The sequence below is a fragment of the Bacillus cereus group sp. BfR-BA-01524 genome, from assembly GCF_022662595.1.
In the GTDB taxonomy this organism is placed as follows: Bacteria; Bacillota; Bacilli; order Bacillales; family Bacillaceae_G; genus Bacillus_A; species Bacillus_A thuringiensis_S.
In genome coordinates this window covers 1-44,865 of sequence record NZ_JAKUDW010000044.1, presented here as the reverse complement: position 1 = coordinate 44,865, position 44,865 = coordinate 1, and the positions used below count along the sequence as shown (strand labels likewise).

Here is a 44,865-nt window from a genome sequence, read left to right as displayed (position 1 = left end):
CTAAAATAAGTACCGTAATATTAGATAAAAATAAAGGGTGGCATTTTATGAAAACAAGAGGGAGTACTCGTAGAGCAGATAGCATGGGGCGTATTGTTATTCCAATGGAAATAAGACGGAGTTTAGGAATTGTAGAAAAAGATTCTCTTGAAATGTTTATAGAAGAGGACCAGATTATTTTACGAAAATATCAATCACCAAGAGCTTGTGCACTTACAGGGGATATTTCAGACAGCAATATTTCGTTAGCGAATGGGAAGATTATTGTAAGTCCAAACGGGATGGAACTGTTAATAAAGAAGTTACAGCAATATCTTTTAAAATAAAAGGTAAGTAAGAAATTTAAAATAGAATATACTTGGAAAAAGGTCCTCTATCACCATTTAGGGGACCTTTTTATTGTTATCAATAAAATTGAGAGGCCGTAGTTGGTTCAATGAAATACGAATTACCTTATAAATAGTCTGACTATTTTTTATAAAAAAACTATTGATTTACATTTTTTGGTTTCGTGTTATATTTTTAGTGTTAACATATTTATATTGAAAATTCTGATTTTAAACCCAGGAAAACTTTAGAAAATGAAATACTCTTACTTGAATTGAAAATCATATAAACATAGTTTGAAAGTAAAGTATGAAAATGAATCAGATTTTCAAATTAAATTTGCCAATTTAACGGAGATTCGTGGGGGAAATGTGACTAAGAAGAAATCTCTTATACTCCACGTTTTTTATCTGTAAATTGGTAGTTCTAATAGCTTTGAAGAAAAGCAAAGGAGCAAAAAAGAAGTAGGTAGTTCATTTAATAGAAGATATGGTGTGAAAAAATAAAACAACGGAGGTTTTATAATGAATAAAGGAACACTGCAGATTACAGAAATCGAAGAAATTAGCATTCCTAATGTATTGAAGGATAAAATGAAGAATCTAATAGACCATGAATTAAAAACTCATAATCCTTATACTTGTGAACAAGAAATAGCTGCAAGCTTTTCAAGAGAGTGGCTTAATTGTTTGATTGATTATTCAAAGAAAACTTCGAATTCAGACATGAAAAAACTACTACATATGATAAAAGTAGCGAATTGTGGTGGGAACGTACCACCTACTCTTATTAAAAATATTCCATGTGATCCTATGGAAACCCTATTACCTGGGGAAAATCGCAAAGGTTTTAATTATGGTGAAGACGAACACGATAGAATGAAAAAATATTTTTATGCAGAATGGGTCACATGGCTTTTTGCCACACTTTTTAATTATGATGCTTTAATTCACCCATCCGAACATGCAGGGAAAAATAGATTTCATCTTATTTCACCTTTAAACAACGATGAAGTTTTGCGAAATGTTGGTGCAAGCACCGGTGGCGGGAACTTTTATCAACATAACGATGCCACAGTGTATACAGATATGAAAGACCAATCAGATATTGAAGCAAGATTGAAAACATTCAATACGAATTTAGAAATTGTATCAAATAGACTTAATAAATCCGTGGAACGAATAGTGTCTGAAATTACTTGTGGAAAATTTACTAGAGTTGATGCTCTTTTATTAAAAGGAGTGTTAAATTTAAAAACTCAAACTCATATTGGAACGCCAAAATTACTTCAAAAGCATCTTGAAGAAAATCACTTCAGTAAAGATGATATATTTGCGATAAGTAAAATGCCTATTGCTCATATCGCAGGAATGGCGGATGGTGAAATATCTGGATTTGTAGGGGAAATAAACCAAATCATATTTTTGGATGATAATGGCGATATTGTTGCAACTTGTTTGAATGGAGCAGAAAATAGATTGATTTATGTGGGAGAAAGTGAAGAAGAAAAATTGAAATTTGACATGTTTTTAGAACTCTTACGAACAACGCCTACTTATAAGGTTCCACTTACATCTGAAGATTTATTAATTATCCCAAATTCATACTATGGTAAACAAACAAATGTAACTCATGGTAGGGAAAGGTTATCTGAGGAAGAATATAAAATCCCGATTGGAGATAATAAGTACGGAAGAAGAATTGTTTGCAGGCAGTACGTTTCCAGCCGATTACGTGATCAGAAAGAAAGTTACTTTACAGATATCATTAACTAGTTTAAAGAGAGGAGGGGCGATGGGGAGGTTTGAGTTATAATAGCTCAAGCCTGCCCCTATTCTTTGTATGGATTTTACTATTGAATTACTTATACTACTATTTTTAGTAGCTGTATTAGCAGGATGGATAGATACAATTGCTGGGGGCGGTGGTATGATAACTATCCCGATAATGTTATTAGTAGGTATGTCTCCTTCTGTAGCGATAGCAACTAATAAACTACAAGGGAGTAGCGGAACCCTCATGGCAACAATGATTTTTATTAAGAAGAAAGAAATTAATCTCAAAGATATGCGTTTGTCCATCTTAATGACCTTTTTGGGATCCGTTTTCGGTGGATGGCTTGTTTTACAGATACGGGCAGAATATCTAATCATGATATTACCTTTTTTACTTATTATTATTGGTCTTTATTTTCTATTATCTCCAAATATAGCAAATGAAGATCGACCGAGAAAAATAAGTATGTTGTTGTTTGCGTTAACAGTGGCTCCGTTACTTGGATTTTATGATGGTTTCTTCGGCCCTGGAACAGGTAGCTTGATTGCTTTAGCGTTCATTCTCTTATGTGGATATAGTGCTACACGGGCAACTGCAAATGCTAAGATTTTGAATTTTACAAGTAATTTCGCTGCTTTGTTGTATTTTATTATTTTTGGCCAAATCGATTGGACAATTGGATTGATTATGATGCTTGGTCAAATTATAGGATCATACATTGGGGCGAAGATGGTGCTTACAAAAGGGACGGCATTAATACGACCAATAGTGGTTATTGTTTGCTTTGTCATGGCAATTAAAATTTTTTTACAAAATATAAACTAAATGTAATCAATATATTATTTGGATCAAAGTTAGAGTGTTTTCATGTTCTTATTGCAGTATTAAGCTGTTTAAGATGTGTTCAAAATTACACAATTTGACTAGTGTAATGTATTGCGTTATGCTTTTTTTAGTATAAAAGAAAGGCTTGAAGATAATGATTCGTCGTTTGAGAAAGCTAAAAAATGTAGCTGTCGTAGTAAGCTTCTAAGTAAATAGCAAAATATATAATACTTAGAAGCGAGGAATAAAGTTATGAAGTATCCATTATTTAATCATTGGTCAGAAACAAAGTATATAAAAGATATAGTAACAAATCCACTCATTGAAGTGGGAGAGTACTCCTATTATTCAGGCTATTATAGTCATCAAAATTTTGAAGATGGCTGTGTAAGGTATTTGTGGGGGGATGCTAAGTCTCAAGCACTTTTCAATCCAATTGAACAGATGGGATGGCATCTTGATAAACTCATTATTGGGAATTATGTTTGCATTGCAAGTGGAGTAGTCATTTTAATGGGTGGTAACCATAATCATCACTCAGAATGGATTACAGTATATCCATTCGCTGAGCAAATTGAACAATCATATGAACCTAAGGGTGATACAGTCATAAAAAGTGATGCTTGGATTGGAATGAATGCTATAATAATGCCTGGCGTTACTATTGGTGAAGGGGCAATTGTTGCTGCAGGATCTGTCGTAAGTAAAGATGTTCCGCCGTATACAATAGTTGGTGGAAATCCTGCTAAGGAAATAAAGAAACGATTCACTGATACAGAAATAAACATGTTAATGGAAATGCGTTGGTTTGATTGGGATAGGAAATTGATTGAGAAGGCAATTCCGCTGTTATCTAGTCCATCCATCGAACCATTATTTGCTTTTTATAAAAATGAAGTGAAAAATAAATAAATCAGTTAGAAAAACTACATCCAGTATAGGGTGTAGTTTTTTTATTACAAAAAACTAATAGTTTAGACTAAAGAAAATTCATCTCTAATATAAGTCTAGCAAATAGCTGAATTGAGTAATTAAAATCCTTGATAGCTAATAAAGCATTAACGGGCAGTAAGACCCCAACTGATTAAAGTTTCACTTTATTTTTTGTAAATATGGAACAAATGTAGTATCTAGATTGTCTATTAATTGTAATCCTAAAAAATATGAAAGTGCGAATCATTTTGAAAAATATAAGGGGATTAAAAATAGGGATATGTGTGGGAATACAAAGTATCAGGGCATCTAAAAGTGTCGGATGAGATGGTCTATATGAAAGCGATTCTAATGTCTTATATGTATATACAATTTGAGAACACTGTCTGTTTTTTTGAGATTATGTTAGAATAACGCTTTTTTGAGTACAAAGATATTGGAGGTAACAGAAGTGAAAGGTATGCTTTGCAAGAGATTTATTGCAATAGTAACAGTGCTTACACTATTTTGTAGCATGTTCGTTACATTTGGAAGAGCAGCGGCGGAAACAGTTTCTGCTATAGAGGTTGAAGCAGGATCAGCAATTTTAATAGAAGCAAATTCCGGGAAAATTTTATATGAAAAAAATGCAGATGAATCATTGGCAATTGCTAGTATGACAAAAATGATGAGCGAATACTTAGTTCATGAAGCGGTGGATAAAGGAAAACTTAAATGGGATCAAAAAGTTAAAATCTCTGAATATGCACATAAGATTTCGCAAGATCGTTCATTATCAAACGTTCCATTAGAAAATGGTGGCTCTTATACAGTAAAAGAGTTATATGAGGCAATGGCAATTTACTCTGCAAACGGTGCAACAATTGCTTTAGTTGAAGAGATTGCTGGTAAAGAAGTCAACTTTGTAAAAATGATGAACGATAAGTCGAAAGAGTTTGGAATGAAAGATTATAAATTTGTAAACTCTACAGGCTTAACAAATCACGATTTAAAAGGATATCATCCAGAAGGGACAACTCTAGACGAGAAAAATAAAATGTCTGCAAGGGATTGTGCAATTTTAGCGCAACGTCTTATTCAAGATTTCCCCCAAATATTAAATACAGCAAAAATTCCTAAAAAAACATTCCAAGAGGGTGGTAAATATCCAATTGATATGGCGAACTTTAACTGGATGTTAAAAGGTTTAATTAAGCAATATGAAGGTGTAGATGGTTTGAAAACAGGAACGACTCCAGAAGCGGGAGATTGTTTCACTGGTACAGTAGAAAGAAATGGTATGCGCCTAATTTCTGTAGTGATAAAAGCAAAATCTCATACGGCACGTTTTGATGAAACAAAGAAATTATACGATTATGGATTTGCGAATTTTGAAGTGAAGAATGTCTACAGAAAAGATTCAGTAGTAAAAGAGCATGAAACAGTGCGAGTAGCAAATGCAAAAGACAAAGATGTAGTAGTTCAAACGAAGCAAGCTGTTTCACTTCCAATACCGAAGGGCAATAAAGACATTTATAAAAAAGAATTTAAAGTATTGAATAAAAAACAAGAAGCGCCTATGAAAAAAGGTGTAACAATTAGTGAAATGATTATCTCGCCTAAAGATAATACAGATCCTGGGTTCTTATCAGGTAAATCGTTACAAATAGATCTTGTAACAAAATCTGATGTGGAACAAGCAAATTGGTTTACACGTTTTATACGTAAAACAGGATCTTTTTTTAGTGGTATGTGGGATAGTGCGATTGATATAGTAAAAAGCTAATTTTATAGGATACAACTAAATATTAGTCTGAAACAAAAGGTTTCAAAGTCTTATAGGTTCTTATGTGCATAGTTTGGAATGAAAGAGTGTATTACTTTTGAAATTTGGTTCTTCGGAACATTTTGTATTTCTATCAAGCTAAAATAAATTTATATCCAAATATCCCTAAAACGCTATTCTTTTTGTAGAAATATACAGAAAGGATGGCGTTTATTATGAATTTTTCGATTTAAAGGGTTCGGGTGCAAGGTTAGTTTAATAAAGTTACATGATGAAAAAACACCCACTATTCCATCAATTGACAATAAAAAATTAATATCTGGTACGTATTTCTGTAATTAGATTGTATCCCGCTATTTGCCGGGCAGTAAGACCCCCATCTCAAAATTCAGCGGAAGCAAGGAAGTTAGGTGGGGGCCCTGCTGCCCGTAAACGCCCGATTGGCGAGGGCTGATTAAAGTTTCACTTTATAAAAATTTAATAAAATCTTTTCTTTGTATTAAATATTTTGTTTTAAATTATGTATATAAAGAAATGGAGGTCAAATTAACTTTGTACTGCTTATATTAGGAATTTAAAGAAACAATATGTACAATCCACCCACTACATTCTTATAGTGGCCTTTATGAACAGCAAAATTTACAATTTACAAGGAGAACATTTTATGAGTAAGAGAATAAAAGAATTAGATTCCATACGAGGGTTAGCGGCACTTACTGTGGTATTTGGACATTTTTGTTTAATTCTACCATCGTTGCCTAATTCTATTAAATTTTCCCCGCTTAGGTTTTTATGGGCGGGTGGGGAAGCTGTTATCGTTTTTTATGTACTAAGTGGTTTTGTGTTATCTATGGCACTTTATCATTCAAAAACAAATTATTGGGGATATTTAATTAAGAGATTTGTAAGAATCTATATTCCTTATTATTTTTGGATAATCGTTACCTTTGTTTTATTTATTTTATTTTCGTCGTATGAAGTGGTAGGATTACGGGATTGGTTCTATGATAGGTGGCAAGGGTCTATAACAAAATTAGATATTCTAAACCACTTTGTGCTTCTTAATAACTTTTTTACGGAAAATTATAATCCAGTTATTTGGTCATTGGCTCAAGAAATGCGTATATCTATTGTGTTTCCTTTGTTATTCCTTCTTTTTTATAAACTGAATTGGAAGAAAACGATACTATTTGCTTTGAGCTTTTCATTAATTAGTGTTGTTCTTAATCTGTTGCATATTGGGAAAGCTGAAGGATTTTATAATGGTTATGCTGATACACTGCATTTTACATCTATGTTTATGGTTGGAATGTTACTTTTTAAGTATCAGGAAAAACTTAGCTACTCATATAGGAATATGAAAAAATTTAAAAAAGGATTTCTTATTACATTAGGGGTTATTCTTTATTTATATTCCATTTTAATTTATGGTTTTTCCCGTAATGATACAACTTTCTTATTAAAAGATTGGGGTGTCGTAATGGGGGTTAGTATATTTATTATAATGGCTATGAGTAACCTAAAAGTAAAAGCATTTTTAAATAAGAGTGTATTTGTATATTTAGGAGAAATTTCATATAGTATCTATTTGTGTCATTTTCCAATCATGATGTTATTATTTAAACTTTTGTATACAAAGATACCTATCTTTGTCCTTCTTACTTTGTGCATTACAATGACACTACTTTTTTCTATAGTTTCATATCATTTAATCGAAAAGAAATGTATCAACTGGGCAAAACAAAGAACAACAAATTTTTTGAAAAAAGTATAATTACTAGATAGATTGTATTTCTATAGTAAATATATGAATATGACCGATTCCTAAGTATACTTAGGAATCGGTCAATTTTGGATTCTAAATGTAAATATAGTAAAGTGGAATATAATTGAAATCGAAAACCACTTAGAAATAACAATTACGGTGTGAGCTATTGTATAGTATAGATATGGTTAAAAATAAAGGGGGAATACATATGTGGAAGCGATTTGTAGCAATTGGCGATAGTTTTACAGAGGGGATAGGGGATGAAGTTGAGGGAATTGCATTAAAAAGCTGGGTAGATCATTTTGTTCAACTGTGTGAAAACGATATAGAATATGCCAATTTTGCAAAGCGTGGGTTAGTAACTAAAGAAATTCGCTCGCAGCAATTGGAAAAGGCGTTAACTTTTAATCCAGATTTGGTTAGTCTCATTGCAGGGGCAAACGATGTTTTAAAAGGACGTTGGAATCATGATGCATATAAGAACGATATGGAATTTATGATAAATACATTAAGTAAAGCAGGGGCTGATATTATTATAGCAAACCTTCCAGATTTTACAGTTAGGCTTCCTTTTGCTTCTGAAAAAAAACAAGTAATAAAAGAACAATTATTAGAGGCAAATGAAGTTATATATTCACTGAGCAGAGAGTATAAGCTTCATCATGTTGATTTTTGGAATCATCATTTAGTTAATGACAATACGCTTTGGTCTAAGGATTTAATTCATCCAAACTCAAAAGGATATGTAAAAGTTGCTGAATTAATTTTTAGTAGTTTGCCTGTACAGAAGATAAAATAATAGTTTGCAATTTAACGAATATGATATTAAGTGTATGAAGTTATGTTTTTTAGTAAATGGAAAGAATAATTCATGAATGATGGGTATGTGTATACACTTTTATTAGTTTGATATAGAAAAAGAGTCTTATATGAATAGGACTCTTTTTCTCATTTTTCCCTCTACAGCTAATGAGTTATTGAATATTTTTTGTCATTTGCTGGTTACTATAACAAACATGAAAAGGGCTTTAAATTTAATTCTTAGGATATCGCTCTTTTACAAATTCTTCGATGTTAATAGCTTTTTTAATTTCTTCTGATGATAACCAGGGTGTATATTTTGTTCCATTCTTAGTTTGTAAATATATCTGAAATTTTTTATTATATAGTTCTTCTTTAAGGATTGTGGTTACCTTGATTAAATCTTTAATTACAAGGGGATTATTTTCAAATTCATTACTACCGGTATTAATAATTAAATTCACCTTATATCCTCGAACATCCCCATCTTTCAAATTTGAATAAGTAATACCTTGTAATTCAAAACGATTGTTTTGAATTGCAATTAATCTCTCTTCTATTTTTGTATGATTTTTAATCCAATTTTCTAAATAAATGTCTATGGCATTGCCCATCGTTTTTTTCATTGTTAGTAACAGCTCTTCTTTTGTTATCATTTTTTGCACATTTTTAAAAGGTCCACCTAAAGATTTGCCATTATAATCCTTAATTTCAAGTTCTGTTATCTTTTTATTATTTTTCTGGATGAGTTGAAATAGAGTATATAAACGATCTAATTCTACTGATTCAAATTGGCTAAAGTCAATCTCGTTACTCATTTGCAAAGTTAATAATAATTCATTAGTTGGTTTCCCTTCATCTGATCTTCTATCCTCTGACAAATATTGAAGAGTGTTATCAGTTTTAGTTTCCACGTATCCTAACTTTTTCATTTCTTCTAGAGTTGGTTGGAATTTCTGATATGCCTCAAATGTTTTTTTTCCATATTTGTATTCATCACTTTTTATGGATGAATAGAAGAGACCATCTACCTCTACTCGAAATTGAATATTTTTATTATTCTTTGCTTGCACAGTATGGTATGCATGCCCCATATTATTTTCATTTAAAGGGCTCATATGTGTTACAACAACATCGATTCCGTGTTTTTCTTTTATATATTTTTTTACCTCATCTTCATTAACTTGATTACAACCACTCAAAAATAAGAAATATACTATTAGTAATATTACATTCTTTCTGTTTTTCATATAAATGCTCCTTGCGAAAAAATCATTCTTAATAGTGTAGCACTCTGCCAATACTTCTATTTCTTCTTCATATACTCTAATTTTCATATAGTATAAACCAGTAATTACTTGAGAAATTGTATACCTACTGAAAGATTATAAAGGGTACATCTAGTATTTTGGAAATCACCCACGTTATGCAAAAATAGTAATGAGCTGCTCAAATGAACGGCTCATTACTATAAAAATCGTTATTGGAAGTTATTTTGCATAGTAGTCTTCGCATTCGATGTTTTTAAGAGTTTTGGAAATAATTTACACATTCGGTTCCAGAATAAACATCCTACTAATGTTCCAATGGTGTTCAATATCACATCGTCTATATCTGATGAACGACCTGCTGGAAAGACATATTGGATAAATTCAATTAGCAGAGAAAATACAAATCCTATTATAGTCACTTGATAAATAGAAAGCTTTGCGTGATATTTCCAAAATAAGACGAAGCCAAATGGCATAAATAGGATAATATTAAACAATATATTTTTGATAGGAACCATAATATCGACATAATTGGTCATAAGCTTATACATACCAATAAACGGAATCAAGTTTACAACTCGTATTTGTTCCATCCCAGTAAATCTTGGTGTAACGGTAATGAGTAAAATTGCAATAATCGAAAGAGGAAACACTATGTTCATAAAGATTGTGTTTTTCTGTATAACTTTATCTTTCGCACTTTTTTTTGCCAATACAAATGCAATTATACATACAATAACGGTTGCGATTAAAAATAGTGGAACGACATGTCCAAAAGATCGCCATAACTGTGTCATATTTTTCCATCCTTTTTTAGGTTTATTTTAACATGCTCAAATCGATAAGAACATATTGAATTTCCCATCTATATAACGCGAATTTCATGAATTATTATTTGTAGTCGAACTGGTCTTTAGAGCAATTTAGAGTAGACTTGAAACAGCATAGATTCTCTTAAGCTGAATATCTTATTGTAGAGGCAATCTTTATTACATGGGGGAGTCTGCATGGGATACTTAATACCTGTTGAATCTGATGTAAGAATTTTTGTAGAAGATATAAATTCGAAAGGTAAGAAAACAATACTTTTTATACATGGGTGGCCATTAAACCATAAGCAATTCGAATATCAGTACAATGTACTTCCAGCAATGGGATATCGATGTATAGGCATTGATTGGAGGGGGTACGGCAATTCAGACAAACCATATAGTGGATACAATTTTGATAGATTGGCAGATGATATAGCAGTAGTAATTAAAGCGTTACAGCTTAAAGATGTCACACTAGCAGGACACTCCACAGGTGGTGCAATTTCAATTCGTTATATGGCTCGTTATCAAGGATTTGGAGTATCCAAATTAGTCCTAATTGGTGCTGCATCTCCAACTAGTGTGGAAAAAGAGATTGCGAATAAGTTCATTACAGACACACTGAATGATCGCCCTAATATGTTGCAGGGTGTAACAAATCAATTTTTCTTTCAGAAAATCACTGGACCATTTTCCGAATGGTTTCTACAGTTAGGATTGGAAGCGGCTAGTTGGTCGACAGCTGCGATTATGAGAACATTGAGAGATGAAAATGTGTATAGCGATCTTGGTAAAATAAATGTACAGACGCTAATTATTCACGGTATTCACGATAAAATTGTTCCATTTACTAAAGGAGAAGAGACGCAAAAATTATTGGGAAATGCACAACTTGTACCTTTTCAATTCAGTGGTCACGGTACATTCTGGGAAGAGCGGGAAAAGTTTAACCAGGTTTTAATCCAATTTATTGGATGATAAAATACACTATGTAATATGTACGTAGGCTAAATAGTAAGTAATAAAAGGTACGCACTTGATTAAAAACTCTATTCTGAGAGTTCCTTTTATTTTCAGCTATTCACTTCATCCAAAGTTGTATGAGAAGGAGATAAGCCTTACCGATACACAATTACTAAAGGTATAAAGGAACAATAAAGGATAAGTATGGTATAAGAAGGGGAAAGTTGTTCTGCTTTATCCGCGAATGGCTCTAGTTTTGAACCAAATAGTGAGGCGTTAAGATGATGGGATTGATTATAGTATCTCGATATATTGAAGAACAGACACGTAAAGAATTAGCAGGTACAATGGCGTACGATGAAATTGAGTATGAACTATCCAAACAGTATCAACGGTTTACTAAGGATTACGAACAGTATAGATTACAAAACCCCTGTATTAAGGGGATTTTGTTTTTTTACATGACGAAATGCTTAAAAACATAATATAAAGATTAAACATGTTTGATTTTCATCCATGTTTAATCTTTATAGACATCCATTACTTTAAACGTTTGACAAACGAGCATTAAGTTTGGAGTAAAAGTAAGTCCATACCGACTTAATTCCCAAGTGAAAAATTTAACGTGCTCACTATACCAATAATCATAGCTTAAATCTCCTTCACCCTCAGATCTTGCAAAATTACTTGTTACTTCATTCATTTTTAGTAAATCGATCTTTGTATATTTTATAATTGCTAATGGATTATTGTCTCCATCCAATACAATATCGTACTGACCAACTTTTTGAATTTCTTCCCCTTCAAGCTCATAAACACAATGTGCAGCGCATGTTCCTGTTTTGATTCCTTTAACTACTAAACTTCCTAATTCATCTCCCATTTCTTTGGAACCATCTCCAAACATCCATGCATCTGGAACGCTCATGTTTAACTCATTTTCTTTAGCGTACATATACCAATATTCTTCTATCTTATTAAATGACATCAGTCACTCATCTCCTTAATATTTAAATATTTCGAATTTAACACGTGGCATATTATCTGTCAATATTTTAGAAGAACTTGTAATACAATTACATCGATAAATTTTTTGTAAAATAAAACTCTTCATAATCATATTTCACATTATGTAAACTCATGCAAATAAAGAAAAATTGTACTGTTATTATGCTGAAATTGTAATCGGAAAGTAAAATGGTTGAAAAGTACACGTTATAAATGGATTTATTTACCAATAATATTTTCTTTGTTTCGTAGCATATTAAACGTACAGGAGGTGATATGTGATGGCAAACAATCGTAACAACTCTTTAGTGGTTGCAGGTGCAGAAAGCGCACTGGATCAAATGAAATATGAAATTGCACAAGAATTCGGCGTACAATTAGGCGCGGATTCAACTGCAAGAGCGAACGGCTCTGTAGGTGGAGAAATCACAAAACGTCTCGTTGCTATGGCAGAACAGCAACTTGGTGGATATAACAAATAATGTTAGGTATAAAGTAGAAAAAGGAGAGATTATATCTCTCCTTTTTTTGTATAATATTCGATTTTGAATATTTTATTTGTTATCTATCTTGTCTCTTATTACTTGTATCTTCCAGCCACTTAGCAACAGATTCTTGCATACGAGATTCTAATGATTGAATCGTTTCATTTGAGATAGTGAGTGCTTGATCCGCATACTTTTTCGGGAACATGTTGCGCAAAGTAGGTTCATTTTCAGCACCATCTCCTGGTTCACGGTAATCCTCCCCATTTTTTGTGACTGTCACACGGACTGGAAGTAAATGTCCTGCTTGAGAAACTGTCTGTGTTTCGCGGTTGTATCCTTGCATGAGGGAATGAAGGTAGACATACATTTTTTCATCCTTCATTTCAGTTCCATAGATTACATGTGTCTCAAATTGTTTTTCTGTATGATTTAATTTGTCTTGATTCCAGGCAATGATACTTTCTGAAATAAGGGAATCTAGTTTGCTGTTAAGCGGAATGTCCGTTACATCCTTTGCATCATTTTGGACAGAATCACACCCTGTTGCAATGAAAACGAGTATGACAATGCTTACGGTAATCATTATTCTTCTCAAAATCTTATTTTCATATGTTAATGCAAAACGTCTGCCCATCGATTCACTCCATTTCTCTTCGAGCCAATCATCCACTGACATCAATCTTTTATATGACAATAGTAAAATCGACTTCAAACTAGAAACTTATTCTATCCAAGGAAATATATTGCATTATATAATACATACTATACCATTCTTACACATAACGGGAGAAACTCTATGAGAAAAGTTATAATGTATTGCGGGATCTTTATTATGATTCTTTTAAGCGGTTGTATCCGATTTGGAAAAGACACTACAGATACCATTTATCTCATTCCAGAAGCATACGAAGGAGACCTATTGGTACTATATAATGTTCCAGGAGCTGAGTTGTTGCCAGAAGAAGATGGGTTTCGTGTTGTTATTTTTTCTGCAGACGGGACCGCAGTAACATCAACACCTAATATGAAATATGGGGAAGTCAACGATACCTATTACACGGTTAACAAGGAAGGAAAGCGCACCAAACTTGACGAAAGCTGCATACGCGTTGGTTCAAATGGAAGCACTACTGAAAACATTGATGAAGAAAATGAGCATACTTTCTCATACGCGAAATTGGAAGTCACATCTAGTGCATGCTCACAAAGCTTCTCATCATACGGGAGAGAAGTACCAGAAAATCAAGAACATCCTGTAGAGAAGAAACTGAGGGAATTATTGGTGCTCGTAAAAGAGCAGTATATGAAAGTGAAATACTAAATTTTCAAAAGGGTGAATGGATGATGTTAGGGATAGGGTTGATTGTATTAGGCATTTTACTTGTCAGCGTTGTATCTTACCGAGAAATAAAGAAAGCAGGGGGCGTTACCTGGATTGAAATTCTAGTCTACCCCTTTTTATTATTAATATGCGCGCTACTTGAGCATATTGATTTGCCAGGGTTTTTAATATTTTTAGGTTTGGTATGTATTGTTTTTGGTAGCTGTATGGTCATGGGCGTCAATATTCTATAACATTAAGAGCAAAGCATCTAGTTCAGATGCTTTTTTATTTTATTTTGTAATTTTTATTTTTAATGTCTATCACACTAGTTACCCAGACATACAGGGTTCCAAGTGCTGGTAAAAAACTTAGCAAGTTGAATGTATTCTCTATAATATAGAATGAAATAAAAATGGAGGAAAAATAAATAGACAATGGAAGAAAAATGTATACGTCACGTTTTAAAGATTTTAAACTTTGCACTTTATTCACCTCAGCTTTTCTGGCATTATGTTTTAAATAAGAACCCGTAAATTTGCAGATTCTCTTGGTGATGATTTTAAAATATGTAACTCAATTTTAATCATAGAATATATTGGGTCACTATAAAAATCAAATATTAATTTTCTAAAGAATCCTATACAAACCTTATTGCGTTAGAAATACAGACCTAATTATAACCGTTGTAAATGGATCCAATTCGATTTCGGCCATCCCAGTATCCGCATCATAACTAGTAACACATCCTGTCATCCCTTTTAAAATACCAACATGGATTGTTACATTCGCATTAACTGTTACAATTTTCTTCACATTCAGCTCCGTTTTGATAATATGCTTTGACTTCCTGCGTGATCATTTATTCGTTAGATAACAAAAACGCACCGTAACCCAGTGCGTTTCAGACAAATATACCTATATGTTTTACTTTGTAATTTGGAAGGAGCCACCATAATAATATGAAGTGTCTACCTTCAGTACTGCAACATATGTACCTGGTGTATAAACCGTTGTAATTGGTGTTGTGAACCTAGAATAGTAGTGATGCCCAGCCTCACCTGCAGAAATGGTTTTGTAGCGCTGCAATTCACCTTCTCCGTTCAATCGATAAATCTTTACAACACCCACATCTTTTCCGCCTATATACACCGTCATATCAAACGTACCACCTTGTTTTAACCTACCAGGGGCTAATTCTTTTAGATAGTCCGCATTGTGATGCAATAAGAAATACGTTTGCCATGGCCAATCATCCACAACAGCTGAAGCTTGCTTAATCGTATGTACTTCAGCGCGTGCTTTATCAGGTAGCGTACTGTCTAAAACGATAAAAACCGAAAAGGTTAAGGCACAGATTAAAGCAAATGAACATAATTTTTTCATATTAAATTCCTCCCGTTTATCTGACATTGTCATAGTCCAATTACAGGTATTAGGTTGTCATCCATTAATTGGATTATTATTATAAAATCAATATATCATTTTCTTTTAATTTAATCAAATTAGAATTTTCTAACAAGTTATGAGGATAGATAAAATTCCATCTTTCTCCGTTTTTTCTATCATACAAAAGAAAGAACAGAGGCGATAAAGAAATTTTATTCCGCTCTCTTTTCAAATTAACAACATTTCCCGTTTGTACGGTACGAGACTATATTAAACATAAAATAGACACGAAAGGGGATTGGAATTAGCGAATATTTACATGGAATCTAGGAGATGCAAGCTCAACATTTCATAACGGATTGATGGTTCCATTTCAACAGACTCCGAATCCGACAGTAATTTTGTTCTGTTTATTCATGAGGTAACGGAAGAGAATTTAGAAGAATTTGCTACAATTGCTCATCAGTATATAGAGGAGGCCATCCATTGTTACAATTACGGCATTGTAGAAGAAATAGGTTAAAAGAATAAAACATACTGTTCCAAATTAATATTCCGTGTGTTTTTTGAACATATATCCTTTGTTTTATGTATATATTGAATATATAAATATATTGTGTTATGATATGAATTAGAAACTCGCGTGTTTCAAATACAACATTTTTATCTTCTTGATGACCTCTTATCTTTCCGTAAGAGGTCTTTTTTTATCCTTTTGTATTGCATAGCCGTTAAAATACTATGAAAAGATACTAGAGACTACTACACTGTGATATTCTCTAGTATTTTTTCTTTATCAATATTATATATTGTTGGGTAACGATGAATTATTACTTTTTGTATAATTTTCATACATCCTGCAAATACGTTATTTTTTAGTAGGCAATTAAAATTTACATACATATGTAGCAAGTTTTTTCTTAACGTACGAAATTCTCGTTATGCATCACTATCAACTTAAGATCATGTATCTTATGATGAAAATAATTCTATCTTTCTATTCATTTATTCGAAGATTCTTAAAACTCTTGCGATAAAACGTGAATGTATTTATAATTATAGTTAGTTAAGCTAACTAATTATAATTAGTTTTTCAACACAGGAATAGTTCAATAAAAAACAAGAATCTGAAGCAAATTTGTCAATCTATAGAACGATTCCCCAAAGAATAGAGCTGTACGCAGAATGAATTTAAAAAAACGGCAGCAAAGGAAACTGATTCAATGGTAGCTAAGCTTGATTTACTTATGTTATGAGTATCTGATAATGCACGAGACAAAGAAATGGTATTTCGCTAATTACTTACTTTCTGTGCTTTTTGTGCATCATTAATTTAGGAGTAAAGTATTGGAAGGTTATTAAATAAAATACATGTAAGTATAAAAGCTAAAGTTGGAGAAGGTAGATAAATACGTTGGATTATTAAATTCAACGTATTTTTACAGAATAAAAGTTAGTTTAGCTTATTATAAGTTAAACTAATTTAATTGAAAGGAGGTGAAAATTGTTTACAACTTGTCTTAGTAATAATACAAATTACTTAAATATGCTGATTTCTATGGAACTTAAGAAATTTGGAACAAATAACAAGGAGGGTTTAAATAATGAATATTTTTAAAGAAAATAATCCTATTTTGGCGGTCGTTAGCTCCAGCGGTAATCAAATCCATTTCTTCAATGCGAAAAATTTTGAAAGAATAGGGGTTATAGATTCTCCAGTTACAGAACCTCATGAATTATGTTTCGATTCTAAGCGTCAATTGTTATATGTAAGTATTACTTATCGCTCAGGTTTTTATAGAAATAATCCGGAAAAAAGCCATGAAATTTTAGTTATCGATATTGATCAATTTAAAGTAATTGATATCATTGATATTTCGCCGGAATTTGCACCACATGGTTTAGTTTATAATGAAAAAAAAGACTTATTGTATGTAAGTGTTGAATCTGGTGAAGGAGGAATTTTAATTATTAATCCTAACACGAGAAAAGTGCTAGATAGAATCTCTACAGAAGCAGCAGGTCCACATTGGTTTGTTACGAATCCAGATGGTACAAAAGGATATTCCTCTAATAAAGAGGCGCCCTTTATATCGGTTTTAGATACACATGGTAAGGAATTAATTGGAAAAGTATCTATGCCCTATGGTAGTGAAGAACTAGCTATTTCTCCTAAAGGTAATCGAGTTTATATCCCTTCACCATGTTTACTTGGAGACTACAAAGAGGAGCAACCTACACTTAGCATCATTAATACAGAAACCGATAAAATTATAAAGACAAAATCATTTTCAGATTTAATTACTCCGGTTCATGTAACGAATGATGGGAAAGTATTGGTAGGACATACGCGTTTTCAGAATAAGAATGGAGAGAGAACAAGAAATATGTTTTCTCCAGCACCAGGGTATGTTTCTGTTCTTGATGGAGAATCGTTAAATGTGTTAGGTGCAATAGAAGTAGATTTACTCCCAATTACAATGCGTTCTTCTACGGACGGAACGGTTGGATATGTTTCTAACCTTAGATCAGGGACAATAAGTGTATTAGATTTAATTAATTACAAGAATGTTCATACCATTGAAGTTGATCCAGGAGATCGAAATGAAGATCCTTCTGTAAATCAAGGAGCTCACGGTATAGCATATATAGAAAGATAAAATAAGAAAACGCTATTCTTTTTGTAGAAATTTACAGAAAGTATGGCGTTTTTTTGTATCTATTAATTTCTGATGAATTCCAATTAGGTCTATTTTTTTAAAATATGGAACAATGTCATTACTTACACTGTCTATTAAGCGTTAAAACATTTTCTATTAAATAAATTAAGAAAGGAATCATCATTTTTAACTAAGGGAGAAGATTGAATTGAAAAAATTATGGATGCTGCTTTTCGTTTGTTTTGCAGTTATGTTGGTAGGATGTAATAAAAACGAACCGCCAAAACAAGCATTTGAAGAATATATCAATTTATGGAATGATAAAAAATTTGCAAATATGTATGATCATTTATCAGATCATGGCAAAAAATCGATTTCTAAAAAAGAATTCACAGAAAAATATCAAAAAATCTATGAGGGGATTGGAGCTAAGAATTTAAAAGTTAAAATGAAAGGAGAGAATACGAAAGATAAAGAGCTTTTTCTTTTTGAAGTTAAGATGGATACGGATGTAGGACCAGTTTCATTCATCCACGAAGCAAAACTTGTGAAAGATAAAGAATCTTGGAAAATAGATTGGACACCAGACTTCATTTTCCCAGGTATGAAAAAAGATTACAAAGTACGTATGCAAATAGAGCAAGGAAAACGCGGAGAAATATATGATCGCAATGGAAAAGGGCTTGCAACGAATGGTAAAGCAACTGAGGTTGGAATTATTCCAGAGAAATTAGGCGAAACAGCAGCGCAAACGAAAGAAATAGTAGCACAATTACTTGATATGTCTATAGAAGAGGTCGAACAAAAGCTCACAGCAAAATGGATAAAACCAGACTCCTTTGTACCAATTGGTATTTTAAAAGAGGGAACCAGACAGAATGATTATATTGAATTAGAAGGAGTTTCATCTCGCCCAGTAAATATTCGTACGTATCCATTAGGTGAAGCAGCGGCACACTTAACTGGATATATAGGAAAGGTGAATGCGGAGGAGTTAAAATCACTTCAAAAACAAGGTTATCAAGCGGATGATTTAGTAGGTAAGACCGGTTTAGAGAAAGTGTTAGAAAATAAATTGCGTGGTGAAAAGGGTGGACGCGTATTTATAGAAGATGAGAATGGCAAAGAGATTAAAAACGTAGCAAAAAAAGAAGCAAAAGAAGGAGAAAATGTTACGTTAACAATTGATGCTGCAATTCAAGAAAAAATCTTTAATGAGATGAAAACTGAAGCAGGATCTAGTGCAGCGGTCAATCCTAAAACAGGTGAAACAATCGCACTTGTAAGTAGCCCTGCTTATAATCCAAATATAATAGTTAGAGGAGCATCGAAAGCCCAACGAGAAGCATGGAGTAACGACTCGAAACTACCAATGACGAATCGCTTCACACAAGCATTTGTACCAGGTTCCGTATTTAAAACGATTACAGGTGCAATTGGTTTGGAAACAAACACAATAAATCCGAAGGAAGAATTTAAAATTCAAGGTTTGAAGTGGACAAAAGATTCAACTTGGGGAAATTACTATGTAACGCGTGTGAAGGATGCAAGTCCAATTGATTTTGATAAGGCAATGAAGTACTCTGATAATATTTATTTCGCTCAACAAGCTTTGAAAATGGGAAAAGATCAGTATGTAAAGGAATTTAAAAAGTACGGATTTCATGAAAAATTACCAATCGAATACGAATTTCCTATTTCAATCATTGCAAAAGATGGGATAAAAAACGATATTCAACTAGCAGACACGGGCTATGGACAAGGACAAGTATTAATGACACCACTTCATTTAGCATTAACATATGCACCGATTGTGAATGAAGGGAATATTCCGTCGCCACATCTTTTAAAAGAAGCAAAAGTAGCAGGGAATTGGAAAGAAAATGTGGTTTCTAAAAAGAATCAAGAGATATTAAAGAGTGCATTAATCAAAGTCATTAATGACCCTGATGGCGCAGGGAGAATTGCAAAGGTTGATGGTGTGACGCTTGCTGGTAAAACTGGTACAGCAGAACTGAAAGAGTCGAAAGAAGCAGAAGGAAAAGAACTGGGATGGTTCGCAGCTTTCGATGCAAATGCGCCAGACATGATTGTTACAATGATGATTGAAGATGTAAAAGGAAGAGGAGGAAGTAACGTTCCAGGTGAAAAAGTAAAACATGTATTTCAGAAATAATATTTAATTATAAGGTGAATTATTTCACTAAATTTATTACATGTTTGCTTAACTCAAAGATATAAATTGGGGGAAATATAGAACAATTAAATTTCAAAAAAGCATTCTTTCTAATCGAGAATGCTTTTTTGCTGTAATTCTAGAAAAGTTGACATTGTTAATGGTAAATAGAAGGGGATAGCAAATTGAAATGGACAAGTAGAGTGTTACGTTAAATTCAAAAAAAATAGATTATTGTGAGTGGATTTTTATAATTGTATGCTTTGCTTGTTTTTTAGTAGTATTATTCTGCCTGAAAAAAGATAAACAATGGAACAAATGAAACTTGTATCTTGTCTATATATTGAAACCATAATAAAAGTGAGGGCAGTTTTTATGTTTATTCAAATAAGTTTGAGGTGTGGAAATGGAACAGACGTTTATTGAAAAGTGTAATCATGATGAGCTGGACTATGTTATAAAAGACTATTGGCAAGATGTATGGAATTATTCATTTATTATTACGAAAGATCCACACTTATCAGATGATATCACGCAAGATGTATTTATAAAGGTGTTTAAAAATTGGAATTCATTTCGAAAGGAGTCATCTATTAAAACGTGGATATTAAAAATCACAAGAAATACGGCAATAAACTATTTGAAATCATCTTATTTTAAAAGGATATCTTTAATAGGTTTTTTTAGTGACGATAAGCAATCCCTGTCAGCAGAACAAGAATTTTTTAAGCAAGAAGAAATGAATGATGTGTGGAAGGTTGTATTAAAACTACCTAAAAAGCACCGTGAAATAATTATATTGGACGCAAAATATGAATTATCTTATGAAGAAATGGCTGAAACATTAGGAGTATCCATTGGAACTGTAAAATCGAGATTAAGTAGAGCAAGAAGTAAGGTTTCAAAATTAATAGGGGAGGGTAGTAATGATGAACAATAAACAAAATCCTGACTGGTATAGAAAAATAAAAAAAGGTCCAATGGAGAATCGTAAAGATGAAGAAGAATTTATTTCTAAAATAAAGCAGTCTATATACGAAAATAATGAAGTGGATTTCGTAAAATATAAAAGACCATTTCGTAAAAAAGTGTTACCTGTTGTAGTTGTTTTGGTTTGTACAATGTTATTTTTCATTGTTCAACAACCTTGGCTTGATGATAATAAATCACCGGTACAAAGTAGTACTCAAATTAAGCCTAAAACAAAAGATGAGTCTGCTCAAGATCCATCACTAAAACAATTTATGAATGAACTATATCAAAGTACGAACTCAAAAAATGAAAATGACCTGTACAAAACGTTAAATGATGAAGTTCTATTTAAAGGGAAGAGTTATAAGAAGGATGAACTGAAGTTTGATGAAGATATTTTTCATGAGTTGCAAGTCGCTCTTACAATGGGAGGAGAATTTGCAAATGATACAAAAAAAGTATACAAAGTACCAAGTGGATTGACAGAAAGTAACCAACCCAAGCAAGCGCATTTTATATATGCAACGGTTACTGGAAATAAAACGAAAATTTTAGCTGAACCAAAACGAGAATCACAAGTGTTATATGAAGTATCTAATGAAATGGTAAAAGCTTGGATTCCAGAAAAAGTGCAAAATGATGGATATATAAAAATATCGACAATTAATGGCAATACTGGATACGTACAAAAAGAGTATGTTTTAACTGATATTAAGTATTCATTTATGTTCGAAAAAAACGATAATGGTGAATGGAAAATAATAAATATAGATTCTATTTGGTAAAAGAGGAAGGTTCACTTTAATGAACCTTCCTCTTTGTTTTTATTCTCTTTTTGAAGTGTATGCCAAGACTCTAAAATTTCTGATGTAACGAGAGCAGCGATGTTTTTTTCTGAATTACTACCAGGAATAACGACAGAAACGGCAATTTGTGGATCTTCGGTAGGAGCATATGCAATGAAAAGAGAATGATTTATCATTCTTTCTTGCTCATTCGGAAAACCTGTAATACCTGTTTTACCTGCGACGTCAAAGGGCAACTTTTTAATTTCCTCTATATTTTGACTCATTCCACCTTGCACGACACTCCAAAAGTTCATCGGATAACGATTTGAACTTTCTAAAATTGGTTTAAACTTTTTTGTTTCCTTACCGTCCGGACTAATAATTGCACTTACAGTTTGAGGTTTATATTTATCACCTTTACTTGCCAAAGTTGCTGCATATTGAGCGAGTTGAAGAGGGGTATGCACTTCATTTCCTCCCCAAGAGGCGTTTAATAAAGCGGAGATTCCATTTTCAAACTTATTAGATGGATGGAATTCATATTGTCCGTCTTCTTCAAAGGGTAAATCAATCCCGGTTGTAGAACGTAGGCCGAATTGCATTAAATAATCTGTCCATATATGTGCTACTTTTTCTATATTCCCATTATTTTGGTTGAATAGGGGCAGAGCTACTTTTGCTGTCATAAATGTGTTAGATGAATTAATGATAGCCTGCCTCGGTGTAATCTCACCTGTTGGCGTTCCAGGTGCATTCGTAATGTTATTTTGATTATCATACTGAAAAGTCCCTTTATCTAAATAAGTATCTTCGGGTTGGAAAAGCTTTTCGTTTAATCCAATTAAAATAGTGAGTGGTTTTATAGTAGAAGCCATATTTACATAAGATTCACCATACTTTAATTTTTGAATTGCTTTATTTTGCGAAAGAGAGTTAATGTTTTCTTTTCTAGAAGATACACGCGTATTTAATATATTTGGATCAAAAACTGCCGTGTTGGCCATAGTTAAAATTGCGCCAGTTTTTGCATCGCTTACTACAGCATAACCAGCTTTAGCATCGGGTGTTTTCTTAATTTGAGATCTTAATGCTTCTTCTGCCTTTTGCTGCAACTCAGAGTCTAAAGCTAGCCGTACATCTTTACCTATTTGTACTTTTTGAATGTTCCATAAGAACTTTTTATTATTCAATTTAAAAATAAGAGTTTTACCTGGTTTTCCTTTTAAATCATTTTCATATTGCAGCTCAATCCCGCTTTTTCCAACAGCCATATGCTTTGAATTAAGGTCATTTTCTACATACCCAATTACTTGTGAACCAATTTCGTGTTTAGGATAATATCGAATCCATTCATCTTTAATTATTACATTATTGGGTTTGTTTTTGTTTATGAATGCAAGTTCATTCTCAGTTATATCAGAGTATAACGGTATATCATTCATAGTCTGCTTTTTACAAGATTGTTGTAATTGAGATTTTATGTTCTCTGTAGAAATATCATGTTGAAACTCGATTGAGAATTGATTAAAAAAAGCTAATGTGTTTGATGTATCTTGTTTCGATAGCTTTTCATCATTAGAAGTGCAATATAGAGACTTAACTTTCTTATTTGTAGCTAGTATTACACCATTTTGATCAAAAATCTTGCCTCTTTCAGCTGAAGAAGTTGCGATAGTAATTGAAATGAAGTTGATTTTTAATAAAATTAGTAAAATCAAACCTACAATAGAAAGAACCGCAAAAAATCTCCATCTTTTTGTATGTAACATATAACCCTCCCTTATGTAGCCTATTTTATCTTATATTTAATTATTTTTTTTGTAAATGTGGAACAACTTTATTGTTTAGGTTGTCTATTAAGTATTAAAGCATGAAGAAAGGAATAATTAACATGAAAATTTACTAGCAAGTCTATATGTAAGTTTAATAAGAGTCATTATACAGTTTAGCACTTCTAATGCAAGCGGCAAAAAAATAGAGAGAAAACAAGAAGGGAGAGTTATTAATGCCGTAGCTAAACGAAAAAGAATGGATGCTTACAAGGATTAAGCAAAAAATTGAGGCGATATTTATAACCGATTATCGGTATCTAATATATAAGAAATGCTTTTAGTAGTTGTAGCAATTTCTGAAAGGATTAAATGGAGGATTTATGAAAGAACAAAAAGGCAAGAAGCAGAAGACATATATATCTATTCGATTAAATATAATGTTCCTTTGCATATTTCTACTATTCTCAGCTATTATTATGCAGCTAGGAAAGGTACAAATCGTTGAGGGAGAGGCTTATAAGAACCAAGTGGAAAGTAGTCAAAATGCAATAACTAGTATTCCAGTTCCACGTGGACAAATTTTAGATCGAGAAGGGAAAACAGTTGTTAATAATAAATCTCTTCGCACAATTACGTATACAAGGGTGAAGGGAATTACGAGTGAAGATATTTTAAAAACAGCAAAAGACTTGGCGAAAGTACTTGAAATGCCTGAACAAGATATAAATAAATTAACAGATATCGATAAAAAAGATTTTTGGATGCAGTTGAATTCGAAACGTGCGGAGACAAAGATTACTAAGAAAGATATAGAAAAGTTTAAAGAAAAGGGTATAGAGGGAAAAGAGTTAGATAAAAAAATAGAAGACTTAAGACGAGGTCGCGTTACAGAGGTAGAATTAGCAGAATTAACAGCACAAGATTTAAAGGTGTTAGCTATTAAAAGTAAAATGGGTTCAGGTTATCAACTAACACCACAAATCATTAAAAAAGATGTAACAGATGAAGAGTATGCGCGGATAAGCGAAAATCTTGCGAATTTTCCAGGAGTAGATGCAACTGTTGATTGGGAACGTAATTATGTAAACGGTAATTTATTTCGTTCTGTATTAGGAAATATTACGAGTAGTGAAGAAGGATTACCGAAAGAAAATTTAGATTCTTATTTAGTACGTGGATATAACCGTAATGATCGTGTTGGAAAAAGTTATATTGAACAACGATATGAAGATGTATTACACGGAACAAAAGAAGAAGTGAAAAATATTACTGATAAATCAGGAAACATTGTTAGCACAGAAATAATCTCTAAAGGAAAAAGTGGTAATAGTTTAACATTAACGATTGATATGGAATTACAAAAGAAAGTGGAAGAAAGTATAGAGAAAAACTTGAGAGCTTTTAAAAGTTCAGAGCCACTTCTCGATCGAGCTTTTGTTGTCATGACGAATCCAAATAACGGACAAATTTTATCAATGGCAGGCAAAAAGATTGTAGAAAAAGAAGGGAAAATAGAGTTTGAGGATTTGGCATTAGGTAATATGACAACTTCGTATGAGCTAGGGTCAGCTGTAAAAGGTGCTACTTTATTAACTGGATATGAGACAGGGGCAATACATCCAGGAGATCAATTTTATGACGCGCCGATGAAATTTAAAGGTACACAAGCTAAGAAATCGTGGAATGTATCCGGATTTGGTAATATTAATGATTTACGGGCTTTACAAGTATCTTCGAATGTATACATGTTCCAGACAGCTTTAAAAATTGCCGGAGTTAATTACGTACCAAATGGATCATTGGATATTAAACAAGGAGCCTTTGATACGATGCGCTATTATTTCAAGCAATTTGGTTTAGGTGTCCCAACAGGTATTGATTTACCGAATGAAATAATTGGACAAACGAGAAAAGTAGATAGTCAACCTGGGTTTTTACTAGATTTTTCTATTGGTCAGTATGATACGTATACGCCGTTGCAATTAGCGCAATATGTTTCAACGATTGCGAATGGTGGTTATAGAATGCAACCTCAAATTGTACAAGAAATACGAGAACAATCAATAAAAGAAGAGGTTGGAAAAGTTATACGTTCCATAGAGCCTGTCGTATTAAATCGAATTGATATGAAGAAAGAACATATTGATCGGATAAAAGAAGGGTTTAGATGGGTATTCCAAGAAGGTGATGGAACTGGCGTGAAATATTTCAAAAATGCGCCATATAAACCAGCAGGAAAGACAGGAACAGCCCAAACTGTATATGGTGGAGATGACCCAATTGGCAGAAATGCAAAAGGAGAACGTATGGAATGTTACAACTTAACGTTAGTTGGATATGCTCCATATGATAATCCAGAAGTAGCATTTTCCGTAGTAGTTCCATGGCTTCATGATGATAAAAATGGAATTAATTCTATAATTGGAAAGGAAGTATTAGATGTATACTTTGATTTGAAACAGCAACGTATATATGGTGAATCTACTAGTACAGGTAGTTCTAAGCAAAATTAGAGTACTTTTCTCAGGGAAGAGAACCTGTTTATATAAAGCCATTTATAAGTAAAAAAATGAAATGTGAAATCAGAGATAGCGGCGATCATAGCTACTATCTCTGATTTTGTTAATAACTCTCATACTAGCTATAAATTTTTTTCAGTTTATGGAACAAATTTGGTTCGATGATTGTCTATTATGTGTACGTATAAAAAGGTGCTAAAAATTTGGAAGGAATGATGGTTTTGAAAAATAAGAGGATGCTAAAAATAGGAATATGCGTTGGTATATTAGGTTTAAGTCTTACAAGCCTAGAAGCTTTTACAGGAGGATCACTGCAAGTTGAAGCGAAAGAAAAGACTGGACAAGTGAAACATAAAAATCAGGCAACGCATAAAGAGTTCTCTCAACTTGAGAAAAAATTTGATGCTCGATTAGGTGTATATGCGATTGATACTGGTACAAATCAAACAATCTCTTATCGACCTAACGAAAGATTTGCCTTCGCATCAACCTACAAGGCTTTAGCTGCAGGAGTATTACTACAGCAAAACTCAATTGATACATTAAATGAAGTAATCACATTTACGAAAGAAGACTTAGTGGATTATTCACCCGTTACAGAGAAACATGTAGATACTGGGATGAAACTAGGAGAAATTGCTGAGGCTGCTGTTCGCTCAAGTGATAATACTGCAGGGAACATTTTATTTAATAAAATAGGCGGACCTAAAGGATATGAAAAAGCGCTTAGAAAGATGGGGGATCGGATTACTATGTCTGATCGCTTTGAAACAGAATTAAACGAAGCTATTCCAGGAGACATTCGTGACACTAGTACAGCGAGAGCAATTGCTACGAATCTTAAAGCTTTTACGGTCGGAAATGCACTTCCTGCTGAAAAACGTAAAATTCTTACAGAGTGGATGAAAGGGAATGCTACAGGGGACAAACTTATTCGTGCAGGCGTACCAACTGACTGGGTAGTTGGAGATAAATCAGGTGCTGGCAGTTACGGGACAAGAAATGATATTGCTATCGTTTGGCCTCCAAATAGAGCACCAATTATCATCGCAATTTTATCTAGTAAAGATGAGAAAGAGGCTACCTATGATAATCAACTCATTGCAGAGGCAACTGAAGTTATAGTTAAGGCTCTTAAATAATAATCTCTCAATGCTTTATGTAATATAATTAAAAATAAGAACTTGGAAAGCGATTCTTTTTAATGTGAAAAGAATCGCTTTTTTATAAGCATGTAAACTATTTATACCTATGTAATATAAAGATATAATTAATGTAGAAAAGAGGGTGAATAGTTATGGAGAATGACAATCAAGTCTTTTGGAGAACAGATTGTCTTATTTTGAGAAGGTTTAGTATGGATGACACTAACTACTTTCATTTTTATCGTTCTAATCCAGAAGTGGCTAAATTTCAGTCATGGGTTAATTATCAATATCATGAGGCTAAAACGTTTGTAAATGAACAAGTTAAAAATAATCCTAATCTACCAGGTACTTGGTTCCAGTTCGCAATTGCTTTGGCTGAAAATAACAAAATAATTGGAGATTGCGCACTTCACACACTTGTAAATGAACCACGCATCGTAGAAATCGGATTTACTCTTTCTCCAGAATATCAGGGAAAAGACTATGCAACTGAAGCTGTTTGTGCCTTATTGAGTTACATATTTCATTCATTAGGAAAACATAAGGTGATTGCATTTTCGGACGTTCGAAATAATAAGTCTATTTCTGTACTAGAACGAGTGGGGATGAGGAGAGAAGGTCATTTATTGCAGAATTACATGCTAAAAGGCCAGTGGATTGATGAATATCAATATTCAATATTGAAGTCTGAATGGAAGGACGCTACATAATTATAAAATTTAGAAACAAAGTATGATGGCTGTAAATTAAAATACTATAAAAATAACGTTATAAAAAAAGATCCTAGTGTGTACTAGGGTCTTTTTTTGTTATCGATTTACTTCATCTTTTGATCCCGTTAAAGCCCGATTGGTGAGGGCTAATAATGAGTGAGGGATGAACAAAACCACCACTCATTAAAGTTTCACTTTATAATAACCATATTTTACAACTTGCCTATTTTCTTCAATAGCATGTGTTCCAGCAATATCGGCAATATCAACTACAATCGTATTTTGTAAGATATTAACTACACAACCTGTTAATTGTAAGGTGGAGTTATTATGATAGGGAAATTGTACGTAGGAACCAATTGTAACGTTATTTTTTGTCTCCATATGATAAACGAATGAAGATAAAATACAAGAGTGAAAAGAGAGAATATATCGAATAAATTAACCTTGATTAAGCGTATTTTAACTAATTTTCAAACCATGAAAACATTGCAAACTAGGGTGTTTGTAAAACTTACTTATTTTATAAAAAACTTAAATAATCCTACATTATGTATCTTTTTTTAATAGAAAGAAATAATATTAATCAATGGAATTTTACTTAAGTTTTAGGTATATTATAATTGACCGAATGAATATATTGGTCAGTCAGTGTTGTTTTGGATTTGTAAAGTAGTGTTCATTATGCTTATGGAATTGATTTCATGAACTACGGTTTTGATATTGTGTGATAGGTAAGTGGGCGGAAGTAAATTTAAACTTTTGGGAGGTAGAACAGCCAGTAGTTTCTGTGTGCGGTCTATTAACAATAATTGCATGGTGTTTAAATGGTAAAGTGGATAACGTATTTAATAGGGTAACGCATGATTAGTAGTTATAAGAATTCATACATATACGGTATACCCTCGGGTTAAGTATAGGAAGTTATAGTTTGAGAGAAGTTACATAGTAGGTGTGACACTAAGACTAAAGAAGCTGATGTAATCATGAAATGACAAAAAGAGAAAAATGTGAGAAATGAGGAATTGAGATGGGAAGTATAAGGAATAAAAATGTTAATAAATTGAAAAGGATTTCACAAGCAATTTTGATTGTTATTGGAGCGTTCATAACCGCATATGGATTAGAGGCTGTACTTATTCCTAATAATGTCTCAGATGGTGGTGTAACAGGTATAAGTATTGTTAGTTCTCAGTTATTTGGGTTACCATTAGGTCTTTTAATTGGAATTATTAATATTCCATTTGTTTGGCTAGGTTATAAACAAATCGGTAGAGGATTTGCAATTTATTCAGTAATTGGTATTGTATCACTTGCAATAGGTACTGTGGTTATGCATAATGTGCCTACAATTATTGAAGGAGATACATTGTTAGTTACAGTTGTTGGTGGTGTGATTATCGGCTTCGGTATGGGATTGGCACTTCGTAATGGTGGGGCGTTAGATGGAATTGATATGTTAGCGGTATTATTGTCTAGAAGATTACCGTTTGGCACAAGTGATCTTATTTTGTTTTTAAATATGTTCGTATTTATTTTTGTGTCAACAGTATTCGGTCTTCAAGGTGGAATTTTATCAGCAATTGCTTACTTTATTGCTTCTAAAGTAATTCATATTATTGAAGTAGGATTAAGTGGCTCTAAAACATTTAAAATTGTTACAAAAGAACCTAAATTAATGATAGATACAATTTGGGATCGTCTTGGGAGAAATGCAATCTATAATGAAATGTATGGTGGCTTTTCGAAAGAAGCTTATAAAGAAGTTAGCTGTGTTATCAGTCGTTTAGAAGAGAATAAAATGAAGGAACTTATTCATGAAATTGATGAAAATGCTTTTGTCACTGTATATGATGTTGCGGAAGTACAAGGCGGAAACTTTAAAAAGCATGATATCCATTAAGGGTATTAACTAACTTAAATATTTTATACATAGTTGATTATTGAAAAAGATAAAAACCTCACCACATATAGATAGACAACTGATATGTACTAAGATGTACAACTGCAAGGTACATAGAACTAAAACTAAGATATTCATACGAACTCAAAAAGCCGAAATTCCTTAACTTGGGAATTTCGGCTTTAATGTTATATGATAGAGTTACGATTAGAACAGAAATGGGCATGTTTACTTCAACAGAGTGATATAAGTTCTTCAATTCCTATAATTAGAAACTTGTACTTGATTATCGTAGTTAAATTGATTTCACTTTAAAAGAGAACCGTTAGATAAAAAAAGAAAAATCTATTGGAATGTTTTTGAGAATTGTAGTACTGATTAAGGTTTTAGGAGGGAATATGAGCAAGAAGATTAAAAGAAGTGTATTACTTATTGCTACGTTAGTAGGTTGTATTATCTTTTTATATTTACAGAACAATTTAATAAGTATAACTGAGGTTAAAATAACCTCTAGTAAAATACCCTCCTCTTTTAAAGGGTATAAAATTCTACAAATTTCAGACTTACACAATAAACAATTTGGCGATAATCAAGATGTGTTAATTCAAAAAATTAAAAGCATAGATCCAGATATTATTGCGATTACGGGTGATTTAATTGACAGTAAATCATACGATGCAGAAGTTAGTATGCAATTAATACGAGAAATTGTAAAGAAGTATCCTGTATATTTTGTGACAGGAAACCATGAACAATGGTCTGGAAAGTATAACCGTTTAGAAAAAGAGTTGAAGAAATATGATGTCAATGTTTTAAGGAATGAATATGTAGGCATTCGAAAGGGTGAGCAAGAAATAAACTTGTTAGGTATTGATGATCCAGAGTTTGTTACTGGAAACCGTGATGAAGGAAATATTATAATAGATGAAATTAAAAAGGCGAAAATTGAAATGCAGCCAGATAGATATAATGTATTATTATCCCATAGGCCTGAATTTTTGACAGAGTATGCTGATGAGCAAATAGATTTAGTGTTATCAGGGCATGCTCATGGAGGGCAAGTTAGATTGCCATTTATCGGAGGATTAGTTGCGCCAAATCAAGGTGTTTTACCTAAATATACAGCTGGTTTATATGTAGAACAAAGTACATCAATGGTAGTGAGTAGAGGATTAGGAAATAGTATCATTCCGCAAAGAATTTTGAATAGGCCAGAAATTGTAGTCGTGCAGCTAAATTAAGCTGTACGATTTTTTTATACAAAAATGAGTAAAGGGGCTTTATGTATTTTGTACGAGTTTACATTACAATTTTGTTAAAAATTTTCTACGTTACATAAAGTAACAAAATTTGACCCTGAGTGTTTGTTATAGTGTAAATAATCAAAAAACTTAAAATTTGTCGAGTGAAAATTGTGATAAGTAATTCGTATAAAAAACTTAAAGGGGTGTACACATGCATAAAGAATATGAAATTGAAGAATACACGGCTATTGAGGAACAAATCCATTATTATTGTAAATGTTTATTAGTAAGTCATCCTGATCAAATAATAAAGTATTTAGAAAAAAGGTTAGAAAAATATGCAGAAACATTACAATATGCACATTTATATCCTGACACAGTTATTTTACCGTTACAGCAATTAGTTATTGAATATTCTTTAGACGTTGCTAGAATTCGGAAGTATATGAATTTAAAAACGTAAAGTGAAATTTATAGTTTAAATGAAACAGAGTCGACTTTAGGAAATGAAATTCTAATGTCGACTCTGTTTCATTGTTTAATATCGTTGATTGAACATACATACTAATCAACGGAGTTTGACATATAATTAAGCAAGAGTAAAATAAAAGTGAGTACTCACTCATTTTATTAAAAAAGGAGGATGAAACGTGCAAGAACCTTCAATTATTTTACGGACTGTATCAAAAAGTTTTGGGAAAAAAGAAGTGTTACACAATCTTTCATTGCAAGTTGAAAAAGCAGAGATTTTTGGTTTTGTTGGACCTTCTGGATCGGGGAAAACAACGCTCATTAAAATGATTGCAGGTATTAATGAGGCAACGAAAGGTGAAGTGCTTGTTAATAATACTAATATGCCTAATTTAAATGAAATGAAAAGAATTGGTTATATGGCCCAGGCGGATGCATTATATGAAGAATTGTCAGCATATGAAAATGCAGATTTTATAGCAACGATGTATGGACTAAAGGGAAAACGTAAAAAGACAAGAATTGCAGAAGTTTTTGAACTTGTACAATTATCACAGTATATGAAAAAGCAAGTACAACAATTTTCAGGTGGAATGAAAAAACGCTTATCATTAGCAATAGCACTCCTGCACGAACCAGAAATATTAATTTTAGATGAGCCTACAGTGGGGATAGATCCGCTTCTTAGAAAAACGATTTGGGAAAAGTTTTATGATCTTAAAAAGAAAGGTACAACGATTATTGTAACGACGCACATTATGGATGAAGCTGAATTTTGTGAGCGTCTAGGATTAATTAGAGAAGGGAAACTAGTTGCGGTTGGAACAACTGAAGAATTGAAAAAACGCGTGTCATCTGGACGGATTGAAGATGTCTTTTTGCTGGAAGAGGTGGTGTCATCATGAGAGTTACTGGTGTAATCATTCGTATTATTCGCCAATTTTTTCGAGATAAGCGTTCGTTAGCGATGATGTTTGGGGCACCAATGTTATTACTTTGGCTATTATCGCTAGTGTTTACACAAAAAGACTATATACCGCAAATTGCTGTTGTTGATATGCCCGATCAAATAGTAAAAGTGATGAAAGATCAAGAAGCATCAATTTATGAACACAGTAAAGAAAAGGCGATTTCTGAGTTAGAAAAACAAAAGGTAGATGCTGTACTTCGAATAGAGAATGGAAAAATGAAACTTCTGTTGGAAGGTAGTGATTCGTCAAAAAATCGTGCTGTACTTCAAGTATTGCAAAAAAGCACAGAGAAGAATGATGTTTCGATTATGAAGCCTGAAGTGAATTATTTACATGGCTCTAAAGACTTTTCGATGTTTGATGGGCTTGGTCCTGTATTAATTGGTTTCTTTACATTTTTCTTTGTATTTATATTATCAGGTGTATCTTTCGTAAGAGAACGTTTAAGTGGTACGCTTGAAAGGTTATTATCCACCCCAGTAAGAAGGTGGGAAATAGTCGCAGGTTATATTATTGGCTTTGGAATTTTTGCATTTATACAATCCATTATTATCGTAAGTTTTTCCGTTTATATTTTAGATTTATACGTAGCTGGCTCCATATGGCTAACGCTACTTATTACATGTATGCTCTCTTTAACTGCACTAACATTAGGTACGTTTTTATCGGCATACGCAAATAATGAATTTCAAATGATTCAATTTATACCGCTTGTTATTGTGCCACAAATCTTCTTTTCTGGATTGTTTCCAATGGAATCTATGAATAAGTGGCTACAAATGTTAGGGAAAGCATTTCCACTCACATATGGCGCTGATGCAATGAGACAAGTGATGATTCGGAATCAAGGATTTAGAGAGATTGCATTAGATCTTACTGTATTATTACTTTTTTCAATATTATTTGCAGTAGGAAATGTATTTGCTTTAAAGAAACATCGCAAAATATAATAATGACAAAAAGGAGCTTTATAAATGCAGAAGGATTGGCTGGAGGAATTAATAGCCGCAACTAATACGGATAAACGAAATGAACGTCAAATGCGTATATTAGAGGCGGCTGTTGATATGTTTGGAGAAAAAGGATACGCTTCAACTTCAACAAGTGAAATTGCAAAACGGGCTGGTGTAGCGGAAGGAACAATCTTCCGCTACTATAAGACGAAAAAAGATCTATTACTAGCGGTCGTAATGCCAACTTTAACTAAGTTCGCTGCCCCATTTTTCGTACAAACCTTTGCAAAAGAAATATTTAAATCGGAGTATGAATCGTATGAAGGACTTTTAAGGGTTGTAATTCATAATAGATTTAAATTTGCCCAAAAACACTTCCCTATGATAAAAATATTAATTCAAGAAGTACCATTTCAACCAGAACTGAAAAATGAAATACAGCAATTAGTAGAAACAGAACTGTTTTCACATTTCAAAAAGTTGATTGTGAAATTTCAAGAAGAAGGGGAAATTATTGAGTTACCACCATCTTCCGTACTACGTCTTACTTTATCAGCTGTATTAGGATTACTCTTAACAAGATTTTTATTATTGCCTGAAGAAAAATGGGATGATGAAATGGAAATTGAAAATACGATTCAATTTATATTGTACGGATTAACGCCACGGAGGTAATGAAATGCGACAATTTGCAAAACCAACAATCGTTGTAAGTAAATGTTTAGAATTTGATGCCTGTCGATATAATGGAGAGATGATTCCAGATGTAACAATAAGAAATTTGCAGCCGTTTGTTACATTTATACCTGTTTGTCCAGAGGTCGAGATTGGATTGGGGACTCCTCGTGAAACGATACGAATTGTAGAAGGAAATGGTGAGAATAGACTTGTGCAACCGTCGACACGAGAAGATGTAACTGAAAAAATGGAGCAGTTTTCAAATGACTTTTTACAAACGATACCGGATGTGGATGGTTTTATTTTAAAGAATCGTTCACCAAGTTGTGGTACGCGTGATGTGAAAATTTATTCTGGTTTTGAAAAAGCGCCAGCAAAGGGAAAAGGAGCTGGCTTATTTGGCGGAGCAGTAGTAAAAAATTTTTCGTATCTTCCTATTGAAGAGGAAGGTAGATTGTCGAATTTTATTATTAGAGAGCATTTCTTTACAAGGCTATTTACAATCGCATATTACAAAATGATTAAACACAATAAAAATATGAAAGAACTTGTATCGTTTCAGTCGGACAATAAATATTTATTTATGGCATATAATCAGGTGAAACAAAAGGAATTAGGTCGTATAATTGCAAATCAAAAAAATGAAAAGATTGAAGTGGTATTTGAAAACTATGAGAAGACTTTATATGAATTATTTATGCGTGCGCCCCGTTATACATCGAATGTAAATGTATGCGAGCACATTTTTGGATATTTTAAAACAAAGTTAAAAAAACAAGAAAAAGATCATTTTATAGAACTGTTACAAAAGTATGCAGAAAAGAAAATACCACTTAGTAGTTTACTTACAATTTTAAAATCATGGGCTATTCGATTTGATGAAAAGTATTTATTAAGACAAACATATTTCGAACCATACCCTGAAGCATTAGTAGAAATTTCTGATTCCGGAAAAGGTAGAGATTATTAAACAATAAATTACATAATTCGACACAAAACCTCCTATGTTGTTGTAGAACAATGTAGGAATTTTTTTGTGCATTAGTACAGAATCTGTTTTAAAATTAAGTTATGACAGAATTGTAGCAATTGTCTAACTAATATTCTTGTCTTTTAAGTTGTTATGTTTGTAGTAGAAACTCGCACGCTGTCGAAACTCAATATTCGATAAGGGGTGTGTAGCGGAATGGAATTTACTCTAACTCGCGAAAAACAAATGATTAAAGAAATGGTACGTGACTTTGCTGAAAAGGAAATTGCACCGAAAGCTGTATATTATGACAAAACTGCAGAGTTTCCATATGAAACATTTCAAAAAATGGGCGAACTAGGATTATTAGGCATCCCATTCCCAGAAGAGTATGGAGGTTCAGGTGGCGATACAGTATCGTATGCGTTAGCAGTTGAAGAAATTGGTCGCGCTTGTGGTGGCACTGGTTTAAGCTATGCTGCAACAATTTCATTAGGTGCTTCTCCAATTTATTATTTCGGTACAGAAGAACAAAAACAAAAGTATTTAGTTCCAATGGCGTCAGGTAAAACATTAGGTGCCTTCGGATTAACGGAGCCGAATGCTGGATCTGATGCAGGTGGCACTCAAACGAAAGCGGTATTAGATGGTGATGAGTATGTAATCAGTGGTGAGAAGTGTTGGATTACAAACGCAGAGTATGCAAATACAATTATTGTAACCGCTGTCAATGGTGTTGAAGAGAATGGTAGAAAACGTATTTCTGCATTTATCGTGCCTACTACGAGTGAAGGATTAACGATTTCAAGTCCTTACGATAAGATGGGTGTTCGCGCTTCTAATACTTGTGAAATCGTACTTGATGGTGTTCGTGTACCGAAAGAAAATATTCTTGGTGATGTAAATAAAGGTTTTAAACAATTTTTATATACACTTGATGGAGGGCGTATTTCAATCGCAGCATTGGCAGTTGGTATTGCGCAATCAGCCTTTGAACGTGCATTGCAATATGCGAAAGAACGTCAACAATTTGGAAAGTCAATCTCTAATTTCCAAGCGATTCAATTTAAATTAGCTGATATGGCGACTGAAGTAGAGCTAGCACGCAATTTAGTACATAAAGCAGCTTGGTTAAAAGATAACGATAAACCTTTTGGCAAAGAAGCGGCAATGGCAAAACTATTTGCATCGGAAGCAGCAAGCCGTATTGCGAATCAAGCAGTACAGATTCATGGTGGATATGGTTATATGCGTGAATATGAAGTTGAACGACATATTCGTGATGCGAAACTATTAGAAATAGGTGAAGGAACTTCTGAAATTCAACGTCTCGTAATTGCTAGACATTTAGGATGTAGATAAAAGGGAGGAATCACTATGTTTCAAAAAATATTAATTGCGAATCGCGGGGAAATCGCTGTTCGTATTATGAAAACTTGTCAAAAACTTGGTATTCGCACTGTTGCTATTTATTCTGAAGCAGATGAAAATGCCCTTCATGTGAAAATGGCAAATGAAGCTTACTTAGTAGGTGGACCGCGTGTTCAAGAAAGTTATTTAAACCTTGAAAAAATTATTGAAATAGCTAAGAAGACAAATGCAGAAGCGATTCATCCGGGTTATGGTTTATTATCAGAGAATCCGTCTTTTCCGGTTCGCTGCAAAGAAGAAGGAATCGTATTTATCGGTCCTTCAGAAGAAATCATTACGAAGATGGGAAGTAAAATCGAATCACGTATCGCAATGCAAGCAGCAGATGTCCCAGTAGTCCCAGGTATTACTACAAATATTGAAACTGCAGAAGAAGCAATTGAAATTGCAAAACAAATTGGTTATCCATTAATGCTTAAGGCATCCGCAGGCGGCGGAGGCATTGGTATGCAGTTGATGGAAACTGAGCAAACGCTCACCAAAGCGTTTGAAAGTAATAAAACAAGAGCGCAAAACTTCTTCGGTAACGGAGAAATGTATTTAGAGCGATATATAGCAGACGCGCATCATATTGAAATTCAGCTTTTAGCAGATACACATGGTAACACAGTGTATTTATGGGAGCGTGAATGTTCGGTACAGCGCCGAAATCAAAAAGTAATTGAAGAAGCCCCTTCACCATTTTTAGATGAAGGTACACGAAAGGCGATGGGAGAAGTTGCTGTACAAGCTGCCAAAGCACTTGGCTATACAAATGCAGGTACAGTTGAGTTTCTTGTAGATGATCAGAAGAATTTCTATTTCTTAGAGATGAATACGAGATTACAAGTAGAACATCCAGTTACAGAAGAAATTACTGGTTTAGACCTTGTCGAACAACAACTTCTGATTGCAAGTGGTGAGAAACTATCATTTACACAGGATGATGTAAAACGTAGTGGTCATGCCATTGAAGCTCGTATTTATGCAGAGGATCCGAAAACATTCTTCCCGTCACCTGGGAAAATTACAGATTTAACATTACCGTCAAATGTACGGATCGATCACTTCTTAGAAAATCATGTAACGATTACACCTTTCTATGATCCAATGATTGCGAAAGTCATTGCACATGGCGAAACTCGTGAAGAAGCAATTTCGAAATTACATGATGCTCTAGAAGAATTAAAAGTAGAAGGTATTAAAACGAACACACCAATGCTACTGCAAGTTTTGGAAGACGAAGTGTTCAAAGATGGTATTTATACAACGGGTTTTGTAACGAAACAACTCGTTAAAAAATAAGATTTAACAATATTAAGGGGGAAAAAATGATGACGAAAGTATACGCATCGATGGCAGGAAACGTTTGGAAGATTGTTGTAGGAGTAGGAGATACAGTAGAGGAAGAACAGGATGTCGTCATTTTGGAATCTATGAAAATGGAAATTCCAATCATTTCAGAAGAAGCTGGCACAGTTATGAAAATTAATGTGCAAGAAGGCGATTTTGTAAATGAAGGAGATGTATTATTAGAAATTGAATAGGGAGATATAGGGGGAAGCGAATTGAAACTACCTAATTTTGCTGTCATTAAAGAAGTTGGGCCACGTGATGGCTTACAAAATGAAAAAAAGATTGTTGGCACAAAAGATAAAGTAAAATGGATTCAACTACTTACAGAAGCAGGATTGTCGTATGTTGAAGTTTCCTCATTCGTTCACCCAAAATGGGTCCCTGCATTAGCAGATGCAAATGATGTATTTTCTGAGCTGAAAAGGGATCCAAATGTTACATATGCTGCGCTTGTTCCGAATCAAAATGGTTTGGAACGAGCTTTTTTGCAAAATGTAGATGAGGTGAATGTTTTTTTATCAGCAAGTGAATCTCATAATAAAAGTAATATTAATAAATCGATTAAAGAAGCATTAGTTGTAATTGAAGATATAACAAAACAGGCATTATTCGAAGGGAAAAAGGTAAGAGGCTATGTTTCTACTGTATTTGGATGTCCTTATGAAGGGGATATAAGTCACGCAGCAGTTGACGAATTATGTAATCAACTATTTTCATACGGCATTTATGAAGTTTCTCTTGGGGATACAATCGGTGTAGCGAATCCATTACAAGTAGAACAAGTACTAGAACATCTATTAAAGAAGTATGATGCTTCGCAGTTGGCCCTGCATTTTCATAATACGTATGGAATGGCTCTAGCGAATGTAGTTAAATCATTAGAATACGGTATTACAACGTTTGATAGTTCTTGTGGTGGACTCGGGGGCTGCCCTTATGCACCAGGAGCATCAGGTAATGTTGCTACTGATGACCTAGTACATATGCTCCATAAATTAGGAGTCCAAACGAATATAGACGAAGAAAAGTTATTGAGAGCTAGTCAATTTATTCAAAGTAAGTTAAATATCCAATTACCGAGTCATGTGTATAGAGCGCTTCAACATAAAACGATAAGTAGGTGAGAAGATGCTACAATTACAAAATATTTCAGTTGATTATGTAACACCTCACGTTGTAAAGATTTCGTTAAATCGTGAACGACAAGCAAACTCATTATCTTTAGCGTTATTAGAAGAGTTACAAAACATATTAACTCAAATAAGTGAAGAGTCCAATACGCGTGTAGTTATTCTAACAGGTGCTGGTGAAAAAGCGTTTTGTGCTGGTGCTGATTTAAAAGAACGTGCTGGTATGAATGAGGAACAAGTTCGCCATGCTGTTAGTATGATTCGCACTACTATGGAAATGGTTGAACAATTACCACAGCCAGTTATCGCGGCTATAAATGGAATCGCCCTTGGTGGTGGTACAGAATTAAGTTTAGCTTGTGATTTTAGAATTGCGACTGAATCTGCAAGTCTTGGTCTTACTGAAACGACTCTTGCAATAATACCAGGAGCAGGTGGTACGCAGCGTTTGCCAAGATTAATTGGTGTTGGTAGAGCGAAAGAATTAATTTATACAGGAAGACGTATTTCGGCGCAAGAAGCAAAAGAATATGGTCTAGTAGAATTTGTTGTACCATCTCAGTTACTTGAAGAAAAAGCGATTGAAATAGCAGAAAGAATTGCTAGCAATGGCCCTATTGCTGTTCGATTAGCAAAAGAAGCGATTTCAAACGGTATTCAAGTTGATTTACATACCGGATTACAAATGGAAAAACAAGCGTATGAGGGTGTAATCCATACGAAAGATAGATTAGAAGGATTACAAGCATTCAAGGAAAAACGCACACCAACGTATAAGGGGGAGTAAATATGTTAGATCAAAAACAACAATCGAAAACATTTGAAGAACGAGTTGAAACGATTAAACAAGGCGGGGCACCGAAATATCATGAACAAAATAAAGCAAAAGGAAAATTATTTGTTCGAGATCGTTTAGCGCTTCTATTTGATAATGGCGAATATGTAGAAGATGCATTATTTGCTAACTGTGAACAAACAGGCTTACCTGCGGACGGCGTTGTAACGGCAACGGGTAAAATACATGGTCGTACTGCGTGTGTAATGGCCAATGATTCTACTGTAAAAGCTGGATCGTGGGGATCACGCACAGTTGAAAAGATTTTACGTATTCAAGAAACAGCTGAAAAACTACGTGTTCCGTTATTTTATTTAGTCGACTCTGCTGGAGCACGTATTACAGATCAAGTAGAAATGTTCCCAGGGCGCCGTGGTGCAGGAAGAATCTTCTATAATCAAGTGAAATTATCAGGTAAAGTTCCTCAAGTATGCTTATTATTTGGACCTTCTGCAGCTGGTGGTGCCTATATTCCAGCCTTTTGCGACGTTGTAATGATGGTAGAAGGAAATGCATCTATGTATTTAGGATCTCCTCGTATGGCTGAGATGGTTATCGGTGAGAAGGTAACTTTAGAAGAGATGGGCGGAGCTCGTATGCATTGCTCTGTATCAGGATGCGGAGATGTTTTATGTAAGACAGAAGAAGATGCGATTACACAAGCAAGACAATACATTTCATATTTTCCAAATAACTACTTAGAAAAGACTCCATTGGTTACACCTCAAGAACCGAAACAATTCGATAAAACGTTAGAACAAATCATTCCAGAAAATCAAAATGTTCCTTTCAATATGAAAGATCTCATTAATAGAGTTATTGATGAAGGTTCATTCTATGAAGTAAAAAAATTATTTGCTCAAGAGCTAATTACAGGCTTAGCACGTATTGATGGTAAGCCAGTTGGTATTATTGCAAATCAGCCGCGTATGAAGGGCGGCGTATTATTCCATGATTCAGCTGATAAAGCTGCTAAGTTTATTAATTTATGCGACGCATATCATATTCCATTATTATTCCTTGCGGATGTACCAGGATTTATGATCGGTACAAAAGTAGAGCGTGCTGGTATTATTCGCCACGGTGCAAAAATGATTTCTGCAATGAGTGAAGCAACTGTACCGAAGATTTCTATCGTTGTTCGTAAAGCATATGGTGCTGGTTTATATGCGATGGCAGGTCCAGCATTTGAACCAGATTGCTGCCTGGCATTACCGACAGCCTCTATTGCGGTAATGGGTCCAGAAGCTGCGGTCAATGCTGTATATGCAAATAAAATTGCAGCTTTACCAGAAGAAGAGCGTGCTAGCTTCATTGCTGAAAAACGTGAAGAGTATAAGAAAGATATTGATATATACCACTTAGCATCAGAGATGGTGATTGATGGTATTGTTCATCCAAACAATTTACGTGAAGAGTTAAAAGGACGTTTCGAAATGTATATGAGTAAATATCAAGTATTCACGGATCGTAAACATCCTGTATATCCAGTTTAAAAGCCCTATTTAGGGCTTTCTTGCTCAAAAAGTTAAGGAGGGGAAAATATTGAAACAAGCAGTTTGGTTTCCAACAGAAGAGTACAAGGAAAAAACACGTTTATATGGTTGGATGAAATCATTGGGATATGAAGATTATGAAACTTTTTATAATAAATCTATTGAGGAAACAGCTTGGTTTTGGGGAGAGGCAGAAAAAGCAGTTGGCTATCAATGGATGAAACCTTATACAGAAGTGTTAGATTTAGAAAATGGTACACCGTTTGCACAGTGGTATAATGGCGGAACATGTAACGTTGTAGAATCAGCTTTATCCCGCTGGCTTGCGGATGAAGAGACGAGAGTACAGCCAGCACTTCAGTACGAAGGGGAAAATGGAACTTCAAAATCATTTACATATGAAGAGCTTGATAACTGGGTAAGCCGTGTTGCCAATGGTTTGAAACACGCGGGTATTGAAAAAGGTGACCGTGTAACAATTTATATGCCGATGATTCCAGAAACAGTTGTTGCGATGCTAGCTGTAATGAAAATCGGAGCAATTATTTCACCAATATTCTCAGGCTTTGCGTCTGATGCAGTCATGACACGTGTGCAAGCGGCAGGTTCAAAAATGATTATTACCGCAGATGGATTTTCCCGCCGAGGTAAAATTGTTTCTTTAAAAGGTGAAGTAGATAAAGCTTGTGAACATTGCCCAACTGTTGAAAAAGTTGTTATTGTTCGTCATGCAGGAAATGATTTTACACCACATAACTATGACTTTTCGTGGAGTACGCTAGAAAAAGAAAAACCATTCATACATGCCGAGGAAATGCAAAGTGATGATCCATTAATGCTCATTTATACATCAGGAACGACTGGTAAGCCGAAGGGAACAGTACACACGCATGCAGGATTTCCTTTGAAAGCAGCTTTTGATGCAGGATTTGGAATGAATATTAAACAAGGTGATCGTGTATTATGGGTAACTGATATGGGTTGGATGATGGGGCCATTTTTATTATTCGGTTCACTCATTAATGGAGCAACGATGGTTATGTACGAAGGTGTTCCAGACTTCCCAGAAGCAGACCGGTTATGGGAGACAGTTGATAAATATGAAATTACTCATCTAGGTATTTCGCCAACGTTAATCCGAGCATTAATGGCAAAAGGTGATGAGTATGTCAATAAACATTCTTTAAAGAGTTTGGAAGTATTCGCATCAACAGGAGAACCTTGGAATCCTGATCCATGGATGTGGCTGTTTGAAACAGTTGGAAAAGGAAATGTTCCAATCTGTAACTACTCAGGTGGAACTGAAATCTCTGGTGGGATTTTCGGTAATGTTCTTATTAAGCCAATCGCACCGATTAGTTTTAACGCATCTTTACCAGGAATGGCAGCTGTCGTACTGGATGATCAAGGTAAACCAATTCGAGATGAAGTCGGAGAATTATGCTTAGAGAAACCTTGGGTAGGTATGACGAAAAGCTTCTGGGAAGATGATGAACGTTACGTGAACACATATTGGTCGCGTTTTGAAAATAAATGGGTCCACGGTGACTGGGTCATTTACGATGGTGAACAATATATCATCACAGGGCGTTCAGACGATACGTTAAATATTGCAGGTAAACGTATTGGACCTGCTGAATATGAATCTATTCTTGTGAAACATAACGATGTAATCGAAGCTGCTGCAATTGGTGTACCTGACGAAGTAAAAGGTGAAGTTTGTCATTGCTTTGCTGTATTACGAGAAGGGGTAATATTTACAGAAGATTTAAAGAAAGAATTAATGAGTTTAGTAAACTCACATATTGGAAAAGCGTTGTGTCCTAAAGATATCCACGTTGTAGAAGATTTACCGAAAACACGTAATTCTAAAGTAATGCGCCGTGTTATTAAAGCAGCTTATTTAGGAAAAGAATTAGGTGATTTGTCGTCACTTGTAAATCCTGAAGTAGTACCGTTTATCCAGGGGTTACAGTCTAGTAAATTATAAAATTAGAAAGGGGCTCTATATAAATAGAGCTTCTTTTTATGTTTATAAAAAGAGAAGAAGAAAAATTCTACTATTAGTGTTAAGTTTGTTTTATAGTTTTTATCAAAACACGATACTGTCGCATGTTTATTCATTGGAGTAATTAAATTTTATTAAGGATGAAAATTTAGTGAAGCGAAGAGTATTTAATAAAAGGAGAAATCCCTGAGGGACAGGGATTCACTAAGGGAGATAATATATGTCGTACAATGTCGAAATTCAGCGTATTCGACAAAATAATATTATCACGAATTTTCAGGAGGTTACGATGGTGGATCTGTCAAAGATGTGTACAGATTTTCTATTAAAGTGACTTTCAATAGAAAAAGGAGAAAAAATTAAGTTCACTCGATCTTAAGATTTCTCCCTTGAAATTTACTATTTGTTCGTTGTAGTATATACGTCTTAATGTGGTAAATCTTCAACATGTAAAGATTGAGTGCTACCCTTTTTGTTTGAATTATGTGCCTGTTGAGATGTTTCTTGCATTTGCTCTTGGGCCTTACTAGGAGTATTCAGCGCATCTGATGACACATGATCAAGTTGTTGACTTAATATATCTTTTTTATCCATGTTATCTAGCTCCTTTTTGAACTTAGATATAAAAACGAAATGTTTTTAAATAGTTACGTGGGTATTATGTATCTTTGAATGGAATTATATACACAAACTAAATTGAGAAATTAACTAATTATAAAAATTACTTGTGATGAAAAAATTAAAAAATACAAAAATCATTAATCTAAATAAAAGCGTTATTTTAGTAGGGCGTTACAAAATTTAATTTGAAAGGCGCGCCCAAATGATAAAAGAGCACTATAAATCAGTGCTCTTTTATCAGAAATTGCATAGTTCTTAAAAATATAATTATTACGGACGATTCACAATGGTAATAATGACGCTAGCCATTGTTCCAGGAGAATCAAGAAGTGAAGCAGTAACAGTTACTGTTCCAGGCCCATTAGCGGCTAGAAATACAGCGGTAAAGTTACCTGAAGCATTGGTAATGACAGCAAGAGGAACCATGAAAGCAAGAGCTGGGTTACTAAATGAAAAACTGACCACTACCCCTGGAGTAGGACTACCGTTTACTAATACTTGCCCAGAAAAAAATAAAGTATTATTTCCTTGAGTGGATACACATGCTGTGGTTTCGTTAGAAGTCAAAGTAATAGATGCAGGCCCAGCAGGAAGATTAAATCCAGTTGGTCCAGTTGGTCCAGT

At 33.6% G+C, this 44,865-nt stretch carries 43 protein-coding genes; 34 read left to right on the top strand and 9 right to left on the bottom strand.

The genetic code is table 11. From position 1 onward, the window contains the following. Nucleotides 1-47: 47 nt before the first annotated feature. The 7 genes from MR170_RS16995 (at nucleotide 48) to MR170_RS16965 (ending at nucleotide 8,193) form a co-directional block, all read left to right on the top strand. On the top strand, nucleotides 48-326 hold the full coding sequence (locus tag MR170_RS16995) for an AbrB/MazE/SpoVT family DNA-binding domain-containing protein (protein WP_016081613.1): 279 nt from the start codon (nucleotides 48-50) through the stop codon (nucleotides 324-326). 525 nt (nucleotides 327-851) lie between these two features. Then, a complete protein-coding gene (locus tag MR170_RS16990; protein WP_242308733.1) occupies nucleotides 852-2,102 on the top strand; it encodes a hypothetical protein in 1,251 nt (416 codons plus the stop codon). Between the two features lie 67 nt (nucleotides 2,103-2,169). Continuing rightward, nucleotides 2,170-2,928 carry a TSUP family transporter gene (locus tag MR170_RS16985; RefSeq protein WP_029442323.1) on the top strand — a complete coding sequence of 253 codons (759 nt, stop codon included), beginning with the start codon at nucleotides 2,170-2,172 and terminating at the stop codon, nucleotides 2,926-2,928. A gap of 252 nt (nucleotides 2,929-3,180) precedes the next feature. After that, nucleotides 3,181-3,840 (top strand): CatB-related O-acetyltransferase, encoded by a 660-nt coding sequence (locus MR170_RS16980; RefSeq protein ID WP_000876934.1) that lies wholly within the window; start codon nucleotides 3,181-3,183, stop codon nucleotides 3,838-3,840. A 472-nt stretch (nucleotides 3,841-4,312) separates the two neighbouring features. After that, complete coding sequence (locus MR170_RS16975) at nucleotides 4,313-5,626, top strand: D-alanyl-D-alanine carboxypeptidase family protein (RefSeq protein WP_346749466.1); 1,314 nt, start codon at nucleotides 4,313-4,315, stop codon at nucleotides 5,624-5,626. Nucleotides 5,627-6,251: 625 nt separating this feature from the next. Continuing rightward, nucleotides 6,252-7,400: an acyltransferase family protein gene (locus tag MR170_RS16970; RefSeq protein WP_242308732.1), complete on the top strand. Its 1,149-nt coding sequence runs from the start codon at nucleotides 6,252-6,254 to the stop codon at nucleotides 7,398-7,400. A 202-nt stretch (nucleotides 7,401-7,602) separates the two neighbouring features. After that, entirely contained in the window at nucleotides 7,603-8,193 is a 591-nt protein-coding gene (locus MR170_RS16965; RefSeq protein WP_098640625.1) for an SGNH/GDSL hydrolase family protein, read from the top strand. A 235-nt stretch (nucleotides 8,194-8,428) separates the two neighbouring features. Here the strand turns inward: MR170_RS16965 and MR170_RS16960 are convergent, their stop codons facing one another. Both MR170_RS16960 and MR170_RS16955 read right to left on the bottom strand, forming a co-directional pair. After that, entirely contained in the window at nucleotides 8,429-9,445 is a 1,017-nt protein-coding gene (locus MR170_RS16960; protein WP_043938097.1) for a hypothetical protein, read from the bottom strand. Between the two features lie 230 nt (nucleotides 9,446-9,675). Then, the gene (locus MR170_RS16955; protein WP_242308731.1) at nucleotides 9,676-10,263 is read right to left on the bottom strand and encodes a VanZ family protein; all 588 of its coding nucleotides are present in this window, start codon (nucleotides 10,261-10,263) and stop codon (nucleotides 9,676-9,678) included. 210 nt (nucleotides 10,264-10,473) lie between these two features. Here MR170_RS16955 and MR170_RS16950 point away from each other — a divergent pair, with 210 nt between their 5' ends. Beyond that, nucleotides 10,474-11,256: an alpha/beta fold hydrolase gene (locus MR170_RS16950; protein ID WP_043938095.1), complete on the top strand. Its 783-nt coding sequence runs from the start codon at nucleotides 10,474-10,476 to the stop codon at nucleotides 11,254-11,256. A gap of 266 nt (nucleotides 11,257-11,522) precedes the next feature. Beyond that, complete coding sequence (locus MR170_RS16945) at nucleotides 11,523-11,726, top strand: hypothetical protein (RefSeq protein ID WP_016081592.1); 204 nt, start codon at nucleotides 11,523-11,525, stop codon at nucleotides 11,724-11,726. Between the two features lie 35 nt (nucleotides 11,727-11,761). Here the strand turns inward: MR170_RS16945 and MR170_RS16940 are convergent, their stop codons facing one another. After that, nucleotides 11,762-12,229 (bottom strand): ASCH domain-containing protein, encoded by a 468-nt coding sequence (locus tag MR170_RS16940; protein ID WP_242308730.1) that lies wholly within the window; start codon nucleotides 12,227-12,229, stop codon nucleotides 11,762-11,764. 301 nt (nucleotides 12,230-12,530) lie between these two features. Here MR170_RS16940 and MR170_RS16935 point away from each other — a divergent pair, with 301 nt between their 5' ends. Continuing rightward, nucleotides 12,531-12,731, top strand: a complete 201-nt coding sequence (locus tag MR170_RS16935) for an alpha/beta-type small acid-soluble spore protein (protein WP_000002881.1) — start codon at nucleotides 12,531-12,533, stop codon at nucleotides 12,729-12,731. 79 nt (nucleotides 12,732-12,810) lie between these two features. Here MR170_RS16935 and MR170_RS16930 read toward each other — a convergent pair whose 3' ends face one another. Continuing rightward, nucleotides 12,811-13,371 (bottom strand): hypothetical protein, encoded by a 561-nt coding sequence (locus tag MR170_RS16930; protein WP_029442338.1) that lies wholly within the window; start codon nucleotides 13,369-13,371, stop codon nucleotides 12,811-12,813. A 162-nt stretch (nucleotides 13,372-13,533) separates the two neighbouring features. Here MR170_RS16930 and MR170_RS16925 point away from each other — a divergent pair, with 162 nt between their 5' ends. Together MR170_RS16925 and MR170_RS16920 are read left to right on the top strand one after the other, a co-directional pair. Beyond that, nucleotides 13,534-14,058 (top strand): DUF6843 domain-containing protein, encoded by a 525-nt coding sequence (locus MR170_RS16925; protein ID WP_029442339.1) that lies wholly within the window; start codon nucleotides 13,534-13,536, stop codon nucleotides 14,056-14,058. A gap of 20 nt (nucleotides 14,059-14,078) precedes the next feature. Further along, nucleotides 14,079-14,312 (top strand): hypothetical protein, encoded by a 234-nt coding sequence (locus MR170_RS16920; RefSeq protein ID WP_029442340.1) that lies wholly within the window; start codon nucleotides 14,079-14,081, stop codon nucleotides 14,310-14,312. 397 nt (nucleotides 14,313-14,709) lie between these two features. Here the strand turns inward: MR170_RS16920 and MR170_RS16915 are convergent, their stop codons facing one another. Then, the gene (locus tag MR170_RS16915; RefSeq protein WP_173927950.1) at nucleotides 14,710-14,874 is read right to left on the bottom strand and encodes a hypothetical protein; all 165 of its coding nucleotides are present in this window, start codon (nucleotides 14,872-14,874) and stop codon (nucleotides 14,710-14,712) included. A gap of 111 nt (nucleotides 14,875-14,985) precedes the next feature. After that, on the bottom strand, nucleotides 14,986-15,444 hold the full coding sequence (locus MR170_RS16910; RefSeq protein ID WP_029442341.1) for a DUF5065 family protein: 459 nt from the start codon (nucleotides 15,442-15,444) through the stop codon (nucleotides 14,986-14,988). 1,607 nt (nucleotides 15,445-17,051) lie between these two features. On the opposite strand from MR170_RS16910, the gene MR170_RS16905 reads away from it, so the two are divergent. The 4 genes from MR170_RS16905 (at nucleotide 17,052) to MR170_RS16890 (ending at nucleotide 22,040) form a co-directional block, all read left to right on the top strand. Then, a complete protein-coding gene (locus tag MR170_RS16905; protein ID WP_242308728.1) occupies nucleotides 17,052-18,107 on the top strand; it encodes a YncE family protein in 1,056 nt (351 codons plus the stop codon). A 208-nt stretch (nucleotides 18,108-18,315) separates the two neighbouring features. Beyond that, nucleotides 18,316-20,283: a penicillin-binding transpeptidase domain-containing protein gene (locus MR170_RS16900; RefSeq protein ID WP_050843634.1), complete on the top strand. Its 1,968-nt coding sequence runs from the start codon at nucleotides 18,316-18,318 to the stop codon at nucleotides 20,281-20,283. 406 nt (nucleotides 20,284-20,689) lie between these two features. After that, nucleotides 20,690-21,223: an RNA polymerase sigma factor gene (locus MR170_RS16895; protein WP_016084322.1), complete on the top strand. Its 534-nt coding sequence runs from the start codon at nucleotides 20,690-20,692 to the stop codon at nucleotides 21,221-21,223. Further along, on the top strand, nucleotides 21,213-22,040 hold the full coding sequence (locus MR170_RS16890) for an SH3 domain-containing protein (RefSeq protein WP_242308734.1): 828 nt from the start codon (nucleotides 21,213-21,215) through the stop codon (nucleotides 22,038-22,040). Before MR170_RS16895 ends, MR170_RS16890 begins: the two co-directional genes overlap by 11 nt. An 11-nt stretch (nucleotides 22,041-22,051) precedes the next feature. On the opposite strand, the gene MR170_RS16885 is transcribed toward MR170_RS16890, so the two are convergent. Further along, nucleotides 22,052-23,812, bottom strand: coding sequence for a peptidoglycan D,D-transpeptidase FtsI family protein (locus MR170_RS16885; RefSeq protein WP_242308727.1), 1,761 nt, complete (start codon nucleotides 23,810-23,812; stop codon nucleotides 22,052-22,054). A gap of 383 nt (nucleotides 23,813-24,195) precedes the next feature. Between MR170_RS16885 and MR170_RS16880 the strand changes: the two genes are divergently transcribed. The 3 genes from MR170_RS16880 to MR170_RS16870 all read left to right on the top strand — a co-directional run bounded on the left by MR170_RS16880 (nucleotide 24,196) and on the right by MR170_RS16870 (nucleotide 28,192). Then, nucleotides 24,196-26,328, top strand: coding sequence for a peptidoglycan D,D-transpeptidase FtsI family protein (locus MR170_RS16880; RefSeq protein ID WP_088867744.1), 2,133 nt, complete (start codon nucleotides 24,196-24,198; stop codon nucleotides 26,326-26,328). Nucleotides 26,329-26,549: 221 nt separating this feature from the next. Next, complete coding sequence (gene bla / locus MR170_RS16875; RefSeq protein WP_016081575.1) at nucleotides 26,550-27,476, top strand: class A beta-lactamase Bla1; 927 nt, start codon at nucleotides 26,550-26,552, stop codon at nucleotides 27,474-27,476. A 155-nt stretch (nucleotides 27,477-27,631) separates the two neighbouring features. After that, nucleotides 27,632-28,192, top strand: a complete 561-nt coding sequence (locus MR170_RS16870) for a GNAT family N-acetyltransferase (protein ID WP_242308726.1) — start codon at nucleotides 27,632-27,634, stop codon at nucleotides 28,190-28,192. A 186-nt stretch (nucleotides 28,193-28,378) separates the two neighbouring features. On the opposite strand, the gene MR170_RS16865 is transcribed toward MR170_RS16870, so the two are convergent. Continuing rightward, nucleotides 28,379-28,579, bottom strand: a complete 201-nt coding sequence (locus tag MR170_RS16865; RefSeq protein WP_080681815.1) for a DUF2187 domain-containing protein — start codon at nucleotides 28,577-28,579, stop codon at nucleotides 28,379-28,381. Nucleotides 28,580-29,225: 646 nt separating this feature from the next. On the opposite strand from MR170_RS16865, the gene MR170_RS16860 reads away from it, so the two are divergent. The 14 genes from MR170_RS16860 to MR170_RS16795 all read left to right on the top strand — a co-directional run bounded on the left by MR170_RS16860 (nucleotide 29,226) and on the right by MR170_RS16795 (nucleotide 43,602). Then, nucleotides 29,226-30,098, top strand: a complete 873-nt coding sequence (locus MR170_RS16860; protein ID WP_016081573.1) for a YitT family protein — start codon at nucleotides 29,226-29,228, stop codon at nucleotides 30,096-30,098. Between the two features lie 398 nt (nucleotides 30,099-30,496). Continuing rightward, nucleotides 30,497-31,339: a metallophosphoesterase gene (locus MR170_RS16855; RefSeq protein WP_029442759.1), complete on the top strand. Its 843-nt coding sequence runs from the start codon at nucleotides 30,497-30,499 to the stop codon at nucleotides 31,337-31,339. 214 nt (nucleotides 31,340-31,553) lie between these two features. Further along, the gene (locus tag MR170_RS16850) at nucleotides 31,554-31,805 is read left to right on the top strand and encodes a hypothetical protein (protein ID WP_000548621.1); all 252 of its coding nucleotides are present in this window, start codon (nucleotides 31,554-31,556) and stop codon (nucleotides 31,803-31,805) included. A 187-nt stretch (nucleotides 31,806-31,992) separates the two neighbouring features. Next, nucleotides 31,993-32,718, top strand: coding sequence for an ABC transporter ATP-binding protein (locus tag MR170_RS16845; RefSeq protein WP_029442757.1), 726 nt, complete (start codon nucleotides 31,993-31,995; stop codon nucleotides 32,716-32,718). Beyond that, the gene (locus MR170_RS16840) at nucleotides 32,715-33,734 is read left to right on the top strand and encodes an ABC transporter permease (protein WP_016081570.1); all 1,020 of its coding nucleotides are present in this window, start codon (nucleotides 32,715-32,717) and stop codon (nucleotides 33,732-33,734) included. Before MR170_RS16845 ends, MR170_RS16840 begins: the two co-directional genes overlap by 4 nt. 24 nt (nucleotides 33,735-33,758) lie before the next feature. After that, nucleotides 33,759-34,412 carry a TetR/AcrR family transcriptional regulator gene (locus MR170_RS16835; RefSeq protein ID WP_016081569.1) on the top strand — a complete coding sequence of 218 codons (654 nt, stop codon included), beginning with the start codon at nucleotides 33,759-33,761 and terminating at the stop codon, nucleotides 34,410-34,412. Nucleotides 34,413-34,416: 4 nt separating this feature from the next. Next, a complete protein-coding gene (locus MR170_RS16830) occupies nucleotides 34,417-35,385 on the top strand; it encodes a YbgA family protein (RefSeq protein ID WP_242308725.1) in 969 nt (322 codons plus the stop codon). Nucleotides 35,386-35,601: 216 nt separating this feature from the next. Then, nucleotides 35,602-36,747 (top strand): acyl-CoA dehydrogenase, encoded by a 1,146-nt coding sequence (locus tag MR170_RS16825; protein ID WP_000397282.1) that lies wholly within the window; start codon nucleotides 35,602-35,604, stop codon nucleotides 36,745-36,747. A 15-nt stretch (nucleotides 36,748-36,762) separates the two neighbouring features. Continuing rightward, on the top strand, nucleotides 36,763-38,100 hold the full coding sequence (locus tag MR170_RS16820) for an acetyl-CoA carboxylase biotin carboxylase subunit (protein ID WP_151628740.1): 1,338 nt from the start codon (nucleotides 36,763-36,765) through the stop codon (nucleotides 38,098-38,100). Nucleotides 38,101-38,126: 26 nt separating this feature from the next. After that, nucleotides 38,127-38,342: an acetyl-CoA carboxylase biotin carboxyl carrier protein subunit gene (locus tag MR170_RS16815; RefSeq protein ID WP_001987345.1), complete on the top strand. Its 216-nt coding sequence runs from the start codon at nucleotides 38,127-38,129 to the stop codon at nucleotides 38,340-38,342. A 21-nt stretch (nucleotides 38,343-38,363) separates the two neighbouring features. Beyond that, the gene (gene mvaB / locus MR170_RS16810) at nucleotides 38,364-39,275 is read left to right on the top strand and encodes a hydroxymethylglutaryl-CoA lyase (RefSeq protein WP_242308724.1); all 912 of its coding nucleotides are present in this window, start codon (nucleotides 38,364-38,366) and stop codon (nucleotides 39,273-39,275) included. A 4-nt stretch (nucleotides 39,276-39,279) separates the two neighbouring features. Continuing rightward, nucleotides 39,280-40,068, top strand: a complete 789-nt coding sequence (locus MR170_RS16805; RefSeq protein WP_029442754.1) for an enoyl-CoA hydratase — start codon at nucleotides 39,280-39,282, stop codon at nucleotides 40,066-40,068. Between the two features lie 2 nt (nucleotides 40,069-40,070). Further along, nucleotides 40,071-41,612 (top strand): acyl-CoA carboxylase subunit beta, encoded by a 1,542-nt coding sequence (locus tag MR170_RS16800; RefSeq protein WP_242308723.1) that lies wholly within the window; start codon nucleotides 40,071-40,073, stop codon nucleotides 41,610-41,612. A 49-nt stretch (nucleotides 41,613-41,661) separates the two neighbouring features. Next, entirely contained in the window at nucleotides 41,662-43,602 is a 1,941-nt protein-coding gene (locus tag MR170_RS16795) for an AMP-binding protein (RefSeq protein WP_242308722.1), read from the top strand. A 444-nt stretch (nucleotides 43,603-44,046) separates the two neighbouring features. Here MR170_RS16795 and MR170_RS16790 read toward each other — a convergent pair whose 3' ends face one another. Further along, nucleotides 44,047-44,214: a hypothetical protein gene (locus MR170_RS16790; protein WP_016081562.1), complete on the bottom strand. Its 168-nt coding sequence runs from the start codon at nucleotides 44,212-44,214 to the stop codon at nucleotides 44,047-44,049. A 313-nt stretch (nucleotides 44,215-44,527) separates the two neighbouring features. On the opposite strand from MR170_RS16790, the gene MR170_RS16785 reads away from it, so the two are divergent. Then, nucleotides 44,528-44,773, top strand: coding sequence for a hypothetical protein (locus MR170_RS16785; RefSeq protein ID WP_016081561.1), 246 nt, complete (start codon nucleotides 44,528-44,530; stop codon nucleotides 44,771-44,773). The last annotated feature ends 92 nt before the right edge of the window (nucleotides 44,774-44,865 follow it).

Excerpts from the sequence above, each read along its gene's own strand:
- MR170_RS16995 (WP_016081613.1), top strand. The coding sequence starts at position 48 with ATGAAAACAAGAGGGAGTACTCGTAGAGCAGATAGCATGGGGCGTATT.
- MR170_RS16990 (WP_242308733.1), top strand. The coding sequence starts at position 852 with ATGAATAAAGGAACACTGCAGATTACAGAAATCGAAGAAATTAGCATT.
- MR170_RS16985 (WP_029442323.1), top strand. The coding sequence starts at position 2,170 with ATGGATTTTACTATTGAATTACTTATACTACTATTTTTAGTAGCTGTA.
- MR170_RS16980 (WP_000876934.1), top strand. The coding sequence starts at position 3,181 with ATGAAGTATCCATTATTTAATCATTGGTCAGAAACAAAGTATATAAAA.
- MR170_RS16970 (WP_242308732.1), top strand. The coding sequence starts at position 6,252 with ATGAACAGCAAAATTTACAATTTACAAGGAGAACATTTTATGAGTAAG.
- MR170_RS16965 (WP_098640625.1), top strand. The coding sequence starts at position 7,603 with ATGTGGAAGCGATTTGTAGCAATTGGCGATAGTTTTACAGAGGGGATA.
- MR170_RS16960 (WP_043938097.1), bottom strand. The coding sequence starts at position 9,445 with ATGAAAAACAGAAAGAATGTAATATTACTAATAGTATATTTCTTATTT.
- MR170_RS16955 (WP_242308731.1), bottom strand. The coding sequence starts at position 10,263 with ATGACACAGTTATGGCGATCTTTTGGACATGTCGTTCCACTATTTTTA.
- MR170_RS16950 (WP_043938095.1), top strand. The coding sequence starts at position 10,474 with ATGGGATACTTAATACCTGTTGAATCTGATGTAAGAATTTTTGTAGAA.
- MR170_RS16945 (WP_016081592.1), top strand. The coding sequence starts at position 11,523 with ATGATGGGATTGATTATAGTATCTCGATATATTGAAGAACAGACACGT.
- MR170_RS16940 (WP_242308730.1), bottom strand. The coding sequence starts at position 12,229 with ATGTCATTTAATAAGATAGAAGAATATTGGTATATGTACGCTAAAGAA.
- MR170_RS16935 (WP_000002881.1), top strand. The coding sequence starts at position 12,531 with ATGGCAAACAATCGTAACAACTCTTTAGTGGTTGCAGGTGCAGAAAGC.
- MR170_RS16930 (WP_029442338.1), bottom strand. The coding sequence starts at position 13,371 with ATGGGCAGACGTTTTGCATTAACATATGAAAATAAGATTTTGAGAAGA.
- MR170_RS16925 (WP_029442339.1), top strand. The coding sequence starts at position 13,534 with ATGAGAAAAGTTATAATGTATTGCGGGATCTTTATTATGATTCTTTTA.
- MR170_RS16920 (WP_029442340.1), top strand. The coding sequence starts at position 14,079 with ATGATGTTAGGGATAGGGTTGATTGTATTAGGCATTTTACTTGTCAGC.
- MR170_RS16910 (WP_029442341.1), bottom strand. The coding sequence starts at position 15,444 with ATGAAAAAATTATGTTCATTTGCTTTAATCTGTGCCTTAACCTTTTCG.
- MR170_RS16905 (WP_242308728.1), top strand. The coding sequence starts at position 17,052 with ATGAATATTTTTAAAGAAAATAATCCTATTTTGGCGGTCGTTAGCTCC.
- MR170_RS16895 (WP_016084322.1), top strand. The coding sequence starts at position 20,690 with ATGGAACAGACGTTTATTGAAAAGTGTAATCATGATGAGCTGGACTAT.
- MR170_RS16890 (WP_242308734.1), top strand. The coding sequence starts at position 21,213 with ATGAACAATAAACAAAATCCTGACTGGTATAGAAAAATAAAAAAAGGT.
- MR170_RS16885 (WP_242308727.1), bottom strand. The coding sequence starts at position 23,812 with ATGTTACATACAAAAAGATGGAGATTTTTTGCGGTTCTTTCTATTGTA.
- MR170_RS16880 (WP_088867744.1), top strand. The coding sequence starts at position 24,196 with ATGAAAGAACAAAAAGGCAAGAAGCAGAAGACATATATATCTATTCGA.
- bla (WP_016081575.1), top strand. The coding sequence starts at position 26,550 with ATGGTTTTGAAAAATAAGAGGATGCTAAAAATAGGAATATGCGTTGGT.
- MR170_RS16870 (WP_242308726.1), top strand. The coding sequence starts at position 27,632 with ATGGAGAATGACAATCAAGTCTTTTGGAGAACAGATTGTCTTATTTTG.
- MR170_RS16865 (WP_080681815.1), bottom strand. The coding sequence starts at position 28,579 with ATGGAGACAAAAAATAACGTTACAATTGGTTCCTACGTACAATTTCCC.
- MR170_RS16860 (WP_016081573.1), top strand. The coding sequence starts at position 29,226 with ATGGGAAGTATAAGGAATAAAAATGTTAATAAATTGAAAAGGATTTCA.
- MR170_RS16855 (WP_029442759.1), top strand. The coding sequence starts at position 30,497 with ATGAGCAAGAAGATTAAAAGAAGTGTATTACTTATTGCTACGTTAGTA.
- MR170_RS16850 (WP_000548621.1), top strand. The coding sequence starts at position 31,554 with ATGCATAAAGAATATGAAATTGAAGAATACACGGCTATTGAGGAACAA.
- MR170_RS16840 (WP_016081570.1), top strand. The coding sequence starts at position 32,715 with ATGAGAGTTACTGGTGTAATCATTCGTATTATTCGCCAATTTTTTCGA.
- MR170_RS16835 (WP_016081569.1), top strand. The coding sequence starts at position 33,759 with ATGCAGAAGGATTGGCTGGAGGAATTAATAGCCGCAACTAATACGGAT.
- MR170_RS16830 (WP_242308725.1), top strand. The coding sequence starts at position 34,417 with ATGCGACAATTTGCAAAACCAACAATCGTTGTAAGTAAATGTTTAGAA.
- MR170_RS16825 (WP_000397282.1), top strand. The coding sequence starts at position 35,602 with ATGGAATTTACTCTAACTCGCGAAAAACAAATGATTAAAGAAATGGTA.
- MR170_RS16820 (WP_151628740.1), top strand. The coding sequence starts at position 36,763 with ATGTTTCAAAAAATATTAATTGCGAATCGCGGGGAAATCGCTGTTCGT.
- MR170_RS16815 (WP_001987345.1), top strand. The coding sequence starts at position 38,127 with ATGATGACGAAAGTATACGCATCGATGGCAGGAAACGTTTGGAAGATT.
- MR170_RS16805 (WP_029442754.1), top strand. The coding sequence starts at position 39,280 with ATGCTACAATTACAAAATATTTCAGTTGATTATGTAACACCTCACGTT.
- MR170_RS16800 (WP_242308723.1), top strand. The coding sequence starts at position 40,071 with ATGTTAGATCAAAAACAACAATCGAAAACATTTGAAGAACGAGTTGAA.
- MR170_RS16790 (WP_016081562.1), bottom strand. The coding sequence starts at position 44,214 with ATGGATAAAAAAGATATATTAAGTCAACAACTTGATCATGTGTCATCA.
- MR170_RS16785 (WP_016081561.1), top strand. The coding sequence starts at position 44,528 with ATGGTAATAATGACGCTAGCCATTGTTCCAGGAGAATCAAGAAGTGAA.